Annotated in this window: 57 protein-coding genes and 1 tRNA gene (2 of these 58 running past the window's edge); 22 read left to right on the forward strand and 36 right to left on the reverse strand. The window is 56.9% G+C overall.

Going from position 1 to position 56,697, the window contains the following annotated elements; genetic code table 11:
- The 9 genes from phnD to phnG form a co-directional block, all read right to left on the reverse strand.
- A protein-coding gene (phnD, locus tag FY156_15805; GenBank protein ID UXS02829.1) for a phosphonate ABC transporter substrate-binding protein crosses the window boundary here: on the reverse strand, positions 1 to 192 show its beginning. The gene continues 714 nt to the left of window position 1, outside the view; only the first 192 of its 906 coding nucleotides appear in the window; it begins with the start codon at positions 190 to 192; its stop codon lies beyond the left edge, outside the window.
- Positions 193 to 277: 85 nt separating this feature from the next.
- Positions 278 to 1,138, reverse strand: a complete 861-nt coding sequence (gene phnC / locus FY156_15810; GenBank protein UXS02830.1) for a phosphonate ABC transporter ATP-binding protein — start codon at positions 1,136 to 1,138, stop codon at positions 278 to 280.
- A gap of 81 nt (positions 1,139 to 1,219) precedes the next feature.
- Positions 1,220 to 1,858: an acetyltransferase gene (locus FY156_15815; protein ID UXS02831.1), complete on the reverse strand. Its 639-nt coding sequence runs from the start codon at positions 1,856 to 1,858 to the stop codon at positions 1,220 to 1,222.
- Complete coding sequence (phnL, locus tag FY156_15820) at positions 1,855 to 2,562, reverse strand: phosphonate C-P lyase system protein PhnL (GenBank protein ID UXS02832.1); 708 nt, start codon at positions 2,560 to 2,562, stop codon at positions 1,855 to 1,857. The genes FY156_15815 and phnL overlap by 4 nt, the downstream gene beginning before the upstream one ends.
- A gap of 28 nt (positions 2,563 to 2,590) precedes the next feature.
- The gene (gene phnK / locus FY156_15825) at positions 2,591 to 3,367 is read right to left on the reverse strand and encodes a phosphonate C-P lyase system protein PhnK (protein UXS02833.1); all 777 of its coding nucleotides are present in this window, start codon (positions 3,365 to 3,367) and stop codon (positions 2,591 to 2,593) included.
- Complete coding sequence (locus FY156_15830) at positions 3,364 to 4,266, reverse strand: alpha-D-ribose 1-methylphosphonate 5-phosphate C-P-lyase PhnJ (protein ID UXS02834.1); 903 nt, start codon at positions 4,264 to 4,266, stop codon at positions 3,364 to 3,366. The genes phnK and FY156_15830 overlap by 4 nt, the downstream gene beginning before the upstream one ends.
- Positions 4,267 to 4,400: 134 nt before the next feature.
- Positions 4,401 to 5,510 (reverse strand): carbon-phosphorus lyase complex subunit PhnI, encoded by a 1,110-nt coding sequence (locus FY156_15835; GenBank protein ID UXS02835.1) that lies wholly within the window; start codon positions 5,508 to 5,510, stop codon positions 4,401 to 4,403.
- A gap of 1 nt (position 5,511) precedes the next feature.
- On the reverse strand, positions 5,512 to 6,120 hold the full coding sequence (gene phnH / locus FY156_15840) for a phosphonate C-P lyase system protein PhnH (protein ID UXS02836.1): 609 nt from the start codon (positions 6,118 to 6,120) through the stop codon (positions 5,512 to 5,514).
- The gene (gene phnG, locus FY156_15845; GenBank protein UXS02837.1) at positions 6,120 to 6,584 is read right to left on the reverse strand and encodes a phosphonate C-P lyase system protein PhnG; all 465 of its coding nucleotides are present in this window, start codon (positions 6,582 to 6,584) and stop codon (positions 6,120 to 6,122) included. Before phnG ends, phnH begins: the two co-directional genes overlap by 1 nt.
- Positions 6,585 to 6,682: 98 nt before the next feature.
- On the opposite strand from phnG, the gene phnF reads away from it, so the two are divergent.
- Positions 6,683 to 7,402 (forward strand): phosphonate metabolism transcriptional regulator PhnF, encoded by a 720-nt coding sequence (phnF, locus tag FY156_15850; GenBank protein UXS02838.1) that lies wholly within the window; start codon positions 6,683 to 6,685, stop codon positions 7,400 to 7,402.
- Between the two features lie 12 nt (positions 7,403 to 7,414).
- Here the strand turns inward: phnF and FY156_15855 are convergent, their stop codons facing one another.
- The 4 genes from FY156_15855 to mepA all read right to left on the reverse strand — a co-directional run bounded on the left by FY156_15855 (position 7,415) and on the right by mepA (position 10,915).
- Positions 7,415 to 8,242, reverse strand: coding sequence for a 4-hydroxy-tetrahydrodipicolinate reductase (locus FY156_15855; protein UXS02839.1), 828 nt, complete (start codon positions 8,240 to 8,242; stop codon positions 7,415 to 7,417).
- Between the two features lie 96 nt (positions 8,243 to 8,338).
- Entirely contained in the window at positions 8,339 to 9,361 is a 1,023-nt protein-coding gene (locus tag FY156_15860; protein ID UXS02840.1) for a glucokinase, read from the reverse strand.
- A gap of 26 nt (positions 9,362 to 9,387) precedes the next feature.
- Positions 9,388 to 9,771 (reverse strand): methylglyoxal synthase, encoded by a 384-nt coding sequence (locus tag FY156_15865; GenBank protein ID UXS02841.1) that lies wholly within the window; start codon positions 9,769 to 9,771, stop codon positions 9,388 to 9,390.
- Positions 9,772 to 9,871: 100 nt separating this feature from the next.
- Positions 9,872 to 10,915 (reverse strand): penicillin-insensitive murein endopeptidase, encoded by a 1,044-nt coding sequence (gene mepA / locus FY156_15870; protein ID UXS02842.1) that lies wholly within the window; start codon positions 10,913 to 10,915, stop codon positions 9,872 to 9,874.
- Between the two features lie 193 nt (positions 10,916 to 11,108).
- Here mepA and FY156_15875 point away from each other — a divergent pair, with 193 nt between their 5' ends.
- From FY156_15875 to FY156_15905, 7 genes are all read left to right on the forward strand, one after another.
- Entirely contained in the window at positions 11,109 to 12,953 is a 1,845-nt protein-coding gene (locus FY156_15875; GenBank protein UXS02843.1) for an ABC transporter substrate-binding protein, read from the forward strand.
- Positions 12,954 to 13,193: 240 nt separating this feature from the next.
- Positions 13,194 to 14,288: a microcin C ABC transporter permease YejB gene (locus tag FY156_15880; GenBank protein ID UXS02844.1), complete on the forward strand. Its 1,095-nt coding sequence runs from the start codon at positions 13,194 to 13,196 to the stop codon at positions 14,286 to 14,288.
- Positions 14,288 to 15,433 (forward strand): ABC transporter permease, encoded by a 1,146-nt coding sequence (locus FY156_15885; protein UXS02845.1) that lies wholly within the window; start codon positions 14,288 to 14,290, stop codon positions 15,431 to 15,433. Before FY156_15880 ends, FY156_15885 begins: the two co-directional genes overlap by 1 nt.
- Entirely contained in the window at positions 15,430 to 17,079 is a 1,650-nt protein-coding gene (locus FY156_15890) for an ABC transporter ATP-binding protein (protein ID UXS02846.1), read from the forward strand. Before FY156_15885 ends, FY156_15890 begins: the two co-directional genes overlap by 4 nt.
- A gap of 159 nt (positions 17,080 to 17,238) precedes the next feature.
- Positions 17,239 to 18,486, forward strand: a complete 1,248-nt coding sequence (locus FY156_15895; protein UXS02847.1) for an FAD-binding oxidoreductase — start codon at positions 17,239 to 17,241, stop codon at positions 18,484 to 18,486.
- Between the two features lie 203 nt (positions 18,487 to 18,689).
- On the forward strand, positions 18,690 to 20,051 hold the full coding sequence (locus FY156_15900; protein UXS02848.1) for a glutamine synthetase: 1,362 nt from the start codon (positions 18,690 to 18,692) through the stop codon (positions 20,049 to 20,051).
- Positions 20,052 to 20,054: 3 nt separating this feature from the next.
- Positions 20,055 to 21,356: an FAD-binding oxidoreductase gene (locus FY156_15905; GenBank protein ID UXS02849.1), complete on the forward strand. Its 1,302-nt coding sequence runs from the start codon at positions 20,055 to 20,057 to the stop codon at positions 21,354 to 21,356.
- On the opposite strand, the gene FY156_15910 is transcribed toward FY156_15905, so the two are convergent.
- The 7 genes from FY156_15910 to rirA form a co-directional block, all read right to left on the reverse strand.
- The gene (locus FY156_15910) at positions 21,353 to 21,841 is read right to left on the reverse strand and encodes a gluconokinase (protein ID UXS03176.1); all 489 of its coding nucleotides are present in this window, start codon (positions 21,839 to 21,841) and stop codon (positions 21,353 to 21,355) included. The two genes, FY156_15905 and FY156_15910, sit on opposite strands and share 4 nt — an antisense overlap.
- A 147-nt stretch (positions 21,842 to 21,988) precedes the next feature.
- Entirely contained in the window at positions 21,989 to 22,732 is a 744-nt protein-coding gene (locus tag FY156_15915; GenBank protein ID UXS02850.1) for an ABC transporter permease, read from the reverse strand.
- A complete protein-coding gene (locus tag FY156_15920) occupies positions 22,729 to 23,667 on the reverse strand; it encodes an ABC transporter ATP-binding protein (protein ID UXS02851.1) in 939 nt (312 codons plus the stop codon). Before FY156_15920 ends, FY156_15915 begins: the two co-directional genes overlap by 4 nt.
- Positions 23,664 to 24,830 (reverse strand): ABC transporter permease, encoded by a 1,167-nt coding sequence (locus FY156_15925; GenBank protein UXS02852.1) that lies wholly within the window; start codon positions 24,828 to 24,830, stop codon positions 23,664 to 23,666. Before FY156_15925 ends, FY156_15920 begins: the two co-directional genes overlap by 4 nt.
- 33 nt (positions 24,831 to 24,863) lie before the next feature.
- Entirely contained in the window at positions 24,864 to 25,775 is a 912-nt protein-coding gene (locus tag FY156_15930) for an ABC transporter substrate-binding protein (protein UXS02853.1), read from the reverse strand.
- 153 nt (positions 25,776 to 25,928) lie between these two features.
- On the reverse strand, positions 25,929 to 26,972 hold the full coding sequence (locus tag FY156_15935) for an AbrB family transcriptional regulator (protein ID UXS02854.1): 1,044 nt from the start codon (positions 26,970 to 26,972) through the stop codon (positions 25,929 to 25,931).
- A gap of 170 nt (positions 26,973 to 27,142) precedes the next feature.
- Positions 27,143 to 27,613, reverse strand: coding sequence for an iron-responsive transcriptional regulator RirA (gene rirA / locus FY156_15940; protein UXS02855.1), 471 nt, complete (start codon positions 27,611 to 27,613; stop codon positions 27,143 to 27,145).
- Between the two features lie 172 nt (positions 27,614 to 27,785).
- Between rirA and FY156_15945 the strand changes: the two genes are divergently transcribed.
- Positions 27,786 to 28,835 (forward strand): Fe(3+) ABC transporter substrate-binding protein, encoded by a 1,050-nt coding sequence (locus FY156_15945; GenBank protein ID UXS02856.1) that lies wholly within the window; start codon positions 27,786 to 27,788, stop codon positions 28,833 to 28,835.
- 48 nt (positions 28,836 to 28,883) lie between these two features.
- Here the strand turns inward: FY156_15945 and FY156_15950 are convergent, their stop codons facing one another.
- The 3 genes from FY156_15950 to FY156_15960 all read right to left on the reverse strand — a co-directional run bounded on the left by FY156_15950 (position 28,884) and on the right by FY156_15960 (position 32,728).
- Positions 28,884 to 29,954, reverse strand: coding sequence for a M48 family metallopeptidase (locus tag FY156_15950; GenBank protein ID UXS02857.1), 1,071 nt, complete (start codon positions 29,952 to 29,954; stop codon positions 28,884 to 28,886).
- Positions 29,944 to 31,014 (reverse strand): DUF898 domain-containing protein, encoded by a 1,071-nt coding sequence (locus FY156_15955; protein UXS02858.1) that lies wholly within the window; start codon positions 31,012 to 31,014, stop codon positions 29,944 to 29,946. The genes FY156_15950 and FY156_15955 overlap by 11 nt, the downstream gene beginning before the upstream one ends.
- Before the next feature lie 217 nt (positions 31,015 to 31,231).
- Complete coding sequence (locus FY156_15960; protein ID UXS02859.1) at positions 31,232 to 32,728, reverse strand: CoA-acylating methylmalonate-semialdehyde dehydrogenase; 1,497 nt, start codon at positions 32,726 to 32,728, stop codon at positions 31,232 to 31,234.
- Between the two features lie 150 nt (positions 32,729 to 32,878).
- Between FY156_15960 and FY156_15965 the strand changes: the two genes are divergently transcribed.
- The 8 genes from FY156_15965 (at position 32,879) to pncB (ending at position 40,021) form a co-directional block, all read left to right on the forward strand.
- Positions 32,879 to 33,193: an antibiotic biosynthesis monooxygenase gene (locus FY156_15965; GenBank protein ID UXS02860.1), complete on the forward strand. Its 315-nt coding sequence runs from the start codon at positions 32,879 to 32,881 to the stop codon at positions 33,191 to 33,193.
- On the forward strand, positions 33,190 to 34,071 hold the full coding sequence (locus FY156_15970; GenBank protein ID UXS02861.1) for a LysR family transcriptional regulator: 882 nt from the start codon (positions 33,190 to 33,192) through the stop codon (positions 34,069 to 34,071). The genes FY156_15965 and FY156_15970 overlap by 4 nt, the downstream gene beginning before the upstream one ends.
- A gap of 127 nt (positions 34,072 to 34,198) precedes the next feature.
- Positions 34,199 to 35,119 carry a DMT family transporter gene (locus FY156_15975; protein UXS02862.1) on the forward strand — a complete coding sequence of 307 codons (921 nt, stop codon included), beginning with the start codon at positions 34,199 to 34,201 and terminating at the stop codon, positions 35,117 to 35,119.
- Between the two features lie 318 nt (positions 35,120 to 35,437).
- Positions 35,438 to 36,544: a DUF475 domain-containing protein gene (locus FY156_15980; protein ID UXS02863.1), complete on the forward strand. Its 1,107-nt coding sequence runs from the start codon at positions 35,438 to 35,440 to the stop codon at positions 36,542 to 36,544.
- Positions 36,545 to 36,911: 367 nt separating this feature from the next.
- On the forward strand, positions 36,912 to 37,256 hold the full coding sequence (locus FY156_15985) for a winged helix-turn-helix transcriptional regulator (GenBank protein UXS02864.1): 345 nt from the start codon (positions 36,912 to 36,914) through the stop codon (positions 37,254 to 37,256).
- Positions 37,257 to 37,274: 18 nt separating this feature from the next.
- Positions 37,275 to 38,126, forward strand: a complete 852-nt coding sequence (locus FY156_15990; protein UXS02865.1) for a C40 family peptidase — start codon at positions 37,275 to 37,277, stop codon at positions 38,124 to 38,126.
- A gap of 121 nt (positions 38,127 to 38,247) precedes the next feature.
- Complete coding sequence (locus tag FY156_15995; GenBank protein ID UXS03177.1) at positions 38,248 to 38,580, forward strand: hypothetical protein; 333 nt, start codon at positions 38,248 to 38,250, stop codon at positions 38,578 to 38,580.
- A 136-nt stretch (positions 38,581 to 38,716) separates the two neighbouring features.
- Positions 38,717 to 40,021, forward strand: coding sequence for a nicotinate phosphoribosyltransferase (gene pncB, locus FY156_16000; protein ID UXS02866.1), 1,305 nt, complete (start codon positions 38,717 to 38,719; stop codon positions 40,019 to 40,021).
- Positions 40,022 to 40,099: 78 nt separating this feature from the next.
- On the opposite strand, the gene FY156_16005 is transcribed toward pncB, so the two are convergent.
- Complete coding sequence (locus FY156_16005) at positions 40,100 to 41,494, reverse strand: leucyl aminopeptidase family protein (GenBank protein UXS02867.1); 1,395 nt, start codon at positions 41,492 to 41,494, stop codon at positions 40,100 to 40,102.
- Between the two features lie 359 nt (positions 41,495 to 41,853).
- Between FY156_16005 and FY156_16010 the strand changes: the two genes are divergently transcribed.
- Complete coding sequence (locus tag FY156_16010) at positions 41,854 to 42,564, forward strand: tetratricopeptide repeat protein (protein ID UXS03178.1); 711 nt, start codon at positions 41,854 to 41,856, stop codon at positions 42,562 to 42,564.
- A gap of 90 nt (positions 42,565 to 42,654) precedes the next feature.
- On the opposite strand, the gene FY156_16015 is transcribed toward FY156_16010, so the two are convergent.
- The 9 genes from FY156_16015 to FY156_16055 form a co-directional block, all read right to left on the reverse strand.
- Complete coding sequence (locus FY156_16015) at positions 42,655 to 43,641, reverse strand: type II secretion system F family protein (GenBank protein ID UXS02868.1); 987 nt, start codon at positions 43,639 to 43,641, stop codon at positions 42,655 to 42,657.
- A gap of 9 nt (positions 43,642 to 43,650) precedes the next feature.
- Positions 43,651 to 44,655 (reverse strand): type II secretion system F family protein, encoded by a 1,005-nt coding sequence (locus tag FY156_16020; GenBank protein UXS02869.1) that lies wholly within the window; start codon positions 44,653 to 44,655, stop codon positions 43,651 to 43,653.
- Positions 44,656 to 44,669: 14 nt separating this feature from the next.
- On the reverse strand, positions 44,670 to 46,142 hold the full coding sequence (locus FY156_16025) for a CpaF family protein (GenBank protein ID UXS02870.1): 1,473 nt from the start codon (positions 46,140 to 46,142) through the stop codon (positions 44,670 to 44,672).
- Between the two features lie 32 nt (positions 46,143 to 46,174).
- Complete coding sequence (locus tag FY156_16030) at positions 46,175 to 47,464, reverse strand: CtpF protein (GenBank protein ID UXS02871.1); 1,290 nt, start codon at positions 47,462 to 47,464, stop codon at positions 46,175 to 46,177.
- Between the two features lie 34 nt (positions 47,465 to 47,498).
- Positions 47,499 to 48,188, reverse strand: coding sequence for a pilus assembly protein CpaD (locus FY156_16035; protein ID UXS02872.1), 690 nt, complete (start codon positions 48,186 to 48,188; stop codon positions 47,499 to 47,501).
- Between the two features lie 53 nt (positions 48,189 to 48,241).
- The gene (locus FY156_16040) at positions 48,242 to 49,825 is read right to left on the reverse strand and encodes a type II and III secretion system protein family protein (GenBank protein UXS02873.1); all 1,584 of its coding nucleotides are present in this window, start codon (positions 49,823 to 49,825) and stop codon (positions 48,242 to 48,244) included.
- The gene (gene cpaB, locus FY156_16045; GenBank protein UXS02874.1) at positions 49,822 to 50,628 is read right to left on the reverse strand and encodes a Flp pilus assembly protein CpaB; all 807 of its coding nucleotides are present in this window, start codon (positions 50,626 to 50,628) and stop codon (positions 49,822 to 49,824) included. The genes FY156_16040 and cpaB overlap by 4 nt, the downstream gene beginning before the upstream one ends.
- Before the next feature lie 138 nt (positions 50,629 to 50,766).
- Positions 50,767 to 51,279, reverse strand: coding sequence for a peptidase (locus tag FY156_16050; protein ID UXS03179.1), 513 nt, complete (start codon positions 51,277 to 51,279; stop codon positions 50,767 to 50,769).
- Positions 51,280 to 51,382: 103 nt separating this feature from the next.
- Positions 51,383 to 51,571: a Flp family type IVb pilin gene (locus tag FY156_16055; protein UXS02875.1), complete on the reverse strand. Its 189-nt coding sequence runs from the start codon at positions 51,569 to 51,571 to the stop codon at positions 51,383 to 51,385.
- Between the two features lie 416 nt (positions 51,572 to 51,987).
- Between FY156_16055 and FY156_16060 the strand changes: the two genes are divergently transcribed.
- Entirely contained in the window at positions 51,988 to 52,398 is a 411-nt protein-coding gene (locus tag FY156_16060; protein UXS02876.1) for a hypothetical protein, read from the forward strand.
- Positions 52,399 to 52,625: 227 nt separating this feature from the next.
- Here the strand turns inward: FY156_16060 and FY156_16065 are convergent.
- Together FY156_16065 and FY156_16070 are read right to left on the reverse strand one after the other, a co-directional pair.
- A tRNA-Leu gene (locus FY156_16065) sits at positions 52,626 to 52,712 on the reverse strand.
- Positions 52,713 to 52,832: 120 nt separating this feature from the next.
- The gene (locus FY156_16070) at positions 52,833 to 53,138 is read right to left on the reverse strand and encodes a SelT/SelW/SelH family protein (protein ID UXS02877.1); all 306 of its coding nucleotides are present in this window, start codon (positions 53,136 to 53,138) and stop codon (positions 52,833 to 52,835) included.
- 129 nt (positions 53,139 to 53,267) lie between these two features.
- Between FY156_16070 and FY156_16075 the strand changes: the two genes are divergently transcribed.
- The gene (locus FY156_16075) at positions 53,268 to 53,717 is read left to right on the forward strand and encodes a DoxX family protein (protein ID UXS02878.1); all 450 of its coding nucleotides are present in this window, start codon (positions 53,268 to 53,270) and stop codon (positions 53,715 to 53,717) included.
- Between the two features lie 124 nt (positions 53,718 to 53,841).
- The gene (locus tag FY156_16080; protein ID UXS02879.1) at positions 53,842 to 54,540 is read left to right on the forward strand and encodes a type 1 glutamine amidotransferase; all 699 of its coding nucleotides are present in this window, start codon (positions 53,842 to 53,844) and stop codon (positions 54,538 to 54,540) included.
- A gap of 65 nt (positions 54,541 to 54,605) precedes the next feature.
- On the opposite strand, the gene FY156_16085 is transcribed toward FY156_16080, so the two are convergent.
- Positions 54,606 to 55,565 (reverse strand): bile acid:sodium symporter family protein, encoded by a 960-nt coding sequence (locus FY156_16085; protein UXS02880.1) that lies wholly within the window; start codon positions 55,563 to 55,565, stop codon positions 54,606 to 54,608.
- 341 nt (positions 55,566 to 55,906) lie between these two features.
- Here FY156_16085 and FY156_16090 point away from each other — a divergent pair, with 341 nt between their 5' ends.
- Positions 55,907 to 56,697, forward strand: the 5' portion of a protein-coding gene (locus tag FY156_16090) for a glycoside hydrolase family 25 protein (protein UXS02881.1). It continues 292 nt past the right edge of the window; the window shows 791 of its 1,083 coding nt (coding positions 1–791); the start codon lies at positions 55,907 to 55,909; the stop codon falls past the right edge of the window.

The raw sequence follows: 56,697 nt of genomic DNA on the forward strand, positions 1-56,697 counted from the left end.
CGGGAAGATCTGTACTTCGGAAACGCCGGTTGCTGCCTTCAGGCCATCGGCAACGCACTTCGTGTTGCGGATCTGGTCGGCTTCGTTTTCGGAACCGTCGAGACCGATGCGCAGAACCTTGACGTCCTGAGCCATTGCGGAGCCGGCCAGAACGCAAACTGCGACCGCCGAAAGAAGGGCTTTCTTCAACATGGTTTTCTCCTCATGTCCGGCGAACCGGGGTTTGTTTATTGTGAAAGTGGCCCCTTTACGCGGGCGCAAACGATCCTCAGCAGTCTTAAATCCCGGCCATAGCCAGCGGTTCAGGACCGGCAGATTGTTGCGACGCGCGGGCTGGAAGCTGCGCGCCGGGAATGTTGATGCTTGTCGACGTCATGCTCTCATCGATGCCGGCACCTTGCGAGTCCGTGCCGTAGATCGCCTTGACTGCAGTGGCTGTCAGCTCTGACGGTGTGCCGTCGAAAACGACGCGTCCACCCGACATGCCGATGATGCGTTCGCAGTAATTGCGCGCCGTATCCAATGTGTGCAGGTTGGTGATGACGGTAATGCCTTCGCGTTCGTTGATGTCGCGCAGCGCGTCCATCACGATCTTGGCATTCAAGGGATCAAGAGACGCGATCGGCTCGTCGGCGAGAACCATCTTCGGCGACTGCATAAGGGCGCGGGCGATTGCCACACGCTGCTGCTGACCACCGGAGAGGGTGCCGGCGGCCTGCATGGCGACATGCTCGATCCCGAGGCGCTCGAGGGCCGCGATCGCCATCAGGCGCTCGTCGTGCGTGAAGATGTTCAAGAGGCTGAGTGCCGTCGAACGATGGTTGAGACGACCGAGCATCACATTGGTGAGAACGTCGAGACGCGGTACCAGATTGAACTGCTGGAAGATCATGGCGCAATCGCGCTGCCAGTTGCGCAGGGCAGCACCTTTCAGCGCAGACACTTCCAGATCGTTGAAATGGATCGAGCCTGCGGAAGGATCGACAAGCCGATTGATCATGCGCAGAAGGGTTGATTTGCCAGCGCCCGAACGTCCGATCACGCCGACCATCTGGCCCTGCGGGATATCGATATTCACGGCATCGACGGCAGTGTGGTTGCCGAAACGGCGCGTGACTTGCTTCAGGTGAAAGCTCATTTCCCCGTCCAATCTTTTTTTGACGGGGATCGACCTAACAGCACTCCGTGAAGTCCGAATGTCAGTTTAATGAAGAAAATATTACACGGAAGGCCGAGATACCTGGCCGCTATACTTCGAAACGAATGCTTCGGCACCCATTGCGCGGAAATCATCGAGTGCCGACCGGAGGGTAGCATGGTCCCAGTCCCACCACGCCAGACGGTCCATGCGGGCGCCGAGTTCGGCCGTGAAACGTTCGCGGATCAGCTTTGCCGGCACGCCGCCAACGATCGTATAGGGGGCAACATCTTTCGATACCACAGCACCGGCACCGATGACCGCACCGTTTCCAACCGTGACGCCTGGCAGGATTGTGACGCCGTGGCCGATCCATACATCGTGTCCGATCCACACCCGTCGTGCGCGCCTGGCATCGAAGAAGTCGTGCTCGTTTTCCGCGTCATCCCAGTAATTGGCGGCGCGATAGGTAAAATGGTGCAATGTTGCCCGTTCTACCGGGTGATTGGTGGCGTTGATGCGCACTGACGCCGCGATGTTGACGAACTTGCCGATTGTCGCGCACCACACCGAACCGTCCTGCATGATGTAGGAATAGTCACCCATCTCCACCTCTTCGAGCCGGCACCGTTCCGAAATTTCGGTGTAGCGGCCAATGGTCGAATTGGTAACGCGGGCTGTTTCGTGGATAGCGGGTTCGAGGCCAACCTTGACACTCATGCTGCAGCCTTTCGAGGGGAGAATTGTGAGACGTCGATAATGCGGTCGGCGACGGCCTCACGCACTTCCTCATCGTGAAAAATGCCGAGCAGGGCGGTGCCCTTGCTTTTCTTGTCGAGGATCATGTTCACGACGACCTGGCGGTTGGCGCCATCAAGAGAAGCCGTTGGTTCGTCCAACAACAAAATTGCGTGATCGGTGATGAAGCCACGGGCGATATTGACGCGCTGTTGTTCGCCACCGGAGAAGGTTGCCGGTGGCAGCGTCCACAATTCGCGCGGCAGATTGAGCTTGGCCAGGAGTTCACCGGCCCGCTCGCGTGCTTCCGTAGCGTCGACCTTGCGGGCAAGAAGCGGTTCGGCCACGACATCGACGGCCGAAACACGCGGCACGGTACGAAGGAACTGGCTGACGTAACCGATGGTCCGATGACGGATGTCGAGGATTGTTCGTGGTGCGGCACTGCCAAGGTCGACCACCTGACCTTCGTGGCGGATCAGGATCTGACCGCCGTCGATGGCGTAGTTGCCGTAGAGCATCTTGAGGATCGAGCTTTTGCCGATGCCGGACGGACCACCCAGAACGACGCACTCTCCACTGCACACGGAGAAATTGACGTCACGCACCACCGGCAGTTCAAGGCCGTCGCGCAGATGCATGGTGAAGCTCTTGAAGACTTCGGAAACGACGAGAGGCGTTGGCATGTTGATATCTTTCGCTTTTGCGCGGCGCTTAGACCTGAAGGATCGAGGAAACGAGAAGCTGGGTATAGGGCTCGCGCGGATCGTCCAGAACCCGGTCGGTCAGGCCATGTTCGATGACGTTGCCGCCCTTCATCACCATCATCCGGTGGGAAAGAAGCCTTGCTACGGCGAGGTCGTGTGTCACGACGACGACCGCGAGGCCCAGATCGGTGACGAGATTACGGACGAGGTCAAGCAGGCGGGCCTGAACGGACACATCGAGACCACCCGTTGGTTCGTCCATGAAAACAAGGCGAGGGGACGTGACGAGATTGCGGGCGATCTGCAGACGTTGCCGCATGCCACCGGAAAAGGCTCGCGGCTGGTCGTCGATACGGTCGGTACCGATCTCAACCCGCTCCAGCCAGTCGCTGGCGGAATTGCGGATGTTGCCGTAGTGCCGGTTGCCGACAGCCATCAGCCGTTCGCCGACATTGGCGCCGGCCGAGACCGTCATGCGCAACCCGTCAGCCGGGTTCTGGTGCACAAAGCCCCAGTCGGTGCGCATCAGCAGGCGACGCTCAGCCTCACTCATCCGGTAGAGATCACGTACCGAGCCATCGCGCAGACGGTATTCGACACTGCCGGCTGTCGGCATCAGCCGTGTTGAGATGCAGTTGAGCAGGGTGGTCTTTCCGGACCCGGATTCGCCGACAATCGCGAGAACTTCGCCGGCGTACAGTTCAAAGGAGACGTTGCGGCAACCGGCACGGTCGCCGTAATATTTCGAAACGTCCTGAACTTTGAGAAGGGGTGCGTCACTCATTCGGCTGCCTCTTTCACGTCTGCCAGCATCAGGCCCTTGTGGCCGTGGCAGCGCCGGTCTTCGCAATGGTCGGTGTCGGAGCAGACGAACATTCGCCCGCCCTTGTCGTCGAGAACCACCTCGTCCAGATAAACATTTTCGGCGCCGCAAAGCGCGCAGGGCTCGTCAAAGCTCTGGATCTCGAAGGGGTGATCCTCGAAGTCGAGACTGACGACCTCTGTGTAGGGCGGAACGGCGTAAATGCGCTTTTCACGTCCGGCTCCAAACAACTGCAGCGCTTCCGACATGTGCATTTTCGGGTTGTCGAACTTCGGGGTCGGCGAAGGGTCCATGACGTAGCGACCCGCCACTTTTACCGGATAGGCGTAAGTCTTGGAGATACGGCCGTTATGGGCAATATCCTCGTAGAGCCTGACATGCATCAGGCCATATTCCTCCAAAGCATGCATGACCCGCGTTTCGGTCTCGCGTGGCTCAAGAAAGCGCAGGGGCTCGGGGATCGGCACCTGATACACCAGAACCTGCCCCTCGCGCAGTGTCTCCTCGGGGATACGGTGGCGCGTCTGGATAATGCTTGCATCACCGGTGCGGGTGGTGACCGCGACATTTGCGACCTTCTGGAAGAAGGCTCGGATCGATACGGCATTCGTGGTGTCGTCCGCCCCCTGGTCGATGACCTTCAGAACATCGTCAGGGCCGATGATCGAGGCGGTGACCTGAACGCCTCCTGTTCCCCAGCCGTAGGGCATGGGCATTTCCCGTGATGCGAAAGGCACCTGATAACCGGGAATGGCGATGGCTTTGAGGATCGCCCGGCGGATCATGCGCTTCGTCTGTTCGTCCAGATAAGCGAAGTTGTAGGTCGCCAAGTCGTCTTCGAATGAAACTTCTTTAAGCATTGCGCGTTAACCTTGCGAAAAAAGGAGTACAAAGCTCATGGAGATGGGAATTCTTGCCGCAGTCTTCTTTGCTGTATTCGCAGCATCGAGTGTCTTTTGCGCCTATTGGTTCGGCGAAGAACGCAGCCGCTGATTTATTCGGCTGCATCGCTCATCCATTCTGCCTCTGAGGCGTTCATTGCGTCGAAATCGGCGCGCATTTTCCTGACGAGAACAAGTTCAGCCTGGAAATCCACGTAGTGTGGCAGTTTCAGGTGTTCCACGAAGCCCGTCGCTTGGACGTTGTCGGCATGGGAAATCACGAACTCTTCGTCTTGCGCGGGCGCGACAACGTCCTCCCCGAATTCGCTTGCTCTCAGGGCGCGGTCCACAAGTGACATCGCCATTGCCTTGCGTTCGCTTTGCCCGAAAACCAGGCCGTAACCGCGTGTGAACTGGGGTGGTGCCTTGGCCGAGCCTTTGAACTGGTTGACCATCTGGCATTCAGTCACCTGAATGTCGCCGATGGAAACGGCAAATCCGAGCTCTGGAACTTCAAGCTCAATTTCGACGGAGCCAATGCGGATTTCTCCGACAAAGGGATGGTTGCGCCCGTAACCGCGCTGGGTCGAATAGGCGAGAGCGAGCAGAAAGCCTTCATCGCCCCGTGCCAGGGATTGTAGTCTCAGGTCACGCGGCATTGGAAATTCCATCGGCTCGCGTGTCAGGTCGCCCGGGATATGGTCTTCGGGCATATCGCCATCGGTTTCGATCAATCCCTCGCCTGCAAGAATATCGGAAACGCGCATCACATGCTCCGCGTTGCCTTCTCGCACATTGGCGGGTTCCACCGTCTCGTCTTCCAGCAGGGATGGATCGAGCAGGCGATGGGTATAGTCGAATGTCGGTCCCAGCAATTGGCCGCCGGGCAGATCCTTGTAAGTTGCCGAAACCCGCCGTTGAACCGCCATATCGGCAGTGTCGATCGGAACGGAATAGCCGAAACGCGGTAACGTCGTGCGATAGGCGCGTAACAGGAAAATCGCTTCGATCATGTCGCCACGTGCCTGCTTGACGGCAAGGCCGGCGAGTTCGGGATCGTAAAGCGAGGCCTCAGCCATGACGCGGTCGACGGCGAGCGCAAGCTGCGAGACAATCTGATCGACTGTCATGGCAGGCAGGTTGCGGTCACCGCGCCGTTTGTCGGCGAGCAGTCTGTGGGCATTTGCAATGGCGGCTTCCCCGCCTTTGACGGCAACATACATCTTACATCTCCACGGGTTCGATGCGCGTTGTGCGAGGCAGGCAGATGAAGTGATCGGCTGACGTCAGGATGATATCGACACCACGCGGGAAAATGCCGTTGTTCTCGGCCCAAAGCGTGATGAACATCTCTGGCAGGCCGGAGGGACGGATCAGGTTTTTGTCACGGATGCCTGGGCCGGACAGCGCCAGTTCTGGGCCGTTATCGATATCCCGCAATTCGATGATGATGGTCGTTGAGCGGTCAGGATATTCCTGACTTCCCTGAGCAAAAGCTCCTAGAGCAGGCAGGCTGCTGCCAGCTTCCACGATTGCAAAACGCGCGTCCTGTTTTTCTTCCGTCGTCGGCGCGCCGGTATGGAAACCAATCCAGCTTGGCACGACGGTCTTTCGGATCGCGTTGCTGAGCCAGATGGGAGTGTCGTGATCGCAAAGGGCCAGCAGCACGGCACCCGTTGAAGGCGCAAGCGGTGCCGGTGGGTTGGCCAGAGGATCGATCGTCTGAACCGTGCCCGGTCGCGACATGCCGTCCATCAATTTTTTGAAGATTTTTTGCGAATCGAGAACGACATTGGTGAAGCCGCCCGTGAGTGCCTCGGCCTTTATAGCCATCAGTCTTCTCCTCGAACCATGGTAAAGAAGTCGACCCGTGTGGCAGTCGTTTCCTTGATCTGCTTGTCTTTTTCGTCCGTCAGTCTTTTTTCAACGGGCGTCAGAATCTCATCCTCCACGAAGCGGCGGTTTGGGGCTTCCTGCCAAAGAGCGTCGAAGATTGCCGCATACCAGGCTCTCTTGCGGCTCGTTCCCAAAAGATGGGCGTGGCCGATGGAGCCTGATGCAAGTTTCACCGTGGCGCGTGTCACGGTGGTCTCACCAAGGTTGAATGGCGCCCCGCCACCGCCGATGCGGCCCTTGACCATAACGAGCCCGGTTTCGGGACCGCGTACGCTCTGGGCTTGCGGGTCTGTCTGCTGTCTGGTCCACGCGCTCTGGAGTTCTTGCAGTGTGGCGCGGGAAAGCAGTGCTGCCACGCGCTTGCGTTTTGCATGAGGAGGGTTTGTATCCTGCTGGTTCATCATTGACCTCAAATGTCTATTGATATAGACAACTATACAATGTAAGGTACAGTTACCGTCGAAGAATGACAAGCGTGTGACAGGGGTCTGTGGGGGCGATGAAAAGAAAGAATGGCGTGGCGCTATGGCGTCAGATCGCTGACAGGATACGGCAGGAGATTTCAGCTGGTACTCATGACGCGACAGGCATGTTGCCACCTGAAATGTCGCTCTCAGAGAAATTCGGTGTCAATCGCCACACCGTCCGCAGCGCTATCGCGGCTCTTGCCAGTGAAGGCATCGTCGAACCGCTGCAAGGACGCGGAACGATGATTATCCGCAAAGGCCGGCTGAGCTTTCCGATTTCAAAACGCACGCGCTTTACCGCCGGAATCAGCGATCAGGTCAAGGACATGGAGGCGCTGCTTTTGTCACACTCGACAGAGCAGGCAAACGAGGACCTTGCATCCCGCCTGAAGCTGAGTGTCGGAGACTTTCTCATCCGTATGGAAATTTTGAGAAAGGCGGATCATCGGCCGGTTTCGAGATCAACAACGTGGTTTCCGGCCAGCCGGTTTTCAGGAATTGAAGAGGCTTATCGCGCCAGTGGTTCGATCACCAGTGCCTTTGCGAAACTTGGATTGTCTGACTACATCCGGGCAACAACGGTTATATCCGCAACCCACGCCGACACCGGTGACTTGTCTGATCTCGAGTTGTCGCCGGGCGCGATCGTTCTTGTAACGCAAGCGTTGAACACGGATATGGATGGTACGCCAGTGCAATACGCTAGCAGCCGTTTTTCGGCTGACAGCGTTGAGTTCACCATCGACAACTGAAACAGGTTTTGCCTATTCCGGTAATGCCAAACCAAGGACGTCCAGCATCGAGTAAAGCCCCGGCTTCTTGTCGCGACCCCAGACAGCAGCGGCAATCGCACCGCGCGCAAAAATGCCTCTGTCGCCTGCGTAGTGGGAGAGCTCGACGCGTTCACCTTCGCCGGCGAAGATCACCGAATGTTCACCGATCACCGAGCCACCGCGCAACGTCGCAAAACCGATGGTTCCGGCCTCACGTGCGCCCGTATGTCCGTCACGTACACGTACGGATGATGTTGCCAGATTGATCTTGCGCCCTGACGCTGCCGCTTCGCCCAGCAGCAAAGCGGTGCCGGAAGGAGCATCGACCTTGTGCTTGTGATGCATTTCCAGGATTTCGATATCCCAGTTCCGCGCGTCCAGTGCGCGTGCCGCCTGTGCCGTCAGAACGCTGAGCAGATTGACGCCAAGGCTCATGTTGCCGGATTTGACGATCCGCGCATGGCGCGATGCCGCCTTGAACTTCTCCTCGTCGTCCAGGGAGCAGCCAGTGGTGCCGATAACGTGGACGATGCGTGCTTGCGCGGCGAGGCCTGCATAGGTCACGCTGGTTGCCGGGGAGGTGAAGTCAATTACGCCTTCCGCATGCAGAAATGCTTCGAGTGGATCGCTGGTGATTGCTACACCGATCGGCCCGAGGCCAGCGACTTCGCCGGCATCGCGACCGACAAAGGCAGATCCCTCACGGCTGACCGCAGCATGTAGCTGTACACCTGGCGTCTCATGAATGAGGCGGATAAGGGCCTGTCCCATGCGGCCGGCTGCGCCAACCACCACCAGTTTCATATCGTTGCCACTCATGCTCTCACTCATCCTGCTTTCGACAGACCGCAGCCTGCCCATATCTTCCTTGTTTGGCGGCGGAAGTTAAAGATCATCCGCCCGCTTCGCAAGCTATCAGGCTTTCCAGCGGCGCCCATCAAGCGAGAGGCCGAAATCCGATGGTGTTCTGGCGTAGTTTGCAAGTCCGGAAAGGGCTGCCTGCGGATGCGTCACGACATAGGTCGGAATGCTGCGCATCAGGGCCTTGTGCGGCGCCTTGTCTTCGAATGCGGCTCTGAATTCCGGGCTCTTGAGCGCTGGAATGATCTTTTGTGAGATGCCGCCGGCCAGATAAACTCCGCCCTTCGCCATGAATATCAGCGCGATGTCACCTGCGACACGTCCGAGATAGGTGCTGAACAATGACAGTGTTTCCTGCGCCTGGGCATTGCTATTCGCAAGACCCTCGGAGGTGATATCGGCAGGGTCGGAAAATATCGGTTCGATGCCGTCAGCAGCGCAAACGGCGCGGTACAGGTTGACCAGTCCTCGTCCACACAGGATCTGCTCTCCCGCGACGCGTCCTTCGATGGTTTCGATATGCGGAAAAACGGCGTAATCGCGCTCCGTTCTCGGGCCGATGTCGATATGACCGCCTTCGCCCGGAACAGGAAACCACATGTGCCGCGCGTAAACGAGGCCTGCGACGCCAAGACCGGTACCAGGTCCCAGCACGACGCGGGACGCCAGTGCGTCCTTGCCCTGAGGGCCGATCGGCTCGCGGTTGTCGTCATCGAGAGCGGCAATCGCCAGCGCCTGCGCTTCGAAATCGTTGATGACGATCACATCCTTCAGGCCGAGATTGGCCAGCATATCCTTGGGTTTGACGACCCAGTGGCAATTGGTCAGCGGAATTTCATCGCCTTCGATCGGGCCCGCGATAGCGAGAATGGTCGAAACCGGCTGGATGGACGTCTTGTCGAGAACCGCCTGCTGTATGGCGTCGTCGATGGTCGGAAACTCGGCTGTTTTGACCGTCGTGAAATGCACGGGTTCGGCAAAGGAATCGATCAGGATCGAAAAGCGGGCATTGGTGCCGCCGATGTCGCCAATAAGGATAGGAAAAGAAAGATATTCGGTATCGGACGTCTTGGGCATTACCTGTTCCACTTTTGGTGCGAGCATCAGTCGGCGAGGTTGAAGTCGATCAGCTTTTCCGCTGTGGCACGATTAAGCGCCATGGGAATGTCGTAGACCGTAGCGAGGCGGGTCAGTGCTTTCACATCCACATCGTGCGGCATAGGGGTCAATGGATCGGTGAAAAAGATCAGCATATCCACCTCTCCCGTCGCGATCATCGCGCCGATCTGCTGATCACCGCCGAGCGGTCCGCTTTTCAGACGGATAACGTTCAGATCCGGACACGCTTCCTGAACCCGGCCGCCTGTCGTGCCCGTTGCTACGATCCTGAACTTGGAGAGCGCTTTCTGATGCCGGCGGGCGAAATCCGCCATATCATCCTTCTTCTCGTCGTGGGCGATGAGCGCGATACAGCGTTCTTCAGCCATGGGCAGCATCTCTCCAATGAATAATTAAATCGATTTGAAGCCTTCTATAGCAGCTTGCCGCCATTTGAAAAGCGGCGCTTTTCAATGCCGCATTTCTGTTTCAGTTCAATGTCGGACGCTGGAGCGGAAGAGGAATATCCGCAGGAGGTGAAACGGGCGGCGCCGCCTGAATGACAGATTCCACACTTGGCTGACTGGAGGCCTGTGCTGGTGCATAGGCCTGGGCAGACATGGCGTCTGCGTTGCGGGCGGGCGCTGAAGCAACGGCTGCACATGCGGCCGGCAGATCTGACACCATAACCTGGCGCGGTTTTACCGGCTTGGCATTGGGGTCCTTTTTCGGCGGTGCCCAGGGCTCCTTGGTGAACCACCATGCGAGCGACTTGTCGCAGCCATCTCCCTTGCCGACGGGCGCCTGCGGTTTGCAGTTTGCGGCGCCTGGCGGGCATTCAAGCCGGATATGGAAATGTTCGTCGTGGCCGTAGATCGGGCGGATTTTGCCGAGGAACGTGCGATCGCCGGTCCATGTCTGACAAAGTTTCTGCTTGATGGCCGGGTTGACGAACACCCGCTCAACTTGCGGATAGCTGGCTGCCATCATCACCAGACGAGCATTGAGCGGCGACCATTTCCGGTCATCGACCGTCAGGAATTTGCTTTTGTCGAGCATGGAAATGAACGGCACTGTTTCGCGCTCCTGCGCGCTCATGCGATGGTCGGGCATTGGCCTCCACCACACATCGACATCGAGGCCAATCTGATGGGATGCGTGTCCGGAAAGCATAGGCCCGCCACGTGGCTGGGAGATGTCGCCAAGCAGGAGGCCCGGCCAGCCGATCTTTTGTGCGTCCTGCGAAAACTGCTCGAGGAAGGAGATCAGTTGCGGCTGCCCCCAGCGGCGATTGCGGGAAAGCCGCATGGCCTGCCAGCCAGGGCCGTCCGTTGGCATTGCGATCGCGCCGGACTGGCAGCCTTTTGCATAAGACCCGATGGGTTGCGAAACGGTGGCAGACGGAAGGGCGAGGTGGCCAAAAACTTCTTTGGCAGTACGGTCCTCTGCGGATGCCGTTGCCACCTGAAGGCTGGAAAGCACCGAAATGGCCAACAAAGCCCCTCTAAAAACCCGCAATGATCCCGCCGTCATATGGTCGCCGCCTGCTCCGCCCGAATGATTCTCTTGTCCCAAGATTAAACTGGATCGGGATTTTGTTGAAACCATGTTTGCCGGCAACCTGAGATATTGCTTCGATAAAGAGCTTGTGAGCCACGGCACCTGTTTTTTGACATTGTTTGTTTTATGCTCTGCACAATAGACACGAAAAACAGGGCTTTCCCGTATGGTATTGGCACAACTGAAATCCCGCTTTGTTATCGCGCTGACCGCATCTGCATTGTTAATGCCGGCTTTCGCCTCCGCACAGGACGAGCAGGGCTGGCGAAAGGGGATTTCGACCGTTGGTGACCTGAAACATCCCGGTGATTTTTCGCACTTCGATTACGTCAATCCAAATGCTCCAAAGGGTGGAACGCTGCAGCTTTCGGCAGAAGGCAGCTTCGATACGCTCAATCCGCTTCTGGCGCGCGGTGAGGTGGGCGAGGGGTTGGGCCTTGTCTACGAGACGTTGATGACGTCGGCATTGGACGAAATTTCCTCCATGTACGGCCTGCTCGCCGAGTCTTTGAAATATCCTGACGATTTCAGTTCGGTGACATTTCGCCTGCGCGCCGAAGCGACATGGTCCGACGGCAAGCCCGTGACCCCTGAGGATGTCGTTTTCAGTTTCGAACAGGCGAAAAAATCCAATCCGCAAATGGAATTTTATTATCGCCACGTCGTCAGCGCCGAGAAAACGGCGGAGCGCGAGGTCACCTTCAAGTTTGATGAGCCGAACAACCGCGAACTGCCGCAGATCGTCGGTCAGCTTCTGATCGTTCCCAAACATTGGTGGGCGGCCAATGGCACGGACGGAAAACCTCGCGACATCACCAAGACGACACTTGAAGTGCCGATGGGGTCTGGACCGTATCGCGTGGCCGCAGTGACACCCGGCTCCACGATCCGTTACGAGCGTCGCGACGATTATTGGGGCAAGGACGTCAACGTGAACGTCGGCCAGAACAATTTCGGCTCGATCGTCTACAGCTATTTTGCCGACCGCGACGTGATGTTCGAGGCCTTTCGCTCCGGCAATACCGATTACTGGTGGGAGAACTCAGCCCGGCGATGGGCAACGGCCTATAACTTTCCTGCGGTCAACGACGGTCGCATCAAGCGCGAAGAGCTTGAAAACGAGATGCGAAAGGTCGGCGTTATGGTCGGCTTTATTTTCAACACCCGCCGCGACAAGTTTGCCGACCCGCGTGTTCGCGAGGCGCTCAACTATGCCTTCGATTTCGAGGAGCTGAAGCGCACGATCTTTTATGGCTCTTATGACCGTGTCGACAGCTACTTCTTCCGCACGGAGCTTGCATCCTCCGGCCTGCCGCAAGGGCGTGAACTGGAAATACTGAATGAGGTCAAAGACCTCGTTCCGCCGCGTGTTTTCACGGAGCCCTATAGCAATCCGGTCAATGGCGATCCGGCAAAACTGCGCGACAACCTTCGAAAAGCCGTCGCCATGCTGAAGGAGGCGGGTTACGAGCTGAAGGGCAACAGGATGGTCAACACCAAGACCGGCCAGCCCTTGAGCTTCGAAATCATGCTGGGAGGGCCGACGATCGAGCCGGTGGCGCTGTCGTTTTCGCAAAATCTCAAGAAGATCGGCATCGATGCGACGGTTCGAAGCGTCGAGCAGTCGCAGTTCACCAATCGGTGGCGCTCGCGTGATTTTGACGTGATGTACAATGCCTGGGGAGAATCGATGAACCCCGGCAATGAGCAGGCGGAATATTGGGGTTCGGACGCTGCCAAACGCGAAGGTTCGCAAAATTACAGCGGCATCAGCGATCCGGGCATCGATGCCCTCATCAAGAAAGTCATCTTTTCCAAGGACCGTGACGATCTGGTCGCCGCCGTCCACGCATTGGATCGTGTTCTGTTGGCGCATCACATCGTTGTGCCGAGTTACAGCTCCAAATCCTCGCGCATCGCGTATTGGGGACGATTGGCGCATCCTGAAAACCTGCCCGAATATTCACTGGGCATGCCGACCGTCTGGTGGTCGGCCGAAGCTGGAAAATGATAATGAATCGGCTGCGAAAGGTGTGAGCCACCTTCGCGATGACCGAAGCGAAAACACGAGGCTGGAACTGTGAACCGGCCTTCGTTTTTCCTCTGCAGCGCCAGAAGCCTTGCTTTCGCTTCGAAGGCTTGATTCACATAGACTGATACGAATCGTTCAGGGCGCGATGAGCGCCTTCAGGAAAGGACCCGGTTTGACAGAAGCGAAAACCGCTGGCGCATTGGCCCGAGGCAGGGACTGATGGGAGCATATATTCTCAGACGTCTGGCTCTCATGATCCCGACCATGATCGGCATTATGGGCATTTCGTTTCTTGTCATCCAATTCGCGCCGGGCGGCCCGGTCGAACAGGTTGTCGCGCAATTGACGGGACAGGGCGACAGTGCGTCCGATCGTCTTTCCGGCGGCGGCGATCTTATCGGCCAGTCAGGCGGTTTCGACGAAAGCGGTTCGAAATATCGTGGTGCACAGGGCCTTGATCCGGACTTGATCGCCAAACTGGAAAAGCAGTTCGGTTTCGACAAACCGCCGCTCACCCGTTTCTTCGACATGATGTGGAACTACATCCGCTTCGATTTTGGCGACAGCTTCTTCCGCAACTCTTCGGTGATCGATCTCATCATCGACAAGCTGCCAGTCTCCATGTCGCTCGGCTTCTGGATTCTGATCATCTCCTACATGATTTCGATCCCGCTCGGCATCAAGAAGGCCGTTTCTGATGGATCGACTTTTGACGTCTGGACCTCCGGTGTCATCATCATCGGTTATGCCGTGCCGAGCTTCCTGTTTGGTATTCTCCTGATCGTTCTTTTTGCCGGCGGATCATTCTTCGACTGGTTCCCGCTACGTGGCCTGGTGTCGGATAACTTTGACCAATTGAACTGGTGGCAGAAGATCATCGACTACTTCTGGCATCTGACCTTGCCGTTGATCGCGCTGTCGCTTTCGGCTTTCGCAACGACGACGCTTTTGACGAAGAACTCCTTCATCGACGAGATCAAGAAGCAATATGTGGTGACAGCCCGCGCCAAGGGGCTCTCTGAGCGCAAGGTGCTTTACGGTCACGTGTTCCGCAACGCCATGCTGATCGTCATCGCCGGTTTTCCAGGCGCGTTTATTTCCGCGTTTTTTACGGGTTCGCTGCTCATCGAGAACATCTTCTCGCTGGATGGTCTTGGTCGTCTCGGCTACCTTTCGGTCGTCAACCGCGACTATCCGATTGTTTTCGGCACGCTCTACATTTTTTCCCTGATGGGACTTGTGGTCGGTCTCATCTCCGACCTCATCTATACCTGGATCGATCCGCGCATCGACTTTGAGCGGAGGGACGTGTGATGACAATCGCAGCCCCTACCACGGCAGATGTTGTCGTGCCACCGAAGCGCCCGTGGTTTTCGCCGACCAGCAAACGACGTTGGCAGAATTTCAAGGCCAACCGCCGTGGCTACTGGTCATTCTGGCTGTTCCTCATTCTGTTTTTCCTCAGTTTGTCTGCGGAATTTATCGCAAACGACAAGCCGGTCCTCGCCTCCTACAAGGGCGAGCTTCTGATGCCTGTGCTCGTTGATTATCCAGAGGAAAAATTCGGCGGCTTCCTGGCGCAGACCGACTACAAGTCGTCCTTTATTCAGGATGAAATCAACGCCAATGGCTGGATGATCTGGCCGCCGATCCGTTATTCCTACCAGACGGTCAATTCGAATATTCCGCATTCGGCTCCGACGCCGCCCTTCTGGTTGATGGACAGACAGCAGCGTTGCTCGGCTTATCCGCAAGGGGACGCCGACCCCAACTGCACGGTCGGAAATCTCAACTGGCTCGGCACTGACAACCAGGCTCGCGACGTCACGGCGCGGATGATCTACGGTTTCCGTATTTCGGTGCTGTTCGGTCTGGCTTTGACCATTGCCTCGGCGATCGTCGGCGTGACGGCAGGCGCTGTGCAGGGCTATTTCGGCGGCTGGACCGACCTGTTGATGCAGCGCTTCATCGAAATCTGGTCGTCCATGCCGGTTCTCTACATCCTGCTGATAATCGCGGCGATTTTGCCACCCGGTTTCTTCGTTCTCCTTGGCATCATGCTGCTATTCTCATGGGTTGGGTTCGTCGGCATTGTGCGTGCCGAGTTTCTGCGCGCCCGCAATTTCGAATATGTTCGTGCCGCCCGTGCGCTCGGTGTCGGCAACTGGACAATCATGTTCCGGCACCTGCTGCCCAACGCCATGGTCGCGACGCTGACCTTCCTGCCCTTCATTCTGTCCGGTTCGATCACAACGCTGACCTCGCTCGATTTCCTTGGTTTCGGCATGCCGCCCGGCTCGCCGTCTCTGGGTGAGATGATCGCGCAGGGCAAGAATAACCTTCAGGCGCCCTGGCTCGGTCTGACCGCTTTCTTCACCATGTCGATCATGCTGTCGCTGCTGATCTTCGTTGGCGAGGCCGTGCGCGACGCCTTCGATCCGCGCAAGACGTTCCGGTGATCGCCATGACGGAAACCATGAAACAACCCCTTCTTTCGGTTCAGGATCTGTCGGTCGCCTTTCACCAGGGTGGTGCAACGAGCCTCGCCGTCGACCATGTATCCTTCGACATCATGCCGGGCGAGGTCGTTGCGCTCGTCGGTGAATCCGGCTCCGGAAAATCGGTGACGGCAAACTCCGTCCTGAAACTGTTGCCTTATCCGGCCGCAAGCCACCCGTCTGGCAAGATCCTCTTCGATGGCAAGGACATGTTGAGCCTGCCGGAAAAGATGTTGCGCCGCGTTCGCGGCAACGACATCACGATGATCTTTCAGGAGCCGATGACATCGCTCAATCCGCTTCACACCATCGAGCAGCAGATCGGCGAAATTCTCGAACTGCACCAGGCGATTACCGGCGCTGAAGCCAGGAAGCGCACTCTGGAGCTTCTGCTCCAGGTCGGTATTCGCGAACCGGAAAAACGTCTTAAAGCCTATCCGCACGAGCTTTCAGGCGGCCAGCGCCAGCGCGTCATGATTGCCATGGCGCTTGCCAACAGACCGAAGCTGTTGATCGCTGATGAGCCGACGACGGCGCTCGATGTCACGGTTCAGGCACAGATCCTTGAGCTGTTGAGTGATCTCAAGACGCAGCACGGCATGTCCATGCTGTTCATCACCCACGATCTGGGTATTGTCCGGAAATTCGCGGATCGGGTCTGCGTGATGACCAAGGGCAAGATCGTGGAAACAGGCATGGTCGAGCAGGTCTTCACCCGTCCGCAGCACGACTATACGCGCCACCTTCTGGCTGCAGAGCCGAAAGGCGAGCCGCCGCCGGCTGACGACAGAAAACCCGTCGTTATGCAGGGCGACGATATCAAGGTCTGGTTCCCGATCAAGGCGGGTTTGATGCGCCGCGTGGTGGATCACGTGAAGGCTGTTGACGGGATAGACATTACGCTTCGTGCGGGGCAGACCGTCGGCGTTGTCGGTGAGTCCGGTTCGGGCAAGACGACGCTTGGCCTCGCCCTATCGCGGCTGATCGCCTCGGAAGGGCGCATCAGCTTCATCGGGCAGTCGATCGACAGCTATTCCTACAAGATGATGAAGCCGCTGAGAAACCGGCTTCAGGTCGTGTTTCAGGACCCCTACGGTTCGCTCAGCCCTCGCATGTCGGTCGGTGAGATCATCGAGGAAGGGCTGAAGGTTCATGAGCGATCGCTTTCAGCCGATGAGCGGGACACGCTTGTCGCAAAGGCGCTGGAGGAAGTGGGGCTCGATCCCGCCACGCGTTGGCGCTACCCGCATGAATTTTCCGGTGGCCAGCGCCAGCGTATCGCCATTGCCCGTGCCATGGTCCTGAAGCCGCGCTTTGTGATGCTGGATGAACCGACCTCGGCGCTCGACATGAGTGTGCAGGCTCAGGTGGTCGATCTTCTTCGCGACCTGCAGGCCCGTCACGATCTCGCTTATCTCTTCATCAGCCATGACCTTAAAGTCGTGAAGGCGCTTGCCAACGATCTGATCGTCATGCGGCATGGCAAGGTGGTGGAGAGCGGTCCCGCCGCCGACATTTTCGCCTCGCCGCAGGAAGACTATACCAAGGCTTTGCTGGCGGCGGCGTTCAACATCGAGGCGATGGAAACCCGGGCGATCGGCCAATAGCGACATAGGGCTACGGAACTGAAACGTTTGGACGCTCGTTGCGTGCGTCCAAACGATCATAGACGTTCAATGCGATAATTTTCCCATTGCTTTGCTAAAGTTGCCGACCCATCTTGCAGATGTGCCCAATGGGCTGTGCGGTGTGAATGGGTGGTTGGAATGGCAGTGGATGTGGTTGTTCTGGGAGCCGGAATCATTGGGGTTTCGGTGGCTTTGCAACTGTCGCGTAGAGGCAAATCGGTTGTGTTGCTCGACCGGAGAGGGCCGGGTGAAGAAACATCGTTCGGCAATGCGGGCCTCATTCAGCGCGAAGGGGTTGAACCCTATGGTTTTCCGCAGGACGTCGGACTTCTTCTGAAGTATTCGTTGAACAACCGTATCGATGCCCATTATCACCTGCGTGCCATGCCGAAGATTGCCCCCTTCCTCGGACGCTACTGGTTTCATTCCACTCCCACTCGCCATGCTGCGATCTCGCGCGCTTATGCGCCCCTTATCGAACATTCGGTGTCTGAACACAAAATCCTGATTGAGGAAGCGAATGCTGACGACCTGATCGTCAAGAACGGCTGGATGGAAGCTTACCGCACAGCTCAAAAGCGCGATGCGGATTACGCCGGCGCCGAGCGCTTGGCCCGCGACTATGGGATTTCCTACACGACACTGAGCGCGGCGGAACTGGCAGAGGCCGAACCGGATCTCCGTCGCGATTTCGTTGGCGGACTGAAGTGGAACGATCCGTGGTCGGTTCGCGATCCGCATGCGTTGACGCTTGCCTATGTCAGACTGTTTGAAAGTCTGGGCGGGACGGTCGTGCGCGGCGATGCATCGACGTTGAGCCAGACCGCTAAAGGCTGGACGGTTCGCACCGATACCGGGGCGATTGAGGCTGAACATGCTGTTGTTGCTCTCGGTCCATGGGCGGATACGGTGACGGAACGGCTTGGGTACCGGTTTTCACTTGGCGTCAAGCGTGGATATCACATGCACTATGCGCCGCAGCCGGGAACGAGACTCAACAACTGGTTGATCGACGCCGAAAGGGGTTACTTTCTGGCGCCCATGCGAAAGGGTATCCGCCTGACCACGGGTGCCGAGTTTGCTGAACGTGATGCACCGAAATCACCGGTTCAGATCGAGAGAGCGGAACGGATTGCCCGTACCGCCTTTCCGCTTGGCGGACGGCTGGATGCGGAGCCATGGATGGGCTCACGACCCTGCACACCGGATATGATGCCGATCATCGGCAGGGCGCCACGGCACAACACGCTCTGGTTTGCCTTTGGTCACGCCCATCACGGATTGACGCTTGGGCCGATCACCGGTCGGGTTCTGGCTGAAACCATTCTTGGCGAGAAACCGGTCATTCCCATCGATGCCTATCGCCCGGGCAGGTTCAATCCCTGAGAGCACTCTGTCAGGAATTCTCTGGCCTTTCCGCGTTCGGCCACGTACCATGCCTTTCATAAAGGGGAAAAGGCGCGTGGTCGTCGCGTAAAAAAGGGGCGAACGTCATCATGACGGCGAGATTTCTCATCTATCAGCAGCAGGACGATTTTCGTTAGCGCATCATATGGCGCGAACCGAAATGGAAAACAGCCTGCTGGTGCATGATGGATGATATTGAAAACGCAAAGAAATTTTTCGCCGACAATCCCGATATCGAAATACTTGAAGCGTTCGTCATAGATGCGAACGGTGTGCCGCGCGGCAAATGGATACCGCGTGAACGCGCCATCGACGTTCTTGAAAAAGGTATGGCAATACCCCGCTCCGTTTATGCCCTGGATATCTGGGGTCGCGATGTGCATGCGGCAGGTTTGGCGGAGGGAACAGGCGATCCGGACGGCTTCTGCTTTCCTGTTCCCGGTACTCTTTCACGTGTAAGCTGGCTTGGGCGACCAACGGCGCAGGTTCTTCTCGCGATGAGAAACCCGGATGGATCAGGCTTTTATGGCGATCCGCGCCACGTGTTGTCGCAGGTCCTGGAGGGATACCGCAAAGCCGGCCTCACACCGGTCGTTGCCACCGAACTGGAATTTTACCTCATCGATCCGGTCCGGTCTGCACTCGATCCTGTCCGTCCACCGAACAGTCGCGAAGGCCGCTGGCATACGGGTCAGACGCAAGTGCTGTCGATTTCCGAATTGCAGGATTTCGAAGATGTCTTTCACGATATTGCCACCGCATGCCGGGCACAGGGCGTTCTTGCGGACACGACGCTGCGGGAGAATGGTCCTGGCCAGTATGAGATCAATCTCAACCATGTGCCGGATGCGTTGCAGGCGGCAGACTTCGCAGTCTTTCTGAAGCGCATCGTCAAGGGGGTGGCGCGCAAACATGATCTCGATGCGACCTTCATGGCCAAGCCCTATGGCATGCAGGCCGGAAACGGCATGCACGTTCATTTCTCGGTTCTCGATAAGAGCGGCAACAACATATATGGCGGTGAAAACGGACCGTCGGACGCGCTGATGCACTCTGTTGGCGGTCTTCTGGAGAACATGGGGGAAAGCATGGCGATCTTTGCGCCCCATGCAAACTCCTACCGTCGACTGACGCCCAGCGAACACGCCCCGACCTACGCGTCCTGGGGTTTCGACAACCGTTCGGCTGCGGTGCGCGTCATTACAGCCAGTCGGGCGGCAACACGCATCGAGCACCGCGTCGCGGGCGCGGACACCAATCCTTATCTTGTTCTGGCGATGATCCTCAGTGCGGCGCTCGCCGGCATGAAGGAGAAACGTCAGCCGGGCGGCGCGATTTCCGGTGACAGCCATGCCATCAATCATGAGCCCCTGCCGACAAACTGGGATTATGCGCTGCAGCGTTTTACGCGTTCGAGTTTTGCTTATGCGACGCTTGGCCAGAAGTACCGCACGCTCTTCTCCGCCTGCAAGCAGCAGGAGCTATCCGAGTTTTCCTTGCGTGTAACCGACGTCGAATATGACGCCTATATCAGGACGGTGTGAGAGATGGCAGAGGTCACCCCAATTCCCAATCCCGGTCATACGTCGTCCTGGTATGCGGCCTCAGCCAACGTGAAATCCGTGCGTCCTTCATTGGAAGGGCATCTGGATGCCGATGTTTGCATCATTGGCGGTGGTTTCACTGGTATCTCTGCGGCTGTGGAACTCAGTGAGCGCGGGTATTCCGTGGTTGTGCTGGAAGGCGTGCGGGTCGGTTTCGGTGCCTCGGGTCGCAACGGTGGTCAGATCGTCAACGGCTATAGCCGTGATCTTGAAACCATCGCCGGACGCTACGGTCGCGAAAAGGCTGTGAAGCTCGGAGCGATGTCGCTTGAAGGTGGGGCCATCATCCGTGAGCGCGTCAAGAAATATGCGATTGATTGCGATCTTGTCGATGGAGGGTTCTTCGCGGCCTTCACGCCCAAGCAGGTCCGCGAAATGGAAGCACATAAGGAGCATTGGGAAAAACACGGACACGGCGGCCTGGAAATGGTGTCCAAGGCTGATGTCGGCAGATACGTGGAGACAGACCGTTATGCAGGCGGAATGATTGATCGCTTTGGCGGTCACATTCATCCGCTCAATCTGGTGCAGGGAGAGGCTGCCGCTGCCGAAAGCCTCGGCGCACGGATCTTCGAAAATTCGCGGGTTATTTCAGTCGAAGAGGGTGAGAGCCCCGTTGTTCGCACCGCGACTGGCAGCGTCAAGGTGAAATACGTGCTTGTGTGCGGCAATGCCTATCTTGGCACGCTTCTGCCGGAGATCGGGGATCGTATGATGCCCGTTTCAAGCCAGGTCATGGCAACCGAGCAGCTCGATCCGCAGTTGATTGAAAGCCTTTTGCCGGCAAATTATTGCGTCGAAGATGCCAACTACATTCTCGATTATTATCGCCGCACGTCCGATAATCGTCTGCTCTATGGCGGCGGCATCGGTTATGGTGGAAGCGATCCGGCTGACCTGACCGGTGTTATCAGGCCCAACATGCTGAAGACCTTCCCGCAACTGGCGACGACGAAAATCGATTTTGCCTGGAGCGGCAATTTCGCGCTGACGCTGACGCGCATCCCGCATATGGGCAAGCTTTCCGACAGCGTCTATTTCTCGCACGGCGACAGTGGTCACGGCGTCACGACCACGCATTTGCTAGGCAAGATCCTCGGCGAGGCCGTTGCAGGCCACGCCGAACGTTTTGATGTGTGGAGTTCCTTGCCGAATTATCCGTTTCCTGGCGGAAAGACATTCCGCGTACCGCTCACCGTGCTCGGGGCGTGGTGGTACGGTCTCAGAGACAAGCTAGGGCTTTAGAAACGAACGTCCTTCAGGCCGGAAAAGGCGTTTTCGACGATTTCGTCCGGTGTCGCATCGATGCTGACTGTCACCACCCCGGTCTCGCCTGTCGGAACTTCCAGGGTTGCAAGCTGGGTCTGCAGCAGTGAAAGCGGCATGAAATGTCCCTTGCGCTCGCCCATGCGGCGGCTGAGCAACTCGAGGCTGCCGTCGAGATAGACGAAAGCGAGCTTGCCGTCGCAGGCTTCCCGAAGCCGGTCGCGATAGATCTTTTTCAGCGCCGAGCAAGAGACGACGATACCGGCGCCTTCGTAACCTTTTCGCAGTTCCACACCGATGAGATCGAGCCAGGGCCAGCGATCTTCATCGGTCAGAGGTGTGCCGGCGGACATCTTGTCGACGTTCGATTTCGGATGCAGCTTGTCACCTTCTATGAAAGCGATGCCCAGTTTTTCGGCCAGTGCCTCTCCGACTGTGGACTTGCCGCAGCCGCTCACTCCCATCACAACGATTGCCTGTGTCACCCGAACCTCGAATTTCCTGTTTTCGATGGCCAAGCCCTTAGAGCATTTCTCGCTCGAGGGAAACGGTTCTGTTGGATCAGGACAAGCAAACGCACTGCGGGATCTGGGAAATCGGAAAGGCTGATCTCACTGATATCCAGCCTTTCTGGATGCGGTCTTCTCCAGTGCGGAAAAGCCGGCATGGATCAGGATTGCCAGCGCCGCGACGATCAATCCGCCCTGAAGGATGAAGGCCAGATTGTTGGATTGCAGCCCGGCAATGATGATTTCGCCAAGTGTCCGCGCAGCAACGGTCGAGCCGATGGTTGCGGTTGATAGGCTGATGACGGCCGACAGTCTGATCCCCGCAAGGATGGCCGGAAGCGCGAGCGGTAACTCCACTTTGACGAGCCGTTGCCAACCCGTCATGCCGCTGCCTTTGGCGGCATCCATGACTGCTGGCGGGAGTACGGTCAGCCCCGTCAACGTATTTTCGAAAACCGGAAGTAGGGCATATAGGAAAAGTGCGATAAGGGTCGGCTTCTCGCCGAAGCCGATCATCGGTACGGCAAGCGCCAGGACGGCGACAGGCGGAAATGTCTGTCCAACATTGACGATGCTGCGCGAGAGCGGCAGAAATGCTGCACCAAATGGCCTCGTAACGATGATGGCAAGTGTCACAGCCATCAACGTTGCGAGCGCCGTAGCGATAGCGACGATCTCCAGGTGCGAAAAGGTCAACGACAACAGGCTGGCCTGCACATAGATCGGTGGCGCATTGGGCTGGACGAGTGGCTGAAACAGAGGTGCGAAAAGCTGCGGTGATGCCAGGAAGACGACAAGCATCACGACAAGTAGTCCATTGATGACAAATTCGCCGACCCTGTTCATGGAGCTCCAGTGGCGCGCTGGAGGAGAACGTCACGGCGCACGCGACCGAGCGCTCTACCATCATCGTCAAGCACCGGCAGGGCATCCAGTCCCGCCCACAACATGGCGGAAAGTGCGTCGCGTTGATTGGCGTGAGCGCTCAAGGGGTGCCCTTCTGCATGGCCCGGCTCGATGACATCGGCAACAGGCAGGACGGAAAGCAGCTTCAGGGAACGCTCGTTTTCGCCGATCATCGTCCGAACGAAATCCGTTGCGGGCTCGAGAACCAGTTCGACGGGTGACCCTCTCTGCACGATATGGCCCTTGTCCATCACGACGATCTGCTGGGCCAGCCGGAATGCTTCGTCCATGTCATGCGTGACAAGTACAATCGTCACGCCGAGTTTTTTCTGAATCTCAAGAAGATCCATCTGCGCCTTGGCACGGATGACCGGATCGAGCGCGCCGAAAGGTTCATCCATCAGCAGAATGTTCGGTTCAGCGGCAAGTGCGCGGGCGACACCGACACGCTGCTGCTGCCCACCTGACAGTTCATGCGGAAATCGGTTGGCATAGAGCGAGGGCTCGAGCTGGAAAAGCTGCATAAGCTCTTCGATTTTGGCATCGATCCGCTTTTTATCCCAGCCGATCAATTCAGGGACGGTTGCGATGTTCTGAGCGACCGTGCGGTGTGGAAACAGACCGTGTCCCTGGATGGCATATCCGATCTGCCGGCGAAGCTTGAAACCGGGTATGTCGGTAACATCGTCTCCATCAATGCGGATAGTCCCGGAACTTGGCTCCACCAGTCTGTTGATCATTCGCAGCAGCGTGGTTTTACCAGACCCCGACGTACCGACGATGACTGTCACGGTGCGTGGAGCAACGACCAACGATACATCGTCGACCACCGCAGCACCGTCATATTGTTTGGTGATGTTTTCGATCTCGATCATGCTTCACGCTTTCTGCTTGCACTGAAGAGATTGCTGTCGATGAGCGCATCGAGCACGATGGCCGTTGTCAGCCCAAGCAGGACTGTGGGAATTGTCCCGAGCAGCACCAGATCCATCGCAGTCTGGCCGATTCCCTGAAAGACGAAAACGCCAAAGCCGCCGCCGCCGATCAGGGCAGCGATTGTTGCGAGCCCAATGTTCTGAACCAGCACAATGCGGATGCCAGTCAGGATCACGGGGAGGGCGAGGGGAAATTCGATGCGGAACAGTCGCTGCAGGGTCGTCATGCCAAGCCCGCGCGCGGCCTCCTGCACAGCCTGCGACACGCCCGCGAGGCCAACAACGGTGTTGGAGACCACCGGCAGGAGCGAATAGAGAAACAAGGCCACGAAGGCAGGCGCCATGCCGATACCGCGAATCCCCATCGCTGAAGCACCCGGAACGTTGGCGGCGATCCAACCGAGCGGTGCGATCAGAATACCGAAGAGAGCAATGGAAGGAATAGTCTGGACGATGTTGAGCCCGTTCAGCACGGCCGGTCGCAGCCGATCGACTTTGGCACAGAGGATGCCGATGGGAATTCCGATGAGGGTGGCAGCAAACAGTGATCCCAAGGCAAGCTCCACATGTCTGATCGCCTCACTCCAGAATATGTCGGCACGGTTGGCATATTCCTTGAGAATGGAAAGATCATCCCAAAGACCGCTCGCTAGCACGCTTGCAAGAACGGCGAGTGCGCCTCCGAGCATGACGACCCGCAACAGTGGTTTCGGTTGCAGCCGTGCGACCGCGTCGGTGGCGAGAAGCAGGAAAGCCGTCAAAAGAAGCCAGAAGCCGCTGGCTGGTGAAACGCGAGCGTAACTATTGTTATCGGGTGTGAGGGTTGTCGCCGCTAGACCCGCGACGATAGCAACGGCGACGAGGCCGATGAGAGAAACTGCCAGTCTCAAAACTATAGGGGAGCGAAAGAAGGCAATGACGCCGGCAAACAGCGTGAAGATGAGAAACGTTGCCGCCACCCATGTTGGAAGAGATTCGAAGATCGTCTTCGTTTCGCCGGCAACAATGCGGTTTGCACGAAACGTCATGAAGGGTGAGAAGAGGACTGCATAGAAAAGGAGGCACGAGATCAGTACGCCGACTTTGTCAGGCCGTCTGGTCAAAGGCTGCCTCCCTCTGCAGTCACTCACGTGATGTTATTTCACAAAGCCGTTTTTCGTCAGGAAATCGATTGCTACAGCTTTCGCCTGCTCACCACCCACCTGCACGCGTCCATTCAGTTCCTGCAATGTTGCCAGATCCAGTTTTTCGAATACAGGCTTCAGCAGTGCCTCGATATTCGGGTTCTTCTTCAGAACCTCTTCACGAATGATGGGGGCGGGTTGATAGACGGGCTGAACATGCTTGTCGTCTTCCAGCACAACAAGACCGGATGGTGCGATGCCGCCGTCCGTACCATAAACCATCGCGGCGTTGGCGTTGTTGGTCTGGTTTGCAGCCGCCGCGATCGTGGCCGCCGTATCGCCACCCGAAAGTGTGATGAGCTGCGCCGGTTTCATGGTGAAGCCATATGTGGTCTGGAAGGCTGGTAGCGCTGCAGCCGAGTTGACGAATTCCGAAGAGGCTGCCAGCACCACCTCGCCGCCATCTGCAACATACTTGCCGAAGTCCGACAGTGTCTTGAGGTTGTTCTTGTCGGCAACGTCCTTGCGGATAGCAATTGCCCAGGTGTTGTTGGCGGGCGATGGCGTCAGCCAGACGATCTTGTTTGCCTCGAGATCAAGCGTCTTGGCTTCCTGATAGGCTTTGCCTGCGTCCTTCCAGAGCGGATCATCAGCCTTCTCGAAAAAGAAGGCAGCGTTGCCGGTGTACTCCGGGTAGATATCGATCTCGCCGGCGGTGATCGCCTTGCGAACGACGGGCGTCGCGCCAAGTTGAATACGATCCGTCGTTTCAATGTTGTTCTGGTTCAAGACGGCCAGAATGATATTGCCCAACACACCGCCTTCAGTATCGATCTTGGAGGAAACGACGACCTGGGCCTGGGCAATGGAAGCATAAAGGGCGAAGGCGACTGCTGCGCCTGTCAGGGTCCTCAAGCGGCTCATGAAAAATTCCTCCGGTGGATCGATCTGCAGACGCGCAAAAGCCGCCGATGTCGCCGGCTCAACGGTCAAGAACGGCCGAGGCGGAAAATGGTTGCAGAAATGCTTCGGATTTTTTGCGATCCAGACGTCGGAGAATGCGCGTCCGCGAGCCCGTCAAAGATCGCCTTTGTTGCGGGCATCCTTGCCCATCACCAGCGGCATCAAAACCGACAGGAAGAGCAGCCGCAAGACGTGATGAGAGCCGACATAGGCAGTGTCTGCATGCATCATCACGGCCATTGCCGCCATGGTTTCGAGACCACCCGGGGAATAGGCAATCATCACGGCATTCAGCGGTACGCCTGTTATGTTGGAGATCATCCAAGCAATGACGCCAGCGATGAACATCACGGCGATCGTGACGACAAGGCCTGCAATGAAACCTTTGCGCACATCCATGAGTGACACATTGGAAAACCGCGTTCCGATAAGACAGCCGATAAGAACATAAACCGGAAGGCTCAACCAGTTTGGAACACCACCTTCTGTAAAGCCGGTGATGTGCGAACTGATGGAAACGGCAACACCGCCAAGAAGCAAGGCTGCTGGAAACCGCAAGCGCAGGAAGAGCAGGCCCATCGCCAGAGAGGCGATAATCGTCAACCCCAATGTCACAAGGCCCATCGGTGGGTTGATGATTGGCGGTTCGGTGCTGACGAGGTTGAAATATTCGACGATCAGCGGCACCGACAACGTCAGCGCCAATACCCGCACGCTCTGTACGATGCTGACGGTAGCGAGATCGCTCTTGGTGTCGGCGCTGAGGCTGATGATGTAACTGAGATGACCTGGGGAGGCGCCAAGCATTGCCGTGGTCCGGTCATAACCGAAGCCGTAATGCAAAATCCAGTAGGCGACATAGAGCATGATGACGACGGCGACGAGCACCACCACAAAGCTGATGGGCCAGGTCTTTGCCGCGTCAATCACGGCAGGCGTAACGCTGGTTCCCATCGAGATGCCAACGACGACAAAACAGGCGTTGCGGATATAGGAGGGGATGCCGAGCTTCAAACCCGAAAGCCCCGACAGGGTCACGGCAACTGCCGGCCCTGACAGAAACGGTGCCGGTATGCCGAGCAGACTGGCAATAAATGCTCCAATGCTGCCGATGATGGCCGTCAGCAAAAATGTATGGAATTCCGGCTTGATTATCATTGCAACGCGAATGGAAATTGCTTGGGAAGCTCAATCCCACATGCGCCGTTTCGGCTTGAGACGTCAACACGTCGCGGGAAAAATAATGGACCTGGAGAGGCAGTCACATAAAGAAACCCGCAACGTGGCGTTGCGGGTTCCAAGTAAGATCGTATCTTGAACTTGACGAATTAGGCTGCGGGAAGAGAAGCCGTGCGCGGCATTTCCGTGTCGAGGCCGAGCAGGAAGTTGATCTGCGGACGGGCCTTGACGAGATCGTCGATGGAATATTCGGTCAGGACGTCGAAGAAGGCGTTGAGTGCCTTGCGCAGCGCCGAGTTCAGGCCGCAGCTGTCAACAAGCGGACACTCGACGGCGCCATCCTCGAAGCATTCCGCCATGGCGAAGCTGTCTTCTGTGACTTTGACAACGTCAAACAGGCTGATCTTGTCGGCAGGCTTGCCCAGTCTCACGCCACCATTACGGCCACGGACGGTCTCAACCAGCCCGGCCTTGTTCAGCGGCTGAAGAATTTTGAAAAGGAACAGCTCCGACACGCCATAGGCTCTGGCGATTTCCGGAATGCGGCTCAGATGGCCTTCGTTTGCGGCGCAATACATCAACATGCGAACGGCATAGTTGGTCTGTTTGGTCAAGCGCATGCTGGTCTCCTAACTCTCAATGTGGAGTTATATAGTCTCTTTTTCAGTTTAGAACAATTCCAGAAACTGAAAAAATCTCATCTGTTCGAGATTTCGCGAACTGAATTGTTGACGGTTCCGCAGATTCATGAACAGAAAACTCAAGAATCGGACTTTAATGGAGACGAACTCAATGGCAAGCATGAAATCCCGTTTTCCCGGTGCCGTTTTTGTGAGTCTTGCTGCGTTATCGATGGCGACGACAGCTTTTGCCGAAGGGGAGGTCAATGTTTACTCCTATCGCCAGCCGGAATTGATTCAGCCACTCCTCGACGCGTTCACGAAGGAAACGGGCATAGAGACGAATGTCCTTTTTCTCGATAAGGGGCTCGTTGAACGGATACAGGCTGAAGGGGTCAACTCGCCCGCGGACGTGCTTTTGACGGTTGATATTGCCCGGCTGGTCGAGGCCAAAGAGGGTGGCGTGACGCAACCGGTTTTGAATGATCCGGTCATTGAAAAGGATATCCCGGCGAACCTGCGCGATCCGCAAGGAGAGTGGTTCGGGCTGACGACACGTGGTCGTGTCGTCTATGCCTCGAAAGAGCGTGTTGCGCAAAAAGACATTACCTATGAAGAGCTTGCCGACCTGAAGTGGAAAGGCAAAATCTGTATCCGCGACGGCCAGCACTCCTACAATATCGCCTTGTTTGCCTCGATGATCGCCCATCATGGCGTCGAGTACACGCGAACCTGGCTCACGGGCCTGAAGAACAATCTGGCCCGCAAACCGGACGGAACGGATCGCACCCAGGCCAAGTCGATCTTTGCTGGTGAGTGCGATATTGCACTGGGCAACACCTATTACGTCGGGCTGATGCTGACCAATGACCGGGAACCGGAAGAAAAGGAATGGGCAGGTTCAGTCCGCGTCATGTTCCCCAATGCTGGTGATCGCGGCACGCATGTCAACATTTCCGGAATGTCGATGACGAAATACGCGCCCAACAAGGACAATGCATTGAAGTTGATGGAGTTTCTGGCCTCGCGTGAAGCCCAGGAAATCTACGCGCAGCAGGTCTTCGAGTATCCTGTTCTGCCCGGTGCCGAGCCTTCCGATGTCGTGAAGGGTTTCGGGCCCATCAATCCCGACAAGCTGTCGTTGACGGACATTGCCGCGCACCGCAAGGAGGCTTCCGAACTGGTGGATGAGGTGGGCTTCAACGAAGGGCCGGCGAACTGATGATTTTGCAAGCGCTTCCCGTCGTTGAGGAGGCGCTCGCGGAGTGATTCACTGGCCGGCCGGTTTGCTGTCCAGCGAGGCGTCGTAGTCGAGGATGGCCTTTCGCCTCTCCGGCGTCCCGGGATGGGTGGAAATGATGGTGGTGCCATCCTTGTCGCCCAGTTTTTCCTCAAGGATCGCGAAGAAGCGTTCGATGGCGGTGGCGTCCAGTCCTGCTGCACGCATCAGCTCCACTGAACGTCGGTCGGCCTGGTGTTCTGCATCGCGTGAATGGGAAAGTGCCAGAAGACCACCGCCCTGCGTCAGAATATCCTCCATTGCAGATCCGACGTCGCCGGCGACCAGCATCACGAGGCCCGCAACACCGGCGGCGCGATAAAGCTGACGAAGGCTATGTTCATATTCCACATGGCCTATTTCGTGGGCGAGGACGCCGGTGATCATTTGCGTGTCGTCGCCGGCCAGTTCGACCAGTTCGTCGGTGAGAACGATCGTGCCGTCCGGCAGCGCGAACGCGTTCGGGCCGATATAGCCGCCATCTCTGAAATTCAGCTTGTAGGTTTCAGGCGAACCTTCCGCATGCGCTGCGATCCGTGCGAATTCGGCCCTTATCCTGTCCTGCTTTTCCACCGGCAGTGCGCTTTCGGAAAAGACCGTCCTGTCTAGCGCTTCCAGTGTACTGGAAGACATGATCTGTGGGACAATGGGCGGGGTGACGGCAACTGCCACTTCCACCATGGCCGGCAGTGCAAGCTTGTAGGTTCCATAAGCGAGAAGCACTGCGCACAGAGTGATCCCCACCAGCCGCAGGCGGAATTGCTCCAGCCAGTTTACCAGCCCGGAACGCTTTGTGATGTAGCCCTGCAGCAGACGGTCTATCCCGTCATTGTCGGAGGTTTCGAACAGCGATCCATCCGGGAAATGCAACTCGCGCGGGATTGCTCCAATCCGGTGGCTGATCTCCACCGAACCAATCTCCGCCTGTGTCCTTGTATGGCCATCTTTGCCGTCGAGGACGAGAAGAATAGTACCGCCAAGCTTCAGCCTGGCAGCACTCGAAACATTCGAGCGAGCGGCATGCCACTCGCCCGAAACGGTTTCTCCGGTATCAGAAACCAAACTCGAAGCCTTCCATATCCATATATTCGGCGCTGACGGCAGCGCCCGTCGCTTCGATCGAGGATAGAACCTCGCCCATGTCGCCGTCAAAATGGATTCCCGTGTGCTCGACACTGTAACGTGCTTCACGAACCGCAGCCCAGGGACGCATCAGACCAAGGGTGATGACGCTGAGAACGAGGTTGGAGATAACGATCCAGAGATAACGGCCACGGTTTACATCGCTGAGAAGTCGGTGTTTTCCATCGAGAAACATAGACGAGATCACGACGTTGCGTACGCCGGCGCGATAAACGATGCCAGCAAGGCCGTAGACCAGGAAAGCACCGAACAGGCCGATGTACAGAGAGCCAAGCGCCATGGTGATGGCTGTAGTCTCGTCATCGGCGAGCGCGCTGTTGGCTGCAAAGATCGCGAAGCCCAGGAAGCTGAACACTGTGCCGCCGACAACAACCATGATGGCCGGAATGATCCAGACGCGATAGAGCGCGCCAATTTTTGGGTCGGCACTGAACGGCCGGTCGCCGTAGCGAAGGTTGCCGAAAACGTAGCGATTGACCCAACGACTCGCCAGCGGTGCCAGAATGCCAAAAGAGATAAACGCCACGAAGCCGCCGAGTACGACGGAGACGAACGCGCCGCCTGTCTTGCCGGCAAAATCGAAACGTACGTTGCGATAACTTGTTACACGCGCGTTGAAACGAATGCTGCGCATGACAAGCCATGGCAAGAAGGCCACGAAAAGAATGGCCGGGATGAAGGCGAGAACCGGCAGAAGCGTTGCAAAGATCTGCATGACGATGATGAACGCAAAAGCGATCAGTCGCCCTTTGAAGATCTGCCCGCCCGTTGCGTGGTAACCGAAGGCACGTCCGGCCAGTTCAGTGCTTCCATTGAAATAGCGTTTGCGACGGACCTTTGCCCAGGCCGAGTAGATGCCAATGGTTATGATCGTCAGCAGAATGTTGACGATCCAGATTCCGAAATACTCTCCGGCACTTCCCTTGAAGACGCCGCGCTCATAGGCGCGCGTATCCGTTGCTACGGCAATATCGCTCATGTGAGTCCCTCTTCACATGCCCCTCTCCAGGCACATCAAATCAAATAATCAAAGTGTTCCCGTCTCTCGGTGTCCCCACACCTCGAACGCGACAGCTATATCAAAACAGCTTTAAGTGGAATTATTTTTCGGAAAATGTGAGTTTTTTTGTCTTGTTTGCAGCAAAAAGCCCCGCCGTGAGGCAGGGCTTCAGCGTAGATAACAATTGCAGTTGTGCTTATTTCATCGTCGGCATGACAAATTCCGCACCCGACTTGATGCCGGAAGGCCAACGCGAGGTGATCGTCTTGGTTTTTGTCCAGAACTTGATCGAATCGGTACCGTGCTGGTTGAGGTCACCGAAGCTTGAAGCCTTCCAGCCGCCGAAGGAGTGATATGCCAGCGGAACCGGGATCGGCACGTTGATGCCGATCATGCCGATATTGACACGGCTTGCGAAGTCGCGGGCCGCATCGCCGTCACGGGTGAAGATGGCGACACCGTTGCCATATTCGTGCTTCATCGGCAGTTCGAGTGCATCTTCGTAGTTCTTGGCACGAACGACGGAGAGAACCGGTCCGAAGATTTCCGTCTTGTAGATGTCCATGTCGGGTGTGACGTGGTCGAAGAGGCAGCCACCGACGAAGTAACCGTCTTCATAACCCTGCAGCTTGAAGTCGCGACCATCGACCAGCAGTTTTGCACCCTGTTCCACACCGCTGTCGATAAGACCCTTGACGCGGGTCTGGGCTTCTTTGGTTACCAGCGGACCCATGTCGGCCTTGTCGTCGGTATAGGGACCGATCTTCAACGCCTCGATCTGCGGAATAAGCTTCTCGACGAGGCGATTTGCAGTTTCCTCGCCGACAGGAACGGCGACGGAAACGGCCATGCAACGCTCGCCCGCTGAGCCGTAACCAGCGCCCATCAGCGCGTTGACGGCCTGATCGAGATCGGCGTCCGGCATGATGATCATGTGGTTCTTGGCGCCACCGAAGCACTGGGCGCGCTTGCCGTTCATCGCAGCCGTGCCGTAGACGTAACGGGCAATCGGCGTCGAACCGACAAAGGAGACGGCGCCGATATCCGGGTCCGTCAGGATCGCATCGACGGCACCCTTGTCGCCGTTGACGACATTGAGGATGCCAGCCGGAAGACCTGCTTCAATCATCAGTTCGGCAAGACGGATCGGCAGCGATGGATCGCGTTCAGATGGCTTGAGGATGAAGGCGTTTCCGCAGGCGATAGCAGGCGCGAACATCCACATCGGGATCATGCCGGGGAAGTTGAATGGCGTGATGCCGGCACCGATGCCGACGGGCTGGCGGATCGAATACATGTCGATTGCCGGACCAGCACCCTCGGTGAATTCCCCCTTTTGCAGATGCGGAATGCCGCAGACGAATTCGCAAACCTCAAGGCCGCGAACAATGTCGCCCTTGGAATCTTCCACCGTCTTGCCGTGTTCGCTCGACAGAAGAACGGCCAGTTCGTCCATGTTCTGGTTCAGGAGTTCGACGAACTTGAAGAACACGCGGGCACGGCGCTGCGGGTTGGTCGCGGCCCACTTCGGCTGCGCCTTCTTGGCGCTTTCGACCGCGGCACGCAGTTCGGCATCGCTGGCAAGAGCGACAGTCGCCTGCACTTCGCCGGTTGCCGGGTTGTAAACGTTCGACGTGCGGCCGCTGGTGCCGGGCACGTGCTTGCCGTCGATGAAATGACCGATTTCCTTCATGGGGCTTTCCTCCGGAATTTTGTGGTGGCGGAACCATTGCACTTCAATTTGTACAAATCAATGAACTCAGATAAGAAACCGTTGTGCGTAAATTAAAGCACGGCGATGTTGACCGAACGTCGGTCATGGCGGTCAGGAGGGTCAGGACCGATGCAGGATGAACCAGTGGTGCGGATGGCCGAGATCGAAATCGATCCATTGCATATCGACGCCTATCGCAGCTTGCTTGCCGAAGAAATCGAGGCTTCAGTCAGCCGGGAGGATGGCGTGCTGGCATTGAACGCTGTCGCCCTCAAAGGCAGTCCAGGAAAAATCCGTATTCTTGAGGTCTATGCGAGCCAGGCAGCATACGAGGCCCACCTAAGGACGCCGCATTTCCTGAAATACAAGGATGCGGTAGCAACAATGGTCACTTCTCTGACCTTGGTCGAGGTTGACCCCGTCATCATGCGAAGCAAGCCATGAACTGGGATGATGTCCGTATATTTCTTGCCGTCGCCCGGACAGGACAGATCCTTGCGGCATCGAAACGGCTGGGGCTCAACCATGCAACCTTGTCCCGGCGATTGACCTCGCTGGAAGAGGCACTGAAAACCCGGCTTTTTATTCGCCGGACGAACGGCTGCGAGTTGACGGAGGAGGGGCAGCGTTTTCTTGGTTCTGCGGAGCGCATGGAAACCGAAATGCTCAATGCGCAAGCAAGCCTTGGCCGCGTTGATACCGCCGTGGCGGGAACCGTGCGCATTGGTGCGCCGGATGGTCTGGGCGTTTCGTTTCTTGCGCCAAGGCTCGGTCGGCTGACAGCGCGTTATCCCGATCTCAAGATCCAGCTTGTGCCGGTGCCACGCTCCTTTTCTCTTTCGCAGAGAGAAGCGGACATTGCCATCACGATTGAACGGCCGGATCAGGGCAGATTGGTGCAGTCGAAACTGACCGATTATTCGCTCGGGCTTTATGCCTCGAAGGCCTATCTCGAAGAGTACGGTACTCCTCAAGATGTCGAAGCCCTCAAGCAGCATCGCCGCATCGGCTACGTGGAAGATCTGATCTTTTCGCCGTCGTTGAACTATACCGGCGAAATCATGCGGGACTGGGATGCGACGTTCGAAATCTCCAGTGCTATCGGCCAGACAGAGGCTGTGCGTTCGGGAGCGGGGATCGGCATCCTGCACAACTATATCGCCGGGCAGTATCCAGAGTTGATACGGATATTGCCCGAGATCGGCATTAGTCGTGCCTATTGGACCGCGTATCACGAATCTGCGCGCCAGCTTGTTCGGGTACGGACAGTGGTTGATTTTCTACAGGAGTTGGTTGCTGCAGAACGACGGATTTTCGCCTGAAATCTGCACGGAACAGATTCTGCGAGCCTAATTGTATGATTATTGCCGGAAGGCGCTCGCGCCGGACTTGACAAGTGGCCGTCGCCTGAACGACCAATGCAGCCATTGGGAGACATCAGGAACTGAAATGCCGAATATACTTCGAAAGCTCTCGCCGACTGGTCTCGGCGTGGCCGTCATGCTGCTTGGAATGCTGCTTTTCGCGTTGAATGATGCGATGGGGAAGTGGTTGGTCGCGACCTATAGCCTGGGGCAAGTGGTGCTCATCAGAAGCGCTGCGGCACTCGTCATCCTGGTTCCGATCCTTTGGCGGGGTGGCCTCGCCAGTGTGGTAAAAGTCGAGCGCCCCTCTCTTCAGGCTGCTCGTGTCTTCTTTTCAACCGCTGAGCTTTTCTGTTTCTATTTCGCTGTCAAGGCTTTGCCACTTGCCGACGTCATGACTTATTGGCTCGCAGCGCCGATCTATGTCGCGGCTCTGTCGCCGTTTCTGTTGGGCGAAAAGGTCGGCTGGCGCCGCTGGACCGCGATTGCTATCGGTTTTGTCGGTGTCGTGATTGCGTTGAAACCAAGTTCGGCAAGCCTGACCTCGGCGGCGCTTTTTTCAATTCTGGGCAGTGCGGCATTCGCATTCATGATGTTATCAGGCCGCCAGCTTCGCAACACGCCCGATACCGTTCTGGCATTCTGGCAGATCGTCGGTGCAGCCGTTGCCGCAGTTGTGGCCGTCGCCGCCGCTCCGTCCGGATGGGCGCCCATTCAGTCTGCTTTCGATCTTTCCCTGCTTTGCATGCTGGGCGTTGTGGCCATGACTGCCCACGTGCTCGTCAACCGCGCCTTGAAGCTCGCCGATGCGGCCACGGTCGCGCCGCTGCAATATACCCTGTTGCTGTGGGCGGTCATCTTCGGCTGGATGTTCTTCGGTGATGTGCCGCAGGCAAGCATCGTTGCCGGTGCCGGATTGATCGTTTTGTCTGGACTCTATATTTTCTTTCGCGAAAATACGCTCAAGCGCCGCCGTCAGGCCGAAGATCGTATCGCGGCGGAATAGATTGTCTATGCCCGTTGTGGTGTCCCCGGTTGGAACTTTACGCTGGGAACATCACAGGGGCTTGACGAAAGCGTGATCTTCGAAGAGTAGAAAGAGGTCCTGCGACGAGACGTCGCGAAAGGACAGAGGAAACAAAGGTGCCGGGCCCCTCTGGCGAGAGTTTTACGGCGCTCTCGTGATGTCGGTACCGCCTGCAAAATTGGCCGGCGGATTAAAAATTATGAATAACCTGAATGTGCTTCGCGCGCGTGCTTTCTGCGTGCGGCACGACGCTCCACGTCGTTCCGCTATCGTTTCCCTTTCCGGAGGTGACCGCACATGAGCGCCGCCCAGAAAACCACGCTGTCCTACTTCAAGTGGGCATTTATCGTCACCGTCGTCGGTCTGATCCTTGGCGGGTATCTCGGTTGGGAGATGACCGGAACGATCGGTGGAACAGCCACGATCTTCTTCATCTGCGCGGTTCTCGCCGTGCTGGAAATCTCGCTGTCCTTCGACAACGCTATTGTCAATGCCAACAAGCTCAAGGACATGACGCCGGAGTGGCAGCATCGCTTCCTGACCTGGGGTATTCTGATCGCCGTTTTCGGCATGCGTATCGTCTTCCCGCTTTTGATCGTCGTCATCGCGGCGAATGTCGGCCCCTGGACCGCACTGGTCATGGCTGCCACGCAGCCGGAACGCTATGCGGAAATCATGCATGATGCCCACCTGCCGATTGCGGCTTTCGGTGGCACGTTCTTGATGATGGTCGGCCTGAACTTCTTTTTCGACCATGAAAAGGACGTGCACTGGGTGCGCTGGATCGAGGAGAAGGCTGCGACCTATTCCTCCGTCAAGGGTATAGAAATTGCCTTCGTTCTGATCGTCATGCTGATCTTTTCCCGCATTATCGGTGCGAGCGAAGATCCGGCACTTGGTCCCGTTGCAGCCAATACCTTCTTCCATTCCGCGATCTGGGGTCTCTTGACCTTCCTGCTCGTTGAAGTGGTCGGCGGTATTCTCGACCGTAGCCAGGAGATGTTGGAAGGTGCGGCAAAGGGCGGCTTCGGCGCGTTCCTTTACCTTGAAGTGCTGGACGCGAGCTTCTCCTTCGACGGTGTGATCGGCGCTTTCGCTTTGACGCAGAACCTGTTCATCATTGCGATCGGCCTTGGTATCGGTGCGATGTATGTTCGTTCGATGACGATCATGCTTGTCGAAAAAGGAACGCTGGCGGAATACCGTTATCTCGAGCACGGCGCGTTTTATGCGATCCTCATCCTCTCGGTCATCATGTATGTCCAGACGATGTTCCATATTCCGGAAGTCATCACGGGTCTCGGCGGTGCTGCCTTGATCGGGATCTCGCTTTGGTCGTCGATCCGCTACAATCGTCAGCAGAGTGCTGACGCAGTAGAGGCTGCACGCGGCGCGGAAATCTAAGACTCGTCGACAAAAGCCTTCCGCCTAAAAGGGTGGAAGGCTCGTTGCCTAATTTTTCGCCTAAGCCTGTTTTTGCAGCAATGAAGATTTGGCGAAAACTATCAGTCTTCGAAAGCTCGAGGGCTGCAAGTCATTGACTCCCTTTATACTTGTGCGATGCAAAAAAACTGGCACGTTTCCTGCTTCTATTGTCGCAAGTCCAGAGGGGACGTTAAAAAGCCCGAAAACGGGTCCATACACGCCGCGTTGCCATCGATCCAAAAGGGATTGCCGGTAACGCGGCGTTTGTGTTTCGTCGCATCACTGCTTGAGTTTTCCTTGCCGTTGTTTGAAAACGTGTTGAAGGACGACTGGAAGGGTTATCGACGTGCCCGTTGAACTATCGCCAAGCGCGGCTTTGGGCCTCTGGCACCGCGTATCCCTATTGCAGGTGAGGGCTGACGCGCCTGATCTCACCCTGCGGCAAACCGCCATCCTTCTGCAAATTTATCTCGTTCCGCCGCCCCATACCGTACGCGGTCTTGCCGCAATACTCGGGGTTACAAAACCCGTGATCACCCGTGCGCTGGACAGTCTCGGGACCTTGGGATTGGTGGATCGTGAGCGAGACGATCAGGACAGACGCAACGTTATCATAAAACGAACGGTTGCCGGTGCACTCTATCTGGAAAAGTTCGGCGATTTGGTTATTGATCAGGCGCGAGAGATTTGAAACCCTGGACGTGAAACGATGATACTCGACCGCCGCCTGAATGTGTTCCGCTCCGATCTGGCTGATGAAAAGCTGAAAGGTGCTGTTGAAGCGACCCGCTTTGTAAACGGCACGCCGGCCCAGGTCAGCATCCCTGTCGCTGCGCTCAGACCATCGCCAGATCTTGCAAGCGGCATCGACACGGAACTGTTGTTCGGTGAAACGGTCAGGGTTTTCGACAGGGCGAACGGTTGGGCCTGGGTCCAGGCGGATGCGGACGGTTACACCGGATACCTCCCCGAAACGGCGATCGACAGCGTGGTTGCCGCAACCCACAGAGTGATTGCGCCGCGGACTTTCCTTTATCCTTCGGCAGAACTGCGCAAATTTCCAGTCGCTGCCCTGTCCATGGGAAGCCTGGTTCGGATTGTCGGCGAGGCGGAAACCCGTGGCACCCGTTACCTGATGACGGAAAAGGGTGAAGGGATTATCGCCGCCCATTGCCAGCAAATCGACGCGGTTCAGGAAGACGACTATGTTGCAGTCGCGCTGCGCTTCATCGAAACGCCCTATCTCTGGGGTGGGCGCTCGGGCTTCGGCATCGATTGTTCCGGACTTGTCCAGCTTTCCCTGGCCATGACCGGCCGCCGGGTTTTGCGCGACACCGACATGCAGGTCAAATCGCTTGGTGTGGAAATCGAACGCGATGAACTACGGCGCGGGGACTTTGTTTTCTGGAAGGGACATGTTGGCCTCATGGAAAACGAGGAAACGCTTTTGCATGCCAACGGCCACACGATGAATGTTGCGCGGGAAAACCTCGACGCCGCGATCGAGCGTATTGGCTGGTTGTATGAAAAGCCGACGGCATTTCGTCGTCTTGGAGCCTGATCGCGACTTTCACGAAATTGTGCCTGCGGAGACCTTTGTGCGAATGCCCCGGACGACTTACATCCTGTAATGTGACGAGACGGGAATGGCGTTTATGAAGGCAAAGATCAAAACTCGGCTGATGGTAATAGCGATCGCGACACTCGTATCTGCCACTGGGCAGGCGCAGACCGTTTTCCAGAACGGTTTCCAGCCGGCACCCGATGCTTATGTAAATTTGCCTGGCGTCAAAGACCCGAAGACGTTGCAGCCGAAGGTTCGATATCGGTGTCACTCGGAAATGGGTGTGACCTCTTACCCGCGCGGTGCCCATCGCGACGTCTTCGGCAGCAGGGGACTTGCCGTCCAGGGCTATCGTTGCACGGATGAAAACGGCATTTCCACTTTTGGCGGCCGCAATCCCACCTCCCAGGACTGGTATCCCGGCATAAATCCGCCTGATCCGACCTTCTGAGGTCGTTTCCCGGCCACCTTTCCATCCCGCCCGGTCTGGACTTGTCGTCGTCTTTTCAGATAAGTCTTTGGTGTGACAGGTTGATACTGCCGGAATGCGCAGTGACATCGGCCGTGCCGATGGGGGAATGCGAGCCATGACGAAAACCGATATAGCGACCCGCGTTTACAATCACACATGGAAGCTCGATCCGATTATCCGTAGCCTGATCGATACGGATTTCTACAAGCTTCTAATGTTGCAGATGATCTGGAAGCTTTATCCGGAAGTCGACGCGACATTCTCCGTCATCAATCGCACCAAGACGGTTCGTCTGGCCGACGAGATCGATGAAATGGAACTGCGCGAGCAGCTCGATCATGCGCGCACGCTGCGCCTGTCGAAAAAGGAAAACATCTGGCTCGCCGGTAACACGTTTTACGGGCGCTCGCAGATATTCGAGCCCGAGTTCCTGTCCTGGCTTTCCAGTTACCAGCTACCGGAATACGAACTTTTCAAGCGTGATGGTCAGTACGAACTGAATTTCCATGGTCGCTGGATGGACACCACGCTGTGGGAAATCCCGGCGCTTGCGATCATAAACGAGTTGCGTTCGCGCAGTGCCATGCGCTCCCTCGGCTACTTCACGCTGGATGTGCTTTATGCGCGCGCGAAAGCGAAGATGTGGGAAAAGGTTGAGCGTCTGCGCGAGCTGCCGGGCCTGCGCATTTCCGATTTCGGCACGCGCCGTCGCCACAGCTTCATGTGGCAGCGCTGGTGCGTGGAAGCACTCAAGGAAGGCATCGGTCCTGCTTTCACAGGCACGAGCAACGTCCTGCTCGCCATGGACTCCGATCTTGAAGCTGTGGGCACCAACGCGCATGAATTGCCCATGGTGGTGGCCGCCCTGGCCAGAACCGACGAGGAGCTGGCAACGGCACCCTATCAGGTTCTGAAGGACTGGAACCGGCTTTATGGTGGCAACCTTCTGATTGTCCTGCCCGATGCTTTTGGCACCGCTGCCTTCCTGCGTAGCGCGCCCGAATGGGTGGCCGATTGGACGGGTTTCCGCCCTGACAGCGCACCACCGATTGAAGGTGGTGAAAAGATCATCGAGTGGTGGAAAAAGATGGGGCGCGATCCCCGCAAGAAGATGCTCATCTTCTCCGATGGTCTCGATGTCGATGCGATCATCGATACCTACAGGCATTTTGAAGGTCGTGTCAGGATGAGTTTCGGTTGGGGCACCAACCTGACCAACGACTTCGCCGGCTGCGCGCCGAAGACCATTGCCAGCCTGAAGCCGATCTCCATCGTCTGCAAGGTGAGCGATGCCAATGGCCGACCAGCAGTCAAACTCTCCGACAATCCGCAAAAGGCAACCGGCGACCCCGCCGAGGTTCAGCGTTACCTGAAGTTCTTCGGCCAGGAAGATCTCAAGGAACAGAAGGTTTTGGTCTAGGACATCGCGACTGGATCAAACAGAAAGAAAAGCGGAGGAGGGCAAAGCCATCCTCCGCTTTCTTGTCTCATGCGTGAGTTACTTCGCGAAGTGATGCGAGATGTAGTGGAACAGGGCGCGGATGCCCTGGGCCTCTCCGCCGATTGACGAATGGTGCCGTTCGCTCGGCGACCAGCCGTAAATATCGAAATGGGCCCACTTTTTGGTGTTCGTGACGAAGCGCTTCAGGAACAGGGCAGCGGTGATCGATCCTGCCATGCCACCCGATGGCGCGTTGGTGATGTCGGCTGCGCGCGAGCGAATATCCTTGTCGTAGCCCATGTAGAGCGGCATGCGCCACAACGGATCATCGGTGTCGATGCTGGCTTCGGAGATGTTGTGTGCGAGGTCTTCATCATCGGTGAAGAAGGGTGGCAGATCAGGACCGAGCGCGACACGGGCAGCACCCGTTAGTGTCGCCATGTCGATCATCAGGTCGGGAGCGTCTTCATCGGCATAGGCCAGGGCGTCCGCCAGAATCAGGCGACCTTCCGCATCCGTATTGTCGATCTGGACCGTCAGACCCTTCCGGCTTTTGTAAATGTCGCCGGGACGGAATGCGTTCGATGCGATCGAGTTTTCAACTGCTGGCACGATCACGCGCAGGTCTACAGGCAGATTGGCATCCATGATCATCAGGGCAAGGCCAAGCACATTAGCTGCTCCGCCCATATCCTTTTTCATGAGTGCCATCGAGGCGGCGGACTTGATATCGAGACCGCCGGTATCGAAGCATACGCCCTTGCCGACGAGCGTCAGGCGAGGATTGCCCTTCTTGCCCCAGTTCATTTCCAGCAGGCGCGGTGCGCTTTCGCTCGCACGGCCAACCGCATGGACGAGAGGGAAGTTCTGTTTCAGCAGATCTTCGCCGGAAACGGTCTTGACCTTGGCTTTGTAATGCGCGGCAAGTGCACGGAATGCAATCTCGAGTTGATCCGGCCCCATATCATTAGCCGGCACGTTGATGAGGTCACGGGCGAGGAAGACGCCAGCGAGAACACGCCCGATTTCACCGTCTTCCGCATCCTGCGGTACGAGCAGTTTCGCGCCGTTGGATTTGACCGTTTTGTATTTGTCGAAACGGTAGCTGCCGAGGCCGAAGCCCAGCGCCAGCCGGTTGGCCGTCAAGGGGGCTGTCTCTATATGCCAGTCGCCTTCGGGTAACTCACGCGCCAGCTTCCCCGTGATGAAAGGGATCTCGGAAGGGTTGCTGCCAAGGCCGAGCAGAACACCACCCAGAGAACCATCGGCGGAGGGGATCAGCAGCACGGCTCCAGCTTCGGCCTTGAATCCGGCTTTTTTTGCCCAGTCGAGGGCAACCGGGTCGATCGCACCCTGTTCGATATGGGCGGGCGTGACGGCAAAAACGGGCAGGGTGTTGCCGGACTGGGAGCTGAACGGGGTGGTGCGTTCGATGAATTGATAGGGCGCCATGGTCTGCTTTCGTTGTTGCATCGGCTCAAAAATCGAAAACTGTTTTCGACGGAACGATGCGCAGTTTCAAGGTGTTGGAGCGGCCTTTTCCATCTTGTCGGATTGACGGCTCTCCAACGTCGTGAATCGGGGCAATTAACACTCTGTTAGGGTTAACAGATTATTGCTTTAGCGAAGGTTGCGTCATGTGAGTCTGTCGTGTGTCGGGCGCAAGATCGATATAACTCATGTGCGGGGGCAATGTCATGGTTGCTTTTTCTTCAGGTTCTCAAAACCGGAAGAGGTTGCTGAGCGGCGTCTATATGGCGGCGCTGGTTCTGGCTGTTTCAGGGTGCGCAAGCACGAACAAGCCGGATCGCATGTCCACCGGCTCGATCCCGACGGCCACACGCTCCTACGACCAGATGAACATGGATCAGCTTCGTCAGGCCGAAAGCAGCGCCGGCAAAGCCTACGAGCGCAGTCCCAAGGACAAAGCCATCGGCATGAACTATGCCAACCTGCTGATGATGACCGGCAAGAACACGCAGGCTTTGGCGGTCATGCAACAGATTGCTATTGCTCATCCGGCCGACCGTGACGTGCTCGCTGCCTTTGGCAAGGCTCAGGCGTCCGCAGGACAACTCGAGCAGGCGCTCTCCACCATTCAGCGGGCACAGACGCCTGATCGCCCCGACTGGCGGCTCTACTCCGCCGAGGGCGCCGTTCTGGATCAGCTTGGGCGGTCCAATGAAGCACGCACTAAATATCGCCAGGCACTGGATCTGAAACCGAACGATCCGAGCGTTCTTTCGAACCTTGGCATGTCTTACGTCCTGTCGAGCGATCCTCGCACGGCAGAAACCTACCTGCAGTCGGCGATCAGCCAGCCGGGCGCCGACAGTCGCGTTCGTCAGAACCTTGCCCTCGTCGTTGGTTTGCAGGGGCGTTTTGCCGATGCCGAACGTATTGCGGTTCAGGAGCTTTCGGCGCAGCAGGCACAGGCTAACCTGAGCTATCTCCGTGCCATGCTCTCGCAGCAGAATTCCTGGCAACAACTTGCCAAGAAGGACGGCAAGCCAACTGGCTGAACCAACTTGCGACGTTAAAGCCTGTGAAATGTTGTGCGCCCTCCGTCGACGGGGGCGCTCTGTCGTTCACGGATGGGTGCGACGACCCGATCAGAATGTATCGGCGACGCGGATGCCTGCCGGGCCGAGAATGACGGCAACGAGAACTGGCAGGAAAAATATGATCATCGGAACCGTCAGCTTTGGCGGTAGTGCGGCGGCCTTCTTCTCCGCCTCATTCATGCGCTCGTCACGGCCTTCCTGGGCCAGAACGCGCAATGCCTGCGCCAGCGGTGTGCCGTATCGCTCCGCCTGAATAAGTGCCTGGACAACGCTCTTGACCGCGTCAAGCTGTGTGCGCATGCCAAAGTTTTCCAGTGCGACGCGCCTGTCCTGAAGAAACGAGAGTTCTGCCGTTGTCAGCATCATCTCTTCCGCCAATTCAGGCGATTGCTCGCCCATTTCCTCCGCGACGCGACGCATCGCAGCCTCCATCGATACACCGGATTCGATGCAGATCAGCATGAGGTCCAGTGCGTCTGGCCATGCGCGCTTTATGGAGAGCTGACGTTTGGTGACGCGGTTGGAGATGTAGATGTTTGGGGCATAGAAACCGATATAGCCGAACAGAAGAACAGCCATCAGCCGCACGATAAAAGACTGCTCGGCAAGATTTCCGAGAACGAAGACCCAGGTGAAAGCAAGTGCCAGAAAAATGAAGGGTAGGATGAAGCGTGCAGCAAGAAACATGTTGAACGCATTCTGCGAACGCAGACCGGCTGCGCGCAGCTTGGTCATGGTGTTCTTGTCGGCAAGAGCTTCGCGAAGATTGAAGCGCTCCACAATGCGATGCGCTGATTTGTTGTTGGCGCTTCGCAATGAAGCCTTGCTCTCTCTGCTGGATGTCGCCATCCGCTCGCGTTCACGGCTGCGGATGAGATCGCGCTCCGAAGACACGGCCTTCATCCGCTTGTTGAGGTCCTTCCTTTCGAGGAAGGGCATGATGAGCGTGTAGAAGGTTGCGAAGACAGCAACGGCCACGAGGATCGCGATCAGCGTTTGCGGGTCGGTGAGGCTGGACATAAGGCTTCCGGTCATCGCGCTACCTCAGATATCGAAATTGATCATGTTGCGCATGATGATGATGCCGATCGACATCCACAGCCCCGAAGCGCCGAGAATGATGTGGCCGCGGGTGTCCGTGAACAGGACAGCGAGATAGTCTGGCGACGTAAAGTGGACCAGCATCATGACGATGAACGGCAGGGCGCCGATAATGACCGCAGAGGCTTTCGCTTCCATGGACAGTGCCTGGACCTTGGCGCGCATCTTGCGGCGCTCTCGCAGCACTTTTGAAAGATTGGCCAGAGCTTCAGAGAGGTTGCCACCGGCCTGGGCCTGAATGTTGATCACGGTGCTAAAGAAGTTCACTTCGAAAAGCGGCATGGTCAGCATCATGCGTTCAATGGCCTGTGGAATGCCGATGCCGACCTGTTGGGCATCGACAACGCGCTGGAATTCGGTTTTGACTGGCTCCTGCCCATCCGATGCGATCAATCGCACAGCATCATTCAATGGCAAACCGGATTTGATCGACCGGCACATCACGTCCAGAGCGTTCGGAAATTCCTCAAGGAACTTCGTTTGCCGGCGTTTTTTCAGAAAGCCGAGAATCCAGCGAGGCAGCCCCAGTGCGAGAACGATTCCGACAAGCGGAACCATGATGAGCGGCAGGCCGTAAAGCAGTGCGACAAAGCTGGCGGCGATTGCGCCCCCTATGCTGATGACGTAGAACCGGCGAACCGAGATTTGAAGGCCAGCCTGAACCAGCCTTTCGCGCAGGCTGATATTTTGGGCTTTCTTGGCTTTTTCGTCCTGCTTTTTTTCCAGTTCGCGCAGGCTGTCCTGCATCGACTTGCGACGTTTGCTCAGATCTTGAACGCGGTCGCGCGCAGCCTTGATCTTGGTATGATCGGTTTCGGCTGACTTGACCCGTTTGACGCGGCTCGTGGTTTTTTTCTCGACTTCAATTTGCGGGAACAGAAGGGCATAGGCCAGTCCTCCGGCCGAGATGGCGGCAAGCGTCACAAGCAATATGATTGTGAGGTCCATCGCGGAAGCCTTCCTTAGGAGTTCTTTTCCATGTCGTCGAGAGCTGCCGCCAGCCGCTTTTCTTCACCGTAATAACGAGCGCGGTCCCAGAAGTGAGGTTTGCTGATACCGGTCGATACGTGTTTGCCGATCAGCTTTCCTTGCGCGTCTTCGCCTTCGATCTCGTATCGCATCAAATCCTGGGTGACGATAACATCGCCTTCCATGCCAATGACCTCGGTGATCTGGGTGATACGGCGTGAACCGTCGCGCAAGCGAGCAGCCTGAATAACGACGTCGATCGAGCCGGCAATGATTTCACGAACGGTCTTTGCCGGAAGCGTGAAACCACCCATGGCTATCATCGATTCGATACGGCTGAGGCACTCGCGTGGTGTGTTGGCGTGGATCGTGCCCATCGAGCCATCGTGACCGGTGTTCATCGCCTGCAACAGATCGAAAACCTCCGGTCCGCGCACTTCGCCGACGACGATGCGTTCCGGGCGCATACGAAGGCAGTTTTTGACCAGATCGCGCATGGTGATCTCGCCTTCACCTTCGATGTTCGGGGGGCGCGTTTCCAGCCTGACGACATGCGGCTGCTGTAGCTGGAGTTCCGCCGTGTCTTCGCAGGTGATGACACGCTCATCCTTGTCGATGAAGCTGGTCAGGCAGTTGAGAAGCGTGGTTTTGCCCGAGCCCGTTCCGCCTGAGATGACCACGTTGCAGCGGACGCGGCCAATGATCTTGAGCAGGGTTGCGCCTTCTGGCGTAATCGCTCCGAACCGCACCAGCTGCTCCAGTGTGAGCTTGTCTTTCTTGAATTTTCGGATCGTCAGCGCAGGGCCATCGATGGCGAGCGGCGGTGCGATGACGTTGACACGCGATCCATCCGGCAAACGGGCGTCGCAGATTGGGCTGGACTCATCGACGCGGCGGCCAACCTGGCTGACAATGCGCTGGCAGATCGATAGCAACTGCGCATTGTCGCGAAATCGGATGTCGGACTCGATGGTCTTGCCACCAACTTCGATGAAGGTCTGGCCCGAGCCATTGACCATGATGTCGGCAATGTCATCGCGCGCAAGAAGCGGTTCCAGCGGGCCGTATCCAAGGACGTCGTTGCAGATGTCCTCGAGCAGTTCTTCCTGCTCGGAAATCGACATCGCGAAGTTCTTGATCGTGATGATGTCGTTGACGATATCGCGGATTTCCTCGCGCGCGCTTTCGGCATCAAGCTTGGCGAGTTGCGATAGATCGATCGTGTCGATCAGGGCAGAAAAGACCTGGCTTTTCGTGTTGTAGTAATCTTCGGTGCGGGCGCGTTTTTTCGGCTGCGGTGGGGCAGGCGAATAGGCCTGTTTTGCCACAGGCGCATGCCCCGGCTCCACGGTGGCGGTCGGTTCTGGACGAGGTTCGGGAGCCACCGGTGCCTGCACGGTTGCCACGGCGGGAAAATCCGCTTTTACACTTTTGGCTGGGCTGTCGTTGCCGCGTTTTCCGAACATCGGTGTTTTCCGTTCAGGCTCAAAGGCAAGCGCTACTGGCGCTTGATAAGATTCATCAGCTTGTCGAGGCCGCCCCGCTTGTTTTTGCGGATCATGGTGCGGCCGGTCACGACGTGTGAGATCTGTGAAAAGGTTTCGGCAATCGCTGATTTCTCATCGATTTCCCGGATCATGCGCCCACTGTTGGCGGCATTACCGAAAAGCTGCACATCGAAGGGGATGATGGCGATCGGATCGATTTCCAACGGGTCGAGAAAGTCAGCCGGGGCGATCTCCGGGCGTTTCGGCATGCCAACCTGATTGAGGATGAGGTGAGGCGGTTTGTCGTTTGGGCGAAGCTTTTTCAACGCATCGAACAGGTTTTTGGTGTTCCGCAAGTTGGCAAGATCGGGAACGGCAGTGATGACGACCTCGTCTGCTTCTGAAAGCACGGCGCGATTCCAGTCATACCAATGGTGAGGCAGGTCCAGAACGGCGACCGGCGCGCTTCTCTGCAGTACCTCCATCACAGGCTGGAATGCCAGCCGGTCGAGATCATAGGTTCTGTCGAGCAGTGAAGGCGCAGCGAGAAGCGACAGGTGATCGGAACACTTGGTCAGAAGTCGGTCGAGAAACACCTCATCCAGACGTTCCGGTGAAAACACCGCTTCCGCCATGCCTTGCGCCGGGTCCTGATCAAAATCGATATTGGCTGTGCCGTAAGCGAGGTCCATATCCGCCAGGATGGTCTCCGTCGAGAACAGGCTGGAAATACCGAAGGCGCAATTGTGTGCGATCGTCGAAGAACCGACCCCACCCTTTGCGCCAATGAAAGCGATGTTACGTCCAAGAGGTTCAGCTTCAGGATCGACAAAAATCGCCGAGATGGAGGCCAGGAGGTCACTCATGCCAACCGGAGCGACGAGATATTCCGATATGCCGTTACGGATCAGATCGCGATAAAGCGTGATGTCGTTGTGGCGGCCAACGATGATGACGCGCGTTGTCGGGTCGCAGACTTCCGCAAGTGGAGCCAGATCGTCCAGCAGGGTGGAAGGATTGCTTGCAGTCTCCAGAACGATGAGGTTCGGCGTGGGCGAGGACGAGAACATTGTTGCCGCTGCACCGATATCGCCGTTGGTGACACGTAAAGTCACCTTGCTCATGCGCCTGTCGTTCGACAGGGCGTCCATGACCCGTTGCATGTTTTCGCTGACGCAGAATGCATGAACGGAAATGCGGGGAAGCGGTCGCAAGCGATCCATATCCGATGCGCGGATTGACGGCTCGGCATCGATGTCGCCGCTATTTTGCGTATGGATGTCGTATTCTACCGTACTCATCGTTTTATCCGCCGTGATGGGTGTCCAGAGTGCATTAGTCCGCAGTCGCTGTATTTTTGCCGCTGCGATATCCGTCGATGACCACCGCACGACGTTCCGCATCAATCGCGCTCATGCCGCGTGGGCTGACCAGATCCATGGGGTTTGCCACCTGAGCAGCCAGATTGTTCTGGGAGGCGCAGCCGAAATTGTACCAGTTCTTGTTGGCGGAGGTATTGTCGGACAGGTCTTCCGGCCACTGACCACACTGACCTGTCATGGCGGTGACCGCGACATAGCTGAGCCTGATTGGCGCGGCATCGCCAGTCGCACCTGCACTATAGCGCGTTTCCATGATCTTGCCCGACGGCACACCGGCGCCAGAGAGTGTCGCGCGAATCTGCCGGACCATCCTTGAAGCTGCCGCGGAATTCGGCGATCCCGACGGCGCCTGGATGTTGACGATGCCGGTCGATGTCGAAGCATAGCTCTGGGCGAAGCCGCGAACATTGTCTGCCATTGAGGTCGTCAATCGGCTGTCGCCAGCGGAGACAGGGATATCGAGTGAATGCTCCGCTTCCGACAGCGTGATCGGGTGACGTGTCCTGTAGTCGTCGGGGATAGCATTGGTCGTCAACGGATCACGCGCGCAGCCCTGCAGCAGTCCGGCGGCAAAGGCCATGGCAATGACCAGTCCGGACTTTGTCAGGGGACTTTTGAAGGTAAAAGAGGTGGCTTCCTGCATGACATGTCCTGTCGTGAGCGGGTTAGCTGAACGGAAAGTGGCCGTGCGCGTCGTCATTTGTAGATGAACCCCACTGATCCCTGGTAAGGGGCAGCCTGGACCTTGTCCTTGCGGCCGTAGACCTTGTTGACGCGGTTCATGAAATACATGGCTGCGTCGTTTTCCGGATTGAAGTTGTCGTCTGGGCGGGCGATCTGATTGCGCGCGACGGGACGCACGAGATATGGCGTCGCGATGATGACCAGTTCGGTTTCGTTGCGAACGAAGTCCTTGCTTCGGAACAGCGTGCCGAACACCGGAACCTTGGAAATGCCAGGCAACCCTGACATCGCCTGGCGTATGTTGTCCTGCACCAGACCCGCAATCACGATGGAGCCACCCGACGGAAGCTCGACGCTGGTCGAGGCTTCACGTTTCCGGATCGACATATAGATGTTGCCGGGAACTGCGAGATCTGAGCCGTTGCCGGTCGTGACATTGCCTTCATAGGTCGGCTCAGACACGTTCGTCTCGATTTTCAGACTGATGCGGCCGGGTGACAGAACGACGGGACGGAAGTTCAATTCGATGCCGTAATCCACGGTATCTGTGGTTCTCGTGACGGTTGGGCGGCCGGTATCCTTATCGAAGTCGACTTCCTGCGTTCCCGCCAGTCGGAATTCACCACCGACATAGAATTTTGCCTGCTCACCGGAAATTGCGGTGAGGCTCGGTTCGGCGAGTGTCCGCATCACGCCCGCCTGCTCCATGGCGTTGAAATAACTTTCGAGTTTAATCTCGCCGATTGCCCCAACGACGTTTCCTGTCGCGCCGAGCGCGATAGCATTGCCGAGATTGGCGGGGTTTGAGAAGGACACGCCAGACTGATTGCGATTGCTTCCGATAGAGCCGTTGAAACCAAGCTGTTTCAGAACCTGACGGCTGACTTCAGCGACCGTCACCTTCAAGGTAACCTGATCTTCGCCCTCGATCGTCAGCATGTTGACGATCTGCGAAGTCTGGCGGTTTTCGGCAAAAATTGCTGCATCGCCCCCGTTGTTGCCACCGGTCAGCGTGATGTTGCGCGTGGTGGCCTCGCCGCCCTTCAGGAAGGCTTCGGCAAGCTGAACGGCACGGGCCGAATCCTGAGGAGTGCGCACCGTGCCAGATAACACGATGTTGTCGGAAACGATTTCCACCTTGATGTCGGATTCGGGGATGAAACGACGGATATTGGCTTCAAGGCCGGCAATATCGCGTTCGACTTCGAGATCGAGGCTGACAATCTCCTGGCCATTGGCGCCAAAAATGAAAATGTTGGTCTGACCCACTGTCTTGCCAAACAGATAGATACGTCTTGATGTCCGCGTCACGGCATCAGCAAGGCTGGGGTCCGCGACGAGGATATCATGTGCATCTTCCGGCAGATCAATGACCAGCGCCTTGTTCAGGCCGAGTTGCAGACGTTTGCGGATACCGGTTCCGCTTTCCGTGATGCGTACGATGCTGGCGTTCTGCGCCGATGCTTCACTCATGCGAAGCACGGTTGGGGCGTAATTGCCAGGAATGCCAGAAAAACCCAGGCAGAATGCCAGGCTCGCCGTCATCGATGAGCGCAGATGGTTTTTGAAGCGCTTCGCCATATGTCCCCCGGTCATTGTGATGCTCCTTGGCCACCCTTGACGATCGAGCCGGATTTGATGACCTGAATTTCAGGCTGTCCGGAACCGCCATTGAGTAGGTAGCCGGCGGAAAGCGTGTCGTTTTCCTGCGCGTCCGCAACCGAGCGCAATGCCAGGGTCAGGCGCTCCGCCATCTGCTGCGCGACCGTCATGATTTTTGCCTGCTCGGGTGTGAGTTCCAGCGTTGCGGTGGCGCCAATAACGGCGGATGTGCCGTCTTCGCCTTCCTTGATTTGCTGGTCGATTGCCAAGACGCGGACATTGTTGAGAACGTTCTCTGTCAGAAAGGTGCCCGTTTCGCTTTTGCGCACCATGATGACGTCCACACGGTCGTTCGGTAGCACGAAACCGCCTGCACCCGTGGACACCGATATCTCTGTCGCGACAGCGCGTTTGCCGGCAGGTAGGAGCGAAGACATGATGCGTGCGCTGGAATCGACGACCTTCTCCGGCCGCAGAGGCTCACCTTCGAAAAGCGGCAGCCTGACGACGGCGCCGGAAAGCTCGGTAATGGCGTTCGGTCTTTGTGCTTCGGTGATGAAGCTTTCGACGACATTTCCTTGTGGCCACGGCATCCAGCGAACTGAGCTGTCGTTCAGGCGGCTACCGACAGGCAGACTGACGGAGGAGACCAGAACGTTGACCGTTGGCTCTTTCTGAATGATCGTCTCGGCTTTCTCGATCACCTGCTGCGTACCTGAAAGCTGCATGGCCAGAACCCCGGCCAGACCGGCAGCCACAAGGGCGACAGACAGGATGATGATGCGCGACGGTTTCATGCTCGATCCTTGAGGGGAACAGATTCTTCTACCCTCAGGATGGCCTGCGATTCGTATAATTATGGTTAATTTCGCGCTTAGATTTGTGGTTAACGACAGTTTAACCGCATCACGCGTGTCATATTTACTTAGTTTACTCTAGGTCAGGCTGGCGATAGCTGCCTTGACCAGCGGTGCTTCCCCGTATGTCAGAAGCCCGGCTATCGCTATGCCTATGCCGTACGGTATCTTCTTCGCGACCAGCAGCGATTCAGGAATGGGAAGTCCAACGGCCATAATTTCCTGAGTTCTGGAGCGCAGAAGCAATATCCCGAGCGTAAGGACGCCGCCGATAAAGGTCACGCCGAGCAGGAATTCGATGAGGGACTGATTGAAACCGAACCACACCGCCGCCGCGGTCAAAAGCTTGGCATCCCCGCCGCCCATAACATTGCTGGCAAAAAGCGCGAAGCAAAAGACGAACACAGCAACGCCAGCCGCTAGGCTCATTGCGAAAGTTTGCCAGTCCATTCCTGTAAAGGGCGCAACAATCACAAAAGAAGCCAGAAGGATGAGTGGTATCCTGTTTGGAATGGTCATGCTGATAAGGTCTGTCAGCGCCGCAAAGGCGAGGCAGAGAGGCAAAATGAGAAAGATTGCCGCAGTGACCATCTGAAAACTCCGTTCATGGCCTGCCGAGTAAACGGTCATGTGTACAATGACGAAATGGCCGCTCCTTGCGAGAGCAGCCATTCTAATTCCACAGGCGACGGAATTACTGACCGGATGTCGTAGCTGCAGTCGTCATCTTGTTGCCGATGTTGGTGAAAAGTACGCCGAGGCGAGTACCAACGACGCCAGCACCGCCGATGATAGCAACAGAAATCAGAGCTGCGATCAGGCCGTATTCGATTGCCGTTGCGCCGGATTCGTCTTTGAGGAAACGAGCGAAAATGTTGGACATGGAGAACTCCTACTCTTTGGGTTTAATCAGCACGCCGACAACTGTTTTCCGTTGTTCGGTTGAGCTCAACCTACAGAGGAGCCATTTCCAACCGCTTAAAAAAAGAGATTAACAATAAGTAAATGCCCGCTTGCGCTTCGTGTGGTAAATGAAAAATCAAAGTATTATGCGACATTTTATCTTTGTCGAAGAATGCCTATATTTCGTCGTCGTCCTGCTGTCATTAACAATGGGGCAGCGGTTATTCCGCTAGTCTAGATGTGCTTTTTTGAACCAAAAGGTTGTAGTCGAACGTAAGGCAAGGGTGCTGATGGTTACTGAAAATTCGGCACTTTTCCGCAACTTAACGCTTCATTCACTAAAGGTGATCATTTTGGGACGATATCAATGCGTGTCGTGAACAAGGGCTCAAACGCATGTCATCCCGCAAATTGACGAAAATCGTTCTCGGCTTGTCCGTGGTTCTCTCTGGATCGGCGCACTCGGTTTTCGGCCAGGATGACATGCTGCGTGTTTCCATGAACCATGCGCGCGTCTTGCGGCTTGATCGTCCGGTCAGCAAGGTCATCGTCGGCAATTCCAAGGTTGCCGACGCAACAGTAGCTGACGCAACCACGATCGTTCTGACCGGCCGAAGCTTTGGCACGACCAATCTTGTTCTGCTCGATGCGGACGGCAACCCTATCGTGGACGAGCGCATTCTCGTATCCATCGATGAGGGAAATACAGTGCGCGTGTTCCGTCAGACGGAGCGGACGGTTTTGTCCTGCACGCCGAACTGTGAGCAGCACACGGAAAATGCTGGCGCGGACGCGGCTCAGCCCTGAGCGGCACTCAGACTCCCATCATCGCATGGTTCTTTTTCTCGGCGCGCCGTGCGGCAGCTCGGGCCGTTAGGTCCGTTCTCTGTTTCGTAGTTTTCTGGAGGTTGAGGCGAGCCCTGTAAGGCACGCTTTGACCAAAGACCGAGGCCACCTCGTGTGAGGTGTCCTTCAGGTTTTTTCGGCTGCTTTGGAAAGCTAAGTAGTTGATCTGGCTAAGATCAAAAATGGAATGGTGCCCAGAAGAGGACTCGAACCTCCACACCCTTGCGAGTACCAGCACCTGAAGCTGGCGCGTCTACCAATTCCGCCATCTGGGCGACGGAGAGCGATGTACGAGGGCAGCCGCTCGGTGTCAACAGACTTTTTGAACTTTTATGACGATCATTGATTTTAAAGGGAAAAAACTTTCTTTTGGTTGTTGAAAGATGATTCCCGGATCAGGTGTCGAGTCCCTCGTGCCTGCTTCGGTCCACATGACCGAGGTCTCGTTCCGGATCGATGACATCCCGGATTCGCTGTTTCAGCTCTTTTGGGCCCGGAAAACCGCCGTCGCGCTTACGTTCCCAGATCAAGTTTCCATCAACGGTGATTTCGAATCGCCCCCCGGTCGACGGAATGAGGCTCACTTCCCCCACTTCGGAGGAAAATGTCTGAAGAATTTCTTGGGCCATCCATCCCGCGCGCAAAAGCCAGTTGCATTGGGTACAATAGGCAATTGCGATGCGCGGCTTGATTTCACTCATGTCAAACTCCCTCACGTGGAATCACGAAAATATTAACTGTTACACTCATGTTTTTACTGCCGCGATCTTTCTCCCGAAACATCTTTTTTGCAAACAGGGAGATATCGAAGGCTTAAACACGGAGATGACATGGCCCAGTTCGACAGCAGCAAGGAACGTCTGTTCGTTCCCGCAGTAGCGCCGCTTTATAATTCTACCCACGATGTCGTGGAAACGATCCTGCGCGTTGCAGCCGGGGTTTTGCTCGTCACCCATGGCTTCGGCAAGATCATGAACCCCTTCGGTGCTGTCGGCATGGTGGAAAGCCTCGGATTCTACCCCGGCGTGTTCTGGTCACCGCTCTTGGCCGCAACGGAATTCTTCGGCGGCATTCTTGTGGCAATCGGATTGTTCACGCGTCCGGCATCCTTTGCCGCGATGATTGTGTTGCTGGTGACGGTCTACTTCCACGGCATCGTTAAGGCCGAGGGGCTGGGTGGTGCGGAGAAGTCGATCCTCTGGGCCGCCATCTTCCTTTTCTTTGCCGTACGTGGCGGAAACCGGCATTCGCTTGACGCAAAAATGCGCAAGGAATTCTAGAAGCTTTCAGATTGATGGAGATGGTGTAGACCACCTCTTGAAAATGCAGCTTTGTTATGATGAGGCTGGCTTCGACGGGCAATCCCGATCGAAGCCAGCTTTTTTACTTTCTTGAAGAGACACTATGCGCGTTGCGATCATCGAAAACATGGCGGGAACGCCGCACGGTCAAATTGGCGTAGCCCTGAGCGAGGCAGATGCGGAGCTCGATATCATCCGCGCCTACGCCGGAGAGCCGCTTCCTGTCGATGCCAGCAGCCACGATGCGCTTGTTGTCCTCGGTGGCGAACAAAGCGCTCTCGACGATGAAAACCATCCTTACCTCGCCGATCTGGCGCAGTTGATGAAAACCTTTGGTGATGCGGATAAGGCCGTTATGGGCGTGTGCCTGGGAAGCCAGCTATTGGCGCGTGCTTACAGCGGGACAAACATCCTCAACGGCACGCTTGAGTTCGGTTGGGAAGAGATTGCCTTGACGGACGAGGGGCGCTCCGATCCGCTGATGGCCACTGTCGATACGTCCTTCCCGATTTTTCAATGGCACCGTGACACCTACACCCTGCCGGAAGGCGCAGTTCTTCTGGCGAGCAACCCTGCCACGAAGAACCAGGCGTTTCGCATCGGTCGGGCTGCCTATGGCACACAGTTCCATTTCGAGGCGGCAACGGGTGTGGTCGACGAATGGTGCACCGGATTTTCCGGCTCGATCGAAAAAATGTCGCCGGGTTGGCTGGGCGACTATCAGGATCATCGCAAGGAGAGCGGCCAAGCCGCCGATGCGGCCGGGCTTGCGATTGCCCGTGCTTGGGTTCAGCTTGTCTGAACCAGTCACTGACTATCTGAAAAAAACCGCACGACAGGATCGTGCGGTTTTTTGTTTTTCCGAAGTTAGCTGGCGTTTTTGGGGGAGCCAACGGAAACCTCTTCTGTTCGTCCCGAGAAGAAGTTCGCAAGCAAGGCACCGGAAATGTTGTGCCAGACGCTGAAAATGGCGCTTGGTACAGCCGCGACAGGGGAGAAATAGGTGTTTGCCAATGCAGCGCCGAGGCCGCTGTTCTGCATGCCCACTTCAATGGCGATAGCCTTGCGTTTTGCAAGCGACAGGCCAAATACCTTGGCTGCGAAGAAGCCGAGCATGTAACCCAGGCCATTATGCAGCACCACGATAACGAAGATCAGCAGTCCCGACTGAGCAATAGCACCTTTGCTCGCGCCAACGACGGCAGCAACGATCAGGACGATACCGATAACGCTGACCAGCGGAAGAGCGGGTACGGCGTTGCGGACAATGCCGGGCGCAAGCTTTTGCAGGGCGAAACCCAGCGCTAGCGGGACAAGCACGACCTTGACGATGCTGACGAACATTGCTGCGGCATCAACAGGCAGATACTGGCTGGCGAAAAGCCAGACAAGGAAAGGCGTAACAATCGGTGCGGCCAGCGTCGTCACGCTGGTGCAGGCGACGGAAAGTGCAACATCGCCCTTGCTGAGGTAGGTCATGACGTTGGACGACGTACCGCCCGGGCAGCAGCCGACCAGAATGACACCGGCAGCAACTTCCGGAGACATCGGAATGATCTTCGTTAGTGCGACAGCCAGCAGCGGCATGATGAGGAATTGCGACAGAACGCCGATGCCGACATCAAATGGCCGCTTCACCACCTCGCGGAAATCGTCGACCGATATCGTCAGTCCCATGCCGAACATGATGATGGCAAGAAGCGTCACGATCCACGGCGCGATCTGCTTGAACGTGTCCGGGAACACGTAACCGAGTGCGGCGAACAAAATGACCCATATGGCAAATGTCTTGCCAACGAAATTTGAAAAGGTTGCGATTGCCTTCAATTGTGCCTCCCTGTCCAGACGCATATCGAACGGCGGAGAGGTTTCGGATATCGCGCCCGGAAATAAATACGTCGGGCGGTTGCCCGTTAGACTGTTTCAATACTCTCCAGCATGGTTTGGCGGTTTATCCTTCGTCCCCGGCCTGTCAAGGCGAATGCTGGGGCAAACCGTTCCGCCGGCGAGGTATAAGCGCGGCCACTACCAGAATTAAGGGGGGCTTTGGCTGGCGCCGCGTAAAGATAAGATTCAGTCTTTTTTGATAATCTTCTGTTAGCAATTGTATTTTCGAGGTCTCCGGGGGGCGTGAAAGCGTGTCCTGATTGTTTTGCGTACGGGTTCCTATGCGTCCATCGGCTGTGTCAGTACTTTTCTTCGGCTGCCTTGTGCTTGGCGGCTGCACGTCCAGTTCCGGACCGGAAAGCCTGATGGCGGGGCTTCCTTCGAAAGAAACAACAAGTTCGGTTACGCCGTCATCGCCGGTGCCGCAGGCCAATGTCGGCTCGGACCCGATCAGAGCGCAACCGCGCCAGGAAGTTTTGGCCTGGGGAGGGCCGGTGCCGGATGCGCCCAAGGCATTCTCGGCGATAACCCCGCAGGCAACATTGCCGCAGACCGCACCTGAAATTCGTCTTCCAGTCGCGCCGCAGGCCGAAATGATGCGCCCGGCCGAGCGTCCGGTGCAGATGGCCATGGCCGTCGCCCCGGCGGCAGGAGCCGGTGCACAGATCCGATCGCGCATTTTCCGCTCTGGCTTCAGTGATGCCAAGCCGATCAACTTCGGCAAGGTGCAGCCGCGTCATTATCAGGTTCATGGCGTTGATGTGTCGCGCTGGCAGGGTGAGATTGACTGGGAGCGTTTGAGAACGCGTGGCGCGAACTTCGCCTTCATCAAGGCAACAGATGGCGGCGATCACCTCGATCCGATGTTCAGGACCAACTGGGCACGGGCGAAAGCTGCCGGTGTTCGCCGTGGCGCCTATCACTTCTTCTACTGGTGCCGTCCAGCAAGCCATCAGGCCGAATGGTTCATTCGCAACGTGCCACGTGATCCTGATGCGCTGCCGCCAGTCATTGACGTTGAATATAATGGTGAATCCGCCTGCAAGATGCGCCTGCCGCGCGCCAAGGTGCT

The organism is Agrobacterium tumefaciens (assembly GCA_025559845.1).
GTDB lineage: Bacteria > Pseudomonadota > Alphaproteobacteria > Rhizobiales > Rhizobiaceae > Agrobacterium.

Bases quoted from the DNA above. Each gene is read 5' to 3' on its own strand.
- phnC (UXS02830.1), bottom strand. From the start codon at position 1,138: ATGAGCTTTCACCTGAAGCAAGTCACGCGCCGTTTCGGCAACCACACT.
- FY156_15815 (UXS02831.1), bottom strand. From the start codon at position 1,858: ATGAGTGTCAAGGTTGGCCTCGAACCCGCTATCCACGAAACAGCCCGC.
- phnL (UXS02832.1), bottom strand. From the start codon at position 2,562: ATGCCAACGCCTCTCGTCGTTTCCGAAGTCTTCAAGAGCTTCACCATG.
- phnK (UXS02833.1), bottom strand. From the start codon at position 3,367: ATGAGTGACGCACCCCTTCTCAAAGTTCAGGACGTTTCGAAATATTAC.
- FY156_15830 (UXS02834.1), bottom strand. From the start codon at position 4,266: ATGCTTAAAGAAGTTTCATTCGAAGACGACTTGGCGACCTACAACTTC.
- FY156_15835 (UXS02835.1), bottom strand. From the start codon at position 5,510: ATGTATGTTGCCGTCAAAGGCGGGGAAGCCGCCATTGCAAATGCCCAC.
- phnH (UXS02836.1), bottom strand. From the start codon at position 6,120: ATGGCTATAAAGGCCGAGGCACTCACGGGCGGCTTCACCAATGTCGTT.
- phnG (UXS02837.1), bottom strand. From the start codon at position 6,584: ATGAACCAGCAGGATACAAACCCTCCTCATGCAAAACGCAAGCGCGTG.
- phnF (UXS02838.1), top strand. From the start codon at position 6,683: ATGAAAAGAAAGAATGGCGTGGCGCTATGGCGTCAGATCGCTGACAGG.
- FY156_15855 (UXS02839.1), bottom strand. From the start codon at position 8,242: ATGAGTGGCAACGATATGAAACTGGTGGTGGTTGGCGCAGCCGGCCGC.
- FY156_15860 (UXS02840.1), bottom strand. From the start codon at position 9,361: ATGCCCAAGACGTCCGATACCGAATATCTTTCTTTTCCTATCCTTATT.
- FY156_15865 (UXS02841.1), bottom strand. From the start codon at position 9,771: ATGGCTGAAGAACGCTGTATCGCGCTCATCGCCCACGACGAGAAGAAG.
- mepA (UXS02842.1), bottom strand. From the start codon at position 10,915: ATGACGGCGGGATCATTGCGGGTTTTTAGAGGGGCTTTGTTGGCCATT.
- FY156_15875 (UXS02843.1), top strand. From the start codon at position 11,109: ATGGTATTGGCACAACTGAAATCCCGCTTTGTTATCGCGCTGACCGCA.
- FY156_15880 (UXS02844.1), top strand. From the start codon at position 13,194: ATGGGAGCATATATTCTCAGACGTCTGGCTCTCATGATCCCGACCATG.
- FY156_15885 (UXS02845.1), top strand. From the start codon at position 14,288: ATGACAATCGCAGCCCCTACCACGGCAGATGTTGTCGTGCCACCGAAG.
- FY156_15895 (UXS02847.1), top strand. From the start codon at position 17,239: ATGGCAGTGGATGTGGTTGTTCTGGGAGCCGGAATCATTGGGGTTTCG.
- FY156_15900 (UXS02848.1), top strand. From the start codon at position 18,690: ATGATGGATGATATTGAAAACGCAAAGAAATTTTTCGCCGACAATCCC.
- FY156_15905 (UXS02849.1), top strand. From the start codon at position 20,055: ATGGCAGAGGTCACCCCAATTCCCAATCCCGGTCATACGTCGTCCTGG.
- FY156_15910 (UXS03176.1), bottom strand. From the start codon at position 21,841: ATGGGAGTGAGCGGCTGCGGCAAGTCCACAGTCGGAGAGGCACTGGCC.
- FY156_15915 (UXS02850.1), bottom strand. From the start codon at position 22,732: ATGAACAGGGTCGGCGAATTTGTCATCAATGGACTACTTGTCGTGATG.
- FY156_15920 (UXS02851.1), bottom strand. From the start codon at position 23,667: ATGATCGAGATCGAAAACATCACCAAACAATATGACGGTGCTGCGGTG.
- FY156_15930 (UXS02853.1), bottom strand. From the start codon at position 25,775: ATGAGCCGCTTGAGGACCCTGACAGGCGCAGCAGTCGCCTTCGCCCTT.
- FY156_15935 (UXS02854.1), bottom strand. From the start codon at position 26,972: ATGATAATCAAGCCGGAATTCCATACATTTTTGCTGACGGCCATCATC.
- rirA (UXS02855.1), bottom strand. From the start codon at position 27,613: ATGCGCTTGACCAAACAGACCAACTATGCCGTTCGCATGTTGATGTAT.
- FY156_15945 (UXS02856.1), top strand. From the start codon at position 27,786: ATGGCAAGCATGAAATCCCGTTTTCCCGGTGCCGTTTTTGTGAGTCTT.
- FY156_15955 (UXS02858.1), bottom strand. From the start codon at position 31,014: ATGAGCGATATTGCCGTAGCAACGGATACGCGCGCCTATGAGCGCGGC.
- FY156_15960 (UXS02859.1), bottom strand. From the start codon at position 32,728: ATGAAGGAAATCGGTCATTTCATCGACGGCAAGCACGTGCCCGGCACC.
- FY156_15965 (UXS02860.1), top strand. From the start codon at position 32,879: ATGCAGGATGAACCAGTGGTGCGGATGGCCGAGATCGAAATCGATCCA.
- FY156_15970 (UXS02861.1), top strand. From the start codon at position 33,190: ATGAACTGGGATGATGTCCGTATATTTCTTGCCGTCGCCCGGACAGGA.
- FY156_15975 (UXS02862.1), top strand. From the start codon at position 34,199: ATGCCGAATATACTTCGAAAGCTCTCGCCGACTGGTCTCGGCGTGGCC.
- FY156_15980 (UXS02863.1), top strand. From the start codon at position 35,438: ATGAGCGCCGCCCAGAAAACCACGCTGTCCTACTTCAAGTGGGCATTT.
- FY156_15990 (UXS02865.1), top strand. From the start codon at position 37,275: ATGATACTCGACCGCCGCCTGAATGTGTTCCGCTCCGATCTGGCTGAT.
- FY156_15995 (UXS03177.1), top strand. From the start codon at position 38,248: ATGGTAATAGCGATCGCGACACTCGTATCTGCCACTGGGCAGGCGCAG.
- pncB (UXS02866.1), top strand. From the start codon at position 38,717: ATGACGAAAACCGATATAGCGACCCGCGTTTACAATCACACATGGAAG.
- FY156_16005 (UXS02867.1), bottom strand. From the start codon at position 41,494: ATGGCGCCCTATCAATTCATCGAACGCACCACCCCGTTCAGCTCCCAG.
- FY156_16010 (UXS03178.1), top strand. From the start codon at position 41,854: ATGTCCACCGGCTCGATCCCGACGGCCACACGCTCCTACGACCAGATG.
- FY156_16015 (UXS02868.1), bottom strand. From the start codon at position 43,641: ATGACCGGAAGCCTTATGTCCAGCCTCACCGACCCGCAAACGCTGATC.
- FY156_16020 (UXS02869.1), bottom strand. From the start codon at position 44,655: ATGGACCTCACAATCATATTGCTTGTGACGCTTGCCGCCATCTCGGCC.
- FY156_16025 (UXS02870.1), bottom strand. From the start codon at position 46,142: ATGTTCGGAAAACGCGGCAACGACAGCCCAGCCAAAAGTGTAAAAGCG.
- FY156_16030 (UXS02871.1), bottom strand. From the start codon at position 47,464: ATGAGTACGGTAGAATACGACATCCATACGCAAAATAGCGGCGACATC.
- FY156_16035 (UXS02872.1), bottom strand. From the start codon at position 48,188: ATGCAGGAAGCCACCTCTTTTACCTTCAAAAGTCCCCTGACAAAGTCC.
- FY156_16040 (UXS02873.1), bottom strand. From the start codon at position 49,825: ATGACCGGGGGACATATGGCGAAGCGCTTCAAAAACCATCTGCGCTCA.
- cpaB (UXS02874.1), bottom strand. From the start codon at position 50,628: ATGAAACCGTCGCGCATCATCATCCTGTCTGTCGCCCTTGTGGCTGCC.
- FY156_16050 (UXS03179.1), bottom strand. From the start codon at position 51,279: ATGGTCACTGCGGCAATCTTTCTCATTTTGCCTCTCTGCCTCGCCTTT.
- FY156_16055 (UXS02875.1), bottom strand. From the start codon at position 51,571: ATGTCCAACATTTTCGCTCGTTTCCTCAAAGACGAATCCGGCGCAACG.
- FY156_16060 (UXS02876.1), top strand. From the start codon at position 51,988: ATGTCATCCCGCAAATTGACGAAAATCGTTCTCGGCTTGTCCGTGGTT.
- FY156_16070 (UXS02877.1), bottom strand. From the start codon at position 53,138: ATGAGTGAAATCAAGCCGCGCATCGCAATTGCCTATTGTACCCAATGC.
- FY156_16075 (UXS02878.1), top strand. From the start codon at position 53,268: ATGGCCCAGTTCGACAGCAGCAAGGAACGTCTGTTCGTTCCCGCAGTA.
- FY156_16080 (UXS02879.1), top strand. From the start codon at position 53,842: ATGCGCGTTGCGATCATCGAAAACATGGCGGGAACGCCGCACGGTCAA.